The organism is Janthinobacterium sp. GW821-FHT03C08 (assembly GCF_059420905.1).
The window spans coordinates 113,966-169,831 of sequence record NZ_JBWKUP010000012.1; the positions used below are offsets into that span (position 1 = coordinate 113,966).

Sequence of the window (55,866 nt, forward strand, 5' to 3'; positions counted from 1 at the left end):
GACGCTGAGCTGGTCGAAACGCAGGGTGGGCGCAGGCGCGCCCGCGGCCCAGCCGCCCAGCAGCAGACTTATCAGTAAGGCAGCACCACAAGCACGTCGAAATACCAGCACAATCGTCCTGTCAAAAAAAACGCGAAAACTCCGGCAACGGTGCCGGGGGCCGTCTCAAGAACCAAAAAACGCCAGTACATCGTCCTTGCGGGCCTGCGTATCGCGCTGTCCAAGACGGATCAGCTCGTTAGTATACGTCGATTCGAACAACAAATACGATGCCAGCGCCGCGCCGCGCGCTTCGGCCGCGCCGATGCCCGACAACATGGTGCGGATGGGCCGGGGCAAACTGCCGATATGCCGGCTGGCGATGGCGTCAAGCCGCTCGGACGGGGCGATGACCAGCAGCTCCACGGGCCGCAACGCCGTCTTGCCCAGCAATTCGGGCGGCAGCATCGACAGGGTCAGGTTGATGCGGTTCAGCCGTTCGATGTCGACGGCCAGGCCGTCGAGGAAGATCGACGACAGCGCGTGGCCGGCGATCTGCGCCAGGCTGGGGTAGCGCGCCGCGTCGCCCGGCCCCGGCGCCGGCTCCGTCATGCGCCCGGCGCCCACCACCAGCACCTTATTGGCGCCCAGGTGAATGGCGGGCGAAATCGGCGCCAGCTGGCGCATCGAGCCGTCGCCGCAGTATTCGCGCTGGCCGCCCACGTACAGGGGCACGGCGGGGAAAATGAAAGGGATGGCGGCCGAGGCGAGCAGGTGCTCCACGCCGATCTGGTCCTGCAGGGCCAGGCGCTGCGTGCGCACCCACGGCGCGATTTCGGCCCCCGTCTGGTAAAACGTCATGTGCCGGCTGCCCGAGTACGAGGAGGCCGTGACGGCCAGCGCATGCAGCAGGCCGTCGGCCAGGGCCGCGTCCAGGCGCGGCAGGTCCAGCATGCGGTGCAGCAGGCTGACGAGCGGGGTATTGTCGAGCAGGGAATTGGGCGGCGACGCATGCCACTGGCGCAGCAGCCAGCCGAACGACAGCAGCGACAGCCAGCGCGCGCCCGAGCGGATCACGCCCAGGGAATCGGCCCGGTAGACCTGTTCGACCTGGATGTGCTGCCACACGTCGAGCAGCTTTTGCACGCCTTCGCCGAAGTTGTCCGCGCGGCAGGCCAGAGCCGTGGCATTGATGGCGCCGGCCGAGGTGCCGCAGATGATGTCGAAGGGGTTGCGCGCGGGCGCCCAGCCCGCTTCCCACAGAATCGCCGAAATCGCCTGCAGCACGCCCACCTGGTAGGCGGCACGGGCGCCTCCTCCCGTGAGTATCAAGCCTGTTTTATTTTGCATTCCCATGCCGGCAGATTAGCAGGGTCTTGATGCTTTGTGGAAAAGTTTGGAAGGCAGGCGCCAGTTCCCGCAGGTATATTGTTTGCATCACGGCGCCGGACAAAACCGTAGCGAGCGGAAGGAAGAGGCGGCTAAGAAGCGCAACCGTACTAAGTACGGGGGCGCCGAGCCGGTGAGCATCGCAGGCCGCCTATACCGACGCGCAGTAGGTTTGGTCCGGTGCCCCTAATCGCCCCGGACCATGCCTTCACGGCGCGGATCGGCCCCGCCAAACCAGAAGTCCTTGCCGTGCGCATTCAGGCGCATGATGCCCTGCAAGCCCGAATTCTGTTCGATCACGCGCACCTCATGGCCCATCGCCTGCAGCGCCTCGACCTGGGCGGCCGGCGCGCGGCCCTTTTCCAGCTCCGTCGGGCCGTTGCGGCTGCCGAAGTTCGGCAGGCTGATGGCCTGCTGCACGTTCAAGCCCCAGTCCATGGTCCCGACCAGCACCTTGGCCACGTAGTTGATGATGGACGAGCCGCCGGGCGAACCCGTCGCCAGCACGAGTTTCTGCGTGCCCTTCTCGAACACGAGGGTGGGCGACATGGCGCTGCGCGGGCGCTTGCCCGCCTCGACGCGGTTGGCGATGGGGCCGTCCGCATCGCGCGAATCGAAGGAGAAATCCGTCAGCTGGTTGTTCAGCAAAAAGCCGTCGACCATCTGGCGCGAGCCGAAGGCGTCTTCCACGCTGGTGGTCATCGACAGGCCGCCGCCGAAGGCGTCGACGGCCACCAGGTGCGACGTCGACGGGCGCTGCAGGGCGTTGTCCATGCCCCATGCCACCTGCATGCCGGGCGGCGTGCCGGGCGAGGCTTTACCCATGGATTTGTCGCCGATCAATGCCGCGCGCTGCGCCAGATAGGTTTTGTCGAGCATGGAGGCGATGCCCTTGCCGGGCAGCGGCACGAAATCCGTGTCGGCCACGTAGCGGTTGCGATCCGCATAAGCCAGGCGCCCCGCTTCCGAGAACAGGTGAATCGCCTGCGCATCGGGCACGCCGTCGACGGGCGGGTATGGGCGGATATCCTTCACTTCCAGCATGCCCAGCATCTGCGCGATGGCGATGCCGCCCGACGATGGCGGCGGCATGCCGCACACGGTCCAGGCCTTGTAGTCGCTGCAGACGGGCACGCGCACCTTGGCGCGGTAGCCGGCGATGTCGGCCGCCGTCAGCTTGCCCGGATTGGTCGGGTGCGACGCCACCTTGGCGGCGATGTCGCGCGCGATGCGGCCCTGGTAAAAGGCATCGGCGCCGCCGCGGGCGATCTCGCGCAGGGTGCGCGCCAGTTGCGGGTTTTTCAGCACGTGGCCGACGGGCCAGGCCTTGCCCTCGCCGTCATAGAAATACGCGGCGGCGACAGGGTCGCGCTTGAGGGCCTGGTCCCAGTTCAGCAAACCGTTGAGGCGCTGGCTGACGGGAAAGCCGCCCTGCGCCAGCTTGATGGCGGGGCCGAACAGGGTCGCCCACGGCAGCTTGCCGTGTTCCTTGTGCGCCAGCTCCAGCATGCGCAGCACGCCAGGCGCGCCCACGGAGCGCCCGCCCACCACGCCCGTGGCGCGCGAGACGGGTGTGCCGTCCGGATTCTGGAACAGGTGCTCATCGGCGCTGGCGGGCGCCGTTTCGCGTCCATCGAAGGCCTGCACGCCCTTGGGGCTGGAATACAGCAGGAAGGCGCCGCCGCCGATGCCCGACGACTGCGGCTCGACCAACGTGAGCACCAGTTGCGTGGCGATGGCCGCATCGATGGCGCTGCCGCCCTTTTTCAGCATCTGGTAGCCGGCATCGGCCGCCAGCGGATTGGCGGCCGCGACCATGAACTTTTGCGCCGCCCAGCCACTTTTTTCCGCATACGCGGTGGCGATTTCCGGCGCCTTTTGCGGCACCTCGGCAAATACGGGGCTGGCGGCCAGGGCCCCCAGCAAGGTCAGGCTCAGCGCCAGCGGCTTCAATGTGATCATGGATTCTCCGATAAAAAAAGGGCGCACAGCCAGGCAAGGCTGTACGCCCCATACGGGGGTATCCTACATCAAATCACGCCGGGCTTATTTCGGTTGCATGCGGATCGCGCCATCCAATCTGATTGTTTCGCCATTGAGCATGACGTTTTCCACGATGGCTTTCACCAGCTGCGCGTATTCGCCCGGCTTGCCCAGGCGCGAAGGGAACGGCACCATCTTGCCCAGCGCGTCCTGCACTTCGGCCGGCATGCCCAGCAGCATCGGCGTCTCGAAAATGCCGGGCGCCACCGTCATCACGCGGATGCCGTTGCGCGACAGGTCGCGCGCCATCGGCAGGGTCAGCCCCACCACGGCCGCCTTCGACGACGCGTAGGCCGCCTGGCCGATCTGGCCGTCATATGCCGCCACGGACGCCGTGTTGATGATGATGCCGCGCTCGCCCTCGGCCGTCGCCTCGAGCTTGGCCATGGCATCGGCCGCCAGGCGGCACATATTGAAGGTGCCCACCAGGTTGATGTTGACGACCTTCTGGAACAGGGCCAGCGGGTGCGGGCCATCCTTGCCCACGGTTTTCACGGCCGGCGCCACGCCGGCGCAGTTGATCAGGCCGCGCAGGATGCCCAGCTTGCCCGCTGCCGCCACCACGGCCATGCCGTCTTCCTCGGACGTCACGTCGCACTGCACGAACACGCCGTTCAGTTCAGCGGCCAGCGCCTGGCCCGCCTCGGTCTGCACGTCGGCCAGCACGACCTTGCCGCCCGCCGCCGTCAGCATGCGCGCCGTCGCCGCGCCCAGGCCCGACGCGCCGCCCGTGATGATGAATACATTGTCCTGAATCTGCATGAAGTCTCCTGAATGGTGATGGCCGTGTACCCGGCCCGAATGGGTGCTGTTGGATGCCGCATGATGCCACAGTTACGTTTACGTAAACGTAATGTCGGCGACAATTGTAGCCACTTTTGCCAGGCAGATCAAAAAAGTTGCGGCCGCTGGCCGCTCAGGCCGGGCGCGACAGCACGAAGGCGCCGGCCGCGATGAGCACGACGCCGGCGATCTTGCTCAGGGTCAGGGTCTCCTGCAGCACGATGCCGCCGGCCAGCGCCACGAGCAGCATGGTCATGGCCGTCATCACGGGATACGCCAGGCTGATTTGCATTTTTTCCAGCGCCACCGCGTAACAGACGAAACCGAGCGCATAGGCGCCGCCGGCGCCCCCCAGCCACAACAGGCGCACCAAGCTCAGGCCGCTACCTTGCAGACTGGACATTTTTATCAGGAACGTGGCGGCAGCGCTGGCGACGGCCGCCAGCGCGCACCACAGATAGCCTGCATGCACTGAATTCATTGTCTATCTCGCTTCGGGAATGGGGAACACCAGTTTACAGGCTGGCGCCGACGGCAAGCAGCATGCTGAGAGCAATGATGCATAAACTGACGCCATCTTTGCTGACATACAACACAGGATCTTCATTCACCTCTCCCCGGAAAGACAAGGTCCACAGCCGTCCCAGCCAGAAGACCAGCAGCGGCACGATGCCAAGGAGGATGTACGGACGCGTGTACAGCACCAGCACGTTGTCCGAATTGAAGTACAGCATGAACACCAGCAGCGAAATGAAACCGCTGTTGATGCCCATGATGCCGATCGGCGCCTTGTCCAGGGTCGTGTAGTTGCGGCCGCTGGTCCTTTCCTTGCCCTGCCGCTCGAGATTGAACAACTCGCTGTAGCGCTTGAGCAAGGCGAGGCTCAGGAAAATAAAGAAGGAAAACGCGAGCAGCCAGAACGACGGCTCGATATGCGTCGCCGCGCTGCCGCCAAGGATACGCAGCGTGTACAGCAGGGCCAGGGTGACGATGTCCACCATCAGCAGGCGCTTCAGGTGCAGCGAATACGTGAGGGTGGTGACGAAATACACCACGACCACCCACAGCAGCAGCGGATCGAACGCGGCACAAATCGCCAGCGCCGCGCAGGCCAGCAAGGGACTGGCCAGCATGGCGACCGACAGCGGCAGCTTGCCGGCGGCGATAGGCCGCTTGCACTTGACGGGATGGCGCCGGTCATCGGCCCCATCCAGGGCGTCATTGAGCAGGTAGGCGCTCGATGCGCAAAGTGAAAAGGCAAGAAATGCCACCAGCGACTGCAGGAAGGCCTCCGCATGCAGTGCATGGCCTGCCAGCATCGGCACGAAGACCAGCAGGTTCTTCAGCCACTGGCGTGGCCGCATCGCCTTGAACAGGGGCCCCAGCCAGCCAGCGCGTGGCGTGCCGGCCGCACGCGTGCTCAGGCCGCCCGCCAGGTGGAATGGCTTGAGCGTGACGGAAAAGGCATCGTTGCTCGCATTCCACACGGCAATATCGACGCTGGCGTTGCCGATGTAGTCGAAGCCCTTGTCGCCGAACGCCTGTTTCAGCTGCGCCGCCTTGTTGTGCGACGTCAGGTTGACGCCGCCTTCGGTCGCCAGCACCCGTCCGAACAAGCCCAGGTGGGCAGCGATCACGTCGGCGTAACGGCGCTGTGAGCCCGTCGCCAGCACGATCAGCCGCCCTTGCGCGCGTTGCCGCGCCAGGTCCGCCAGCAACACCTGGTCATAAGGCAATGCCGCGGGATCGAGGTCGACCATCGATGCTATTTTTTCCTTGAAGCCAGCCTTGCCCAGCAAGAGCCAGAACGGCAGGCGCCACAGCTGCAGGAAATGCGTCTTGATGAAAATCAAAATCGATTCCCACAGCAGGTCCGAGTGGATCAGGGTACCGTCGAGATCAACCACCAGCGGCAGGGTCGTCGGCTCGCGCATCGTGTCTTCAGCCATGGCCATGCCTTCAGGGGTGCGACTTCAAGAAGCGGCCGGAACGCCATGCGCCGGCGCCGGCGTCCGGCACAGGAGCGGCCACGGCCCCGATGCGGGCACCCAGGGAGCACAGCATCAATGCCATGGCGACGGGAATGAAGGCATCGAACTGGCGCGCCTCGTTGAACTGTCCCACCAGCGTCGTCATGACCAGCAGGCACGGCAAAATGAGCGTGCAGCGGCGCAGGAACGGCGGCGCGTGACGCCAGCCCGTGGCGGCCAGCCCGTACCACAGCAGCAAGGGTCCCAGGTTGTACACCAGGCCACGGGTCTGGTGCAGCAGCAGGTGGAGATTGAAGGCCAGCTTGCCCCCTTCCCACGCCTGATGGGCCGGCAACAGATAAAACAGCAGCATGCGCACCAGGCCATACAGCAGCAACTGCAGCGCCAGCAAGGCGGCCAGCGAGCGCAGGCTCATGCTGCCGAGATAAACGACGGCGCTGGCCACGATCAGGAACAGCGTGATTTCGTGATTGAACGTGCCCACCACCAGCATCGCCAGATACGGCAGCAGTTCGCGGCGCATCAGGTGATACAGGCAGAATGCATACACGAAAATGATGCCGATATCGTAAAACGTGTAGTAAGTCAGTGTCGGGGCCCACATGCACAGCGCGAGAAATTGCCCGATGAAGGCCAGGTCGCTGCGGATGAACAGGCTGGCAAAGCGGCGCACCGCCCACAGCGTCAACGCCACGGCCAGCAATTGCGACCACAGAAAGCACTGGATGGCGCTCAGTTGGGGCATGACATATTGCAGCAGTTGCGCAGGGAAAATAAACAGTACGCGATGCTGGAATGGCGGCGTGCCCTGGTAAGCCATGATCTTGTCGATCACATACCATTTCTGCTCGCTGCCGACCTGCACGAGGAGGTAGGCGAATGCGGCGGCATAAACGGCAAAGATCGCGTAATCGCGCCAGTCGCTGCCGGCGGCGGGCCGCCGCAAGCGAGATAGGGCCAGGGCGGCCGTCAGGGTGAAGGCGCTCCACAGGACCAGGCTAAAACTGACGAGCGCCTGCATCTTGTCGAGATAAAAATCCAGCGGATGCCTGTCGGGATGCGCCAGCAGCTTGTTCAGCAGCGGCCAGGAGCGCCCCTGATAGGCGTCCGCCATGAGCGTGCCCCCCGCCAGGAACCACCAGGCAAAGAAAATCAGGGCGAGCAGGGAAAGCAGCACCAGTAGGCTGCGCAGACGGTCAAGGTTCATTTCGGGTATCGGTGGAAAGCCAACTGGATTTAAAATTATGAAATTTATATTTTTATTGTCTCATGCAATATATAAATTAACAATAAAATAAATTCAATCCAGGAACGCTGCACCGATAGCAGCCGGGTGGCCCAGGCTGGCGGACTCAAGCGGAAAAATGCCTGCCTGCCGCCCCGGCAAGCAAGGCAGGCATCAGAAACACTGCACGAACGCCCCATTGCGGTGGCAGATGCGGCCGTTGGCGTCGAGCGTGGCATTGCCCGCGCCGTTGTAGCGCGCGCCCGCCGCGTCGCGGCAACCGCCCGTGTCGCAGGAACCGATGGGCTGCGGCAGGCTGGGCATGGGAACGGCGAGACTGGGCGGCAAGGGCGTCATGGACACGACGGGCGGCGCCGTGCGCTGCGCGGGCATGCGGCCGATCACCTGCGCCACGGCGCGGCGCGGCTGCACGGGCGGCGCCGGACGGCACGGTTCGACGGCCAGCTTGCTGCTGTCGCGCGGGTCGAGCCGGCACACGGGCAAAGGCTCAGTCAAGGACCCGGCGGGCGCCGCCTGCTCCGCCGCGCCCGCGTGGCCGCCCGCCAGCCCCGCCGCAGCCATGAATAGCGCGGCCAGCACGGGCGCCAGCATGGCAGTGGGGAAAGACGGTCCTGCTATCGCGGTATGCATGATGCCTCCGGTGAAATGGGCCTGCTTCATTATTGACACAGACTGCCGCAGATACCAGCGCGCGTAACAATTTCTCACGCCTGCATGCACTGCCGATGCCCCGAGCATCCGAAAACAGCGTTTTATTTCCGACTGACACTTTCTTTCTTGCCAGGATAGCACTACAATAAGAACGATTCTTATTCTCATTCATGAGATAGCACCCAGCTTTTGTCACCTCACTTCATACCCACGCCACCCGGAAGGCAGCCAGGAAATAACAACATTCGGGAAAGTTCACCATGTCCAACCGCAGTCCAGTTTTCGCCACACCGCTTGCCATCCGCCCCGCCCTGCCCCCGCGTCACGCCACCCTGCTCCTGCCCTGCCTGCTGTCGCTGGCCGTCGGCAGCGCCTGGGCCGAAGGCAACGTGGCTGCCGATACCACCATGAACACGGTGGTCGTCACTGCCTCGGGCACGGCCATCGACATCAAGGATGCGCCGGCCAGCATCAGCGTCATCACGCGCGAGGAAATCGAGCGCCAGCCCGTATATGACTTGAATACCCTGCTGCGCCGCATCCCCGGCGTGACGGGCGGCACCAGCCCCGTGGGCGAAGAGTCGAAGATCAAGCTGCGCGGCCTGCCCGACAAGTACACCCTGATCCTCGTCGACGGCAAGCGCATGGGCAGCTCGGCCGACACGGCCTACCGTCCCGACCTGGGCCGCCAGGACTTGAACTGGATCTCGCCCGACATGATCGAGCGCATCGAAGTGGTGCGCGGCCCCATGTCCTCGCTGTACGGCTCGGACGCCATGGGCGGCGTGATCAACATCATCACGCGCAAGGTGCCCGGCAAGTGGAACGGTTCGGCGACGGCCAACTACACGCAGCCGCAGGACAGCGGCCGCGGCACGGCGCACCAGCTGGGCGTGAACCTGGCCGGCCCCGTGTCGGACACGGTGGGCATGCGCCTGGGCGTGGGCCAGACGCGGCAGAATGCGGATGAAAGAATCATCGGCAAGTCGGGCGGCATCGGCGGCGAACGCAACCAGACCGTCTCGGGACAGCTGAACTGGGCGCTGGACAAGAAGCAGAACCTGTCGCTGGACGCCAGCTACGGCCGGCAGGAAGCGACCGACTCGAGCACGCTCGACGCCGATGGCTACCCCGTGTTCGGCGCCTGGGGCGCGAGCAAGCTGATACGCAAGAGCGCCAGCCTCGGCTATGAAGGCCGCTGGGACTTCGGCAAGGCGACCGTCAACCTGTACCACAACGATTTCGACAATGAAGTGGTCGGCACGGTGGCGAAATCCAAGGACAGCACGCTCGACGCCAGCCTGGAAAAACGCATCGGCTGGGGCGGCATCGAGCAGATGCTGGTGATGGGCGGCCAGTGGAAGCACCAGGAACTGACGAACACGGACACCATCGGCACCGTGCCCACCGACTACCTGGGCAACCCCGTGAGCGGCGCCACCCTGTCCGGCACCACCTCGGCCCTGTTTGCGGAAGATCAATTGTTCCTGCGCGACGACTTGACGGCCACGGCCGGCCTGCGTCTCGACCACCACGGCAAGTTCGGCAACCACTACAGCCCGCGCCTGTACCTGGTGTACCACCCTGCCCCCGCCTGGACCGTCAAGGGCGGCGTGTCGCAGGGCTTCCGCGCGCCCAGCCTGAAGGAAAACTCGCCGGCGGCGGCCACGCAGTCGGGCGGACGCGGTTGCGGCAGTTTGAAACCGCTGGGCTACATCACGGGCGGCTGCTACATGGCCGGCAATGCGGACCTGAAGCCGGAAACGAGCACGGCCGGCGAGATCGGCGTGGCGTGGGAACAGGATGGCTGGGATGTGGGCGTGACCTGGTTCCACACGGATTTCAAGAACAAGATCGACTACGCGCCGCTGGGCTTTTACCAGAAGCAGTGGTGGACCAGGATGACGAATATCCAGAAAGCGCGCACCAGCGGCCTGGAAGCGACGGCCACCGTGCCGTTGACGAAACACCTGAACTGGCGTAACAACGTCACCTACATGGCGGAGGCGAAAAACCTGACCACGGGCGCCAACTTGCTGTCGACGCCGAAACTGTCGTGGTACTCGGCGCTGGGCTGGCAAGTGAACGACCAGCTGTTCGGCGAGGTGTCGGCCCAGTACACGGGCAAGGAACTCGACGCGGGCCAGGCGGCCAACCAGGCCTACACCATCGTCGACACGGTCGTCTCGTACAAGGTCACGCCCCGATGGACGGTGCGCGGCGGCGTGGAAAACCTGTTCAAGAAAGGCCCGCTGGCCGATGGCAAGGTCGACTACTATGTGCCGGGACGGCGCATGTTCGTGGGCCTGACGTCGCGCTTCTAAGGGTCAATAACGGGGCGGCGGCGTATCGGGTGGCGGCGTGGCGGCATTCGCCGGCACGCTGCCCAGCATCTGCCCGGCGACGGGTACCTTGTGGCCGCTCGCATACATGCATTGCTGGTACGCATTATCGTAGCGGCGCTGCATGCCGTACGAGGACGTGTCCGCCGCGCCCGTGCCCGCCAGCGCGCCAAACAGCAGGCCCGTGCCCGCTCCCACGCCGGCGCCATGGCCGCCATCGATGGCGGCGCCAGCCGCCGCTCCCAGCACCGTGCCCAGCGCCGCGCTGCGCACGCCGCTGTCGACGCTGGCCTGCTGCGCCGAACTGCCGCCCAGCTGGCCTTGCGCGTAGCCGCGGCATTGCAGGTCGTCGCCGCGGAACTGTTCGAGACTCTTGCCCGTGCCGGGCAAGACCATCGCCGACGGCCCTTCCGGCAGCACCGTGCAGGCGGCCAGCAGCAGGGGAGCCAGCATGCCGGCCCGCCCCAGGAATGTTCTCGTGTTCATGTCGATCTCCCGTCTCAGCGTATGCTGACCGGCGGCACGGCGCGCCATGCCATGCTGCAATTTTTAACGTAGGGATAATAGCCCTGCGGGCGCGCGCAGTAGTACCACATCTGCGCCGTCGGCTCGCCGCCCTGCTCGATATACACGGGCGGCTGCGGCACGATCACGGTGCCGGCATACGGATAGCCGTAGGGATAGCCATACCAGGGAGCGCCATACCAGCCCGGCCCGTAGCCGTAGCCCCAGGCAGTACCGAGCCATACGCCCGCGTACGGGCGGCCATGGAAGTGCCCGTGGCCGCCATGAAAACCGCCATGGCCGCTATGCCCCCCGTGGCCGCCCGGCGCGGACCAGGCGGCGCCGCCGAGCGCCAGCCCCGACGCGAGTCCCATTACCAGCAGCGCCAACCGTGCGCCGCGTCCCCTGTGATTGCTGTTCATGACATCCTCCTGCCTGGCTACCACGACGATGATGCTCACTCCATTATTGGCAGGCCGGCGGCGCAATCCTAGCTGCCGTAACAATTGCTCACCTTTTATACGCCGAGGATATAGACGGCAGGAAAGTTTCACCTGCGCACAACGCAAACAGCCCCGCGGCACGGGCCACGGGGCTGTCGGAGTGCCGGGACTTACTGGGCCGGCAGCACTTGCGGCGGTGTCGCCGGCGCCAGGATGGGCGGCAGCGGCGCGTGGACGGGCGCCGGCGCCGCCACGGCCAGCCAGCCCGTGGCCGGCAGCAGCGGCACCAGCAGCAGGGCGACGATATTGATGATCTTGATCAAGGGATTGACGGCCGGTCCCGCCGTATCCTTGTACGGGTCACCCACCGTGTCGCCCGTCACGGCTGCCTTGTGCGCGTCCGAACCCTTGCCGCCGAAATGCCCGTCCTCGATGTATTTCTTGGCATTGTCCCAGGCGCCGCCGCCCGTGGTCATGGAAATGGCGACGAACAGGCCCGTCACAATCGTTCCCATCAGCAGGCCGCCGAGCGCCGCCGGCCCCAGCAGCATGCCGACGACGATGGGCACCACCACGGGCAGCAGGGAGGGCACGATCATTTCGCGGATGGCCGAGGCCGTCAGCATGTCGACGGCCTTGTCGTATTCCGGCTTCGCCGTGCCTTCCATGATGCCCTTGATGTCGCGGAACTGGCGCCGCACTTCCACCACCACGGCGCCGGCCGCGCGGCCCACGGCTTCCATCGCCATGGCGCCGAACAGGTACGGAATCAGGCCGCCGATGAACAGGCCGACGATGACCATGGGGTTCGACAGGTCAAAGGTGATGTGCTGGCCCACGGATTCGAGCGCATGCGTGTAGTCGGCGAACAGCACCAGCGCGGCCAGGCCCGCCGAGCCGATGGCATAGCCCTTGGTGACGGCCTTGGTGGTGTTGCCGACGGCGTCGAGCGGATCGGTGATGGCGCGCACGGAGTCGGGCAGGCCCGACATCTCGGCGATGCCGCCCGCGTTATCGGTGATGGGACCGTACGCGTCGAGGGCGACGATGATGCCCGCCATCGACAGCATCGAGGTGGCGGCGATGGCGATGCCGTACAGGCCCGCCAGCTGGTATGACACGAGGATGGCGACGCAGACGGCCAGCACCGGATAGGCGGTGGACTTCATCGACACGCCCAGGCCGGCGATGATGTTGGTGCCGTGGCCCGTCGTCGACGCTTCGGCGATGTGGCGCACGGGCTTGAAATCCGTGCCCGTGTAGTACTCGGTGATGTACACCATCAGCCCCGTGAGGACGATGCCGACGACGGTGGCGCCCAGCATCTTGTAGCGCATGGCGTCGTCGGGCCACAGCAGCCACGTCACCACGGCAAAGCCCACCAGCGACAGGCCGGCGGCCCACCACAGGCCCGTGTACAGGGCCGACATGATCTTCTTGCCGGGCGCCGTCTTGACCATCGAGCAGCCGACGATGGAAGCGAGGATGGAGACGGCGCCCAGCAGCAGCGGGTAGATGATGGCCGCGTTGCTGGCCTCGGCCATCAGCAGGGCGCCCAGCAGCATGGTGGCGATCAGGGTCACGACATAGGTTTCGAACAGGTCGGCCGCCATGCCGGCGCAGTCGCCCACGTTGTCGCCCACGTTGTCGGCGATGACGGCCGGGTTGCGCGGATCGTCCTCGGGGATGCCCGCCTCCACCTTGCCCACCAGGTCCGCGCCCACGTCGGCGCCCTTGGTGAAGATGCCGCCGCCCAGCCGCGCGAAGATGGAAATGAGCGAGGCGCCGAAGGCCAGGCCGATCAGGGGCTTGATCAGGTCATGCTGGGTCAGGCCGGGCGCGCCCGTCGTTACCAGCAGCCAGTAGAACAGGGTCACGCCCAGCAGACCCAGGCCGACGACCAGCATGCCGGTGATCGCGCCGCCCTTGAAGGCCACGTTCAGGGCCTGGTTGATGCCGTGGGTGGCCGCCTGCGCCGTGCGCACGTTGGCCCGCACGGAGACATTCATGCCGATGAAGCCGCAGGCGCCCGACAGCACGGCGCCGATCAGGAAGCCCAGCGCCGTGTGCAGGCCGAGCAAGGCATAGATGGCGATCAGCAGCACCACGCCGACGATGGCGATGGTGCGGTACTGGCGCGCCAGGTAGGCGGCCGCGCCCTGCTGGATGGCCAGGGCGATTTCCTGCATGCGCGCGTTGCCGGGATCCTGGCGCAGGATCCAGCTGCGCGACGCCAAACCGTAAATGACTGCGACCACGCCGCAGGCTACCGCGAACCACAAACTGGCTGCCATATCGTCCCCTTCTGTTTTTATCCGACGTCATTGCCGACAGCTGCAGACCGCGCCGGGTAGGCACGCGCAGCCAGGAAAACACGACCTGCAAAAAACTCGAACCACGAAAACGTCAAGCACCCAGCGTCAGGCACCGGGACAATGCCAGTCTGCCTGAAAAGCGGGCGAAAAAAAAGCGGACATTCCGGTCCGCTTTTCAATACTGCTTATTCCGCCAGGGCGGCAAATGCGCTGTCGCGGATTTGCTCGACCGGACCGACGCCGGCGATGCGGCGGTATTTCGGCGCGCCTGGCAGGCCGGACTTGGCCCAGTCATTGTAGTAGCCCAGCAGGACCTTGGTCTGGTTGTGGTACACGTCCAGGCGTTTCTTGACGGTTTCCGCCTTGTCGTCGTCGCGCTGGATCAGCGGCTCGCCGGTGATGTCGTCGACGCCGTCGACCTTGGGCGGGTTGAACTTGACGTGGTAGACGCGGCCCGAGCCCGGGTGGCTGCGGCGGCCGTCCATGCGCTCGATGATCGATTCGTCAGGCACGTCGATTTCCAGCACGTAGTCGACGTTGATGCCGGCGTCCTTCATGGCGTCCGCTTGCGCGATGGTGCGCGGGAAGCCGTCGAACAGGTAGCCATTGGCGCAATCGGCTTCCTGCAGGCGGTTCTTGACCAGGCCGATCATGATGTCGTCCGACACGAGGCCGCCCGCATCCATGACTTTTTTCGCTGCCAGGCCCAGTTCGGAGCCTTCCTTGATCGCCGCGCGCAGCATGTCGCCCGTGGAGATTTGTGGAATGTTGTATTTTTCTTTGATGAAATTAGCTTGGGTGCCCTTGCCGGCACCGGGTGCTCCTAAAAGTATCAGACGCATTGAAAGTTCCTAAAAAACAGATTTTGGATGGTGGTATGTGTAATTATTTTTAGATGATGTTGCTATGGCTATCTTTCCCTACGAAACTTACCACAAAAATTCCCCGAAACGCCAGTTTGCTGTCGATTTGCTATGCCGGGATTGATCAAAGCCAGCAATTATCGAAGCGGACGTTTCAAAATGTGGTTTTTTGTGGCAGGCCCCGCATAAAATTTTTCACGCGCACGCACGGCGCCTGAAAAACGTTCAGGGCAAGGCAGCCATGGACGTTTTCTCAGGTGGCGTGACGGTAGTGCGCCTGAACCCTGGCCAGGTCTTCCGGCGTGTCCACGCCGGCGGCCGGGGCCGAGTCCGTGACATGCACGGCGATGGCATAGCCGTGCCACAGCACGCGCAACTGCTCCAGCGCCTCGATGGCTTCCAGCGGCGACGCGGACAGCGTGGGATACGTTTGCAAAAACGCATTGCTGTACGCATACAGGCCGATATGGCGCAATGGAACATAGCCTTGTGGCAAGTTTTCGCGGGACTGGGCGAAGCCGTCGCGGTGCCACGGGATCGTCGCCCGCGAAAAATACAAGGCGCGGTTTGCCTTGTCCAGCACCACCTTGACGACGTTCGGATTGAAGGCCTCAAGCACATCGTGCAGCGGATGGGCGCACGTGGCCATGGGGACGGCCGCGCTGATGTGCGCGGCGCAGGCGGCCAGCAGGGCCGGATCGATCAGCGGCTCGTCGCCCTGCAGGTTGACGACGACGGCGTCCGGCGGCAGCTCCAGCGTGCGCGCCACTTCGGCGATGCGGTCCGTGCCCGACGGATGGTCGGCGCGCGTCATGCACACTTCCACGCCATGCGCGGCGCAGGCGGCGCGGATGTCTTCGTGGTCGGTGGCGACGATGACGCGCGCGGCGCCCGAGAGCAGCGCCTGCTCGGCCACGCGCACCACCATGGGCTTGCCGCCCAGGTCGGCCAGCGGCTTGTTGGGCAGGCGCGTCGAGGCCAGGCGCGCCGGGATGATGACGATGAACGCCATCCTTATTCCACGGCGTCGAGCAGGGTGCGCGCTTCGTCCGCCCACATGATGGGGATGCCATCGCGGATCGGGTAAGCCAGGCGGTCGGCGCGGCAAATCAGTTCCTGCGCCTTCTTATCGTGTTCAAGCGGACCCTTGCAAACAGGGCAGACCAGGATATCAAGCAGTCGAGCGTCCACGACATTTCTCCACAATTTGTTGGGCCAGCGCGCCATCGATGCGCGCACTGACGGGGACGACCCACAGTCTCGGGTCGTCTTTGAGATATTCAATTTGCGCACATTTTACTGCATCCTTCTCGGTGATCAAGATCACGTCCGTGTCGAGGGCGGCAAATGGCTGGTCGAGGAAGTCGTGATGGTCGGGCAGGGGCAGCTCCGCAAACTGCAAGCCGGCGCCCCGCAGCATGCTGAAAAAGCGCTGCGGATTGCCGATGCCGGCCGCCGCCACGATGCGTTGGCCGCCGGCCGCCAGCGCCGCCAGCGGCAGGCGTTCGCCGCGGTCGGCCAGGCGCTCGGCCACGCCGCCATCGAGGCGCATCTGCACCACCAGGGCGCCCTCGGGCGCCACCTGCGTCACCAGCGCCGGGGACAGTTCGGGCGCATTGATCACCGTCACGTCGCGCCGGCGGCGCGGCGATTCGCGCAACGGCCCGGCCGGCAGCAGCCAGCCGTTGCCCGCGCCGCGGCCGTCGAACAGCACGATCTCCACGTCGCGCTGCAAGGCGTAATGCTGCAAGCCGTCGTCCGTCACCAGCACGTCGACGTCGGGATGCGCCGCCAGCAGCGCCCTGCCCGCCTGTGCGCGGTCGCGCCCCACCATCACGGGACAGCCGCCGCGCTGGAAGATCAGCAGCGGCTCGTCGCCCACCTGCTGCGGCGTGGAACTGGCGCTGACGGCGCGCGGCAGCCGGTCGGCGCTGCCATGGCCGCGCGAAATGACGCCCGGGCGCATGCCGGCGTCGCGCAAGGCGTGCACCAGCCAGATCGTCAGCGGCGTCTTGCCCGTGCCGCCGATGAAAATGTTGCCGACGACGACGACGGGCACGGGCAGGCGCGCCGATTTCAGGATGTTGGCGCGGTACAAAACGCGCCGCACGGCGCTCAGGGCGCCGAACAGCAGCGACACGGGCCACAGCGCGCACGCCAGCGGCCCGCGCGTCAGCCAGGCGCGGGTGAGAGTGGTTTCAAGCTTGGCGGGGGAGGATGTGTGCATGGGTGTCGAATAAAATTGGAACCCAAAATCGACACCTGGGGTCGGACCCTGAGGGTCCGACCCCGGCACTTCGGTTGGGGTTGGGGGTTGGCCTTACTTGCCGCCCGCCTGCGCCGCAAACGTCAGCTTTTCATAGCCGGCCAGGCGCGCCGCTTCCATGACGTGGATAACCATCTGGTGCATGGCGAACTGGTCGGCGTTGACCACCACCACGGGCGTCTGCGCGGGCGCCTTGCCGCCATTGGCCGCTTTTGCCGCCGCCTGCAGGGCATCGGCCAGGCCGGCCACGTCGCGGAAGGAGACCGGTTCGCGGTTCACCGTGTAGTTGCCCTTGGCGTCGACGGTAACGTCGATCTGCTGCGGCTTCTCCTTGGCCTGCTCGGCATCGGCCGTCGGCAAGGTGATCTGCAGCTCCGTAAACTTGCTGTAGGTGGTGCTGACCATGAGGAAGATCAGGATCACCAGCAACACGTCGATGAACGGGATCAGGTTGATTTCGGGGTCTTCACGCCCCTTGCCTTTGCGGAAATTCATTTGCGGCCACTGTGGACGATGTCGACGAACTTCACCGCCTGCTGCTCCATGTCGATGACGAAGCTGTCGACGAGGGCGCGGAAGTGGCGGTAGAAGACCAGCGTCGGCATGGCGATGGCCAGGCCGAAGCCCGTGTTGTACAGGGCGACGGAAATGCCATGGGCCAGCTGGGCAGGATTGGAGCCGCTGGCATTTTGCGAACCGAAGATCTCGATCATGCCCACCACCGTGCCGAACAGGCCCATCAGCGGCGCCAGGGTGGCGATGGTGCCCAGCGTCGTCAGGTAGCGCTCCAGCACGTGGGCCACGCCGCTGCCGGCCTCTTCGATCGATTCCTTCATCACCTCACGCGGCGCATCCACATTGCGCAGGGCGGCGGCCAGCACCGCGCCCAGCGGCGAATTGGCTTCCAGCTTGGCCACCGTGTCCGGCGTGATCTTGCCGCTGCGATACACCTGCACCACTTCATCGAACAGCTTGCGGGGCAAAATTTTGCCGCGGCGCAAGTACAGCAAGCGCTCGATGATGAGGGCCAGGGCCACGATGGAAGCGATCAATAAGAGCCAGATGGGCCAGCCGGCGGCCTGGAAGATAGCGAGCAAAAGAAACTCCTGGTAAGGGGAAGGCGATATATGGCCCGAACAATATGACCCGAACAGCCAGTATTGTACCGAGCGCCGGCGGGCGATTGCGCACCCGCGACGGAATGGCGCAATGTAGCGCGTTGCCGCGCCGTCGGCAAGTGGCGCCCGCGCCGCCTTGTCCACAGCCGCCCCGCAAGCCCTGCGCCCGGCGGCCCGGTTTTACACATTTTATGTGGATAAGATTGTGAGCAAGCCTGAAGACTCCACCCTAAGTCATTGATCCATATGACTATTATCGCCATGCGCAAAATACAGGCATAGCAGCTGATCGGGGATAGTCAATGTCAGATACTCAACAAAATAAAAGTTCTGCACATTTACTGTGGACAAGATTGTGCGCAAGGCCGTGGATTTCATATAAGCCATTGATTTAAAAGAAAATTATTTCACTGAGTAAAAATGAGGCAGGCAGGCGCAATGCAGACCACCGTCAGTGCATAAAGTTCTGCACACAATCTGTGGACAAGATTGTGTGCAAGCATAAAAATAAGCGCCAAGTACATTGATTTATATCGTTTTTATTGCCGTGCGTAAAAATGTAGCAAGGGTAAAAAAGGGCGATTTCGAGGGGCCGATTGCGCCTCGATCTGGCACTTTTCCACCGCCCGCGCAGTTCCACACATAAAGTGTGGATAAGATTGTGAGCAAGCCGATTGACTCTAGGCAAGGCCGTTGATTTCAAAGGGATTTTTTTCGCTGCTGAAAAATAAGGCAGCAAAATGGCAGGCGCAGTCGGTGGAAAACCCGGACCCGCGGCCAAACGATTTATGCAGTTTTACACACATTCTGTGGATAAGATTGTGAGCAAGGGCCATGCTTGAACGCTATCCCATTGATTTATATCGGTATTTTTTTGCTGCGCAAAATTCAGGCAAGCCATGCAATAGGCCATCCGGTGGATAAACAGTAGGGCCCGACGGAGTTCTGCACATTTTTTGTGGATAAGATTGTGCGCAAGGCCATGCATGCGATACTAAACCCTTGATTTCTCTATGCTTTATTTCCATGCGTAAAAATGTAGCAGGGCATTTTTTGTCCACCACAGCGTGGTGGCCAAGGTGTCCTGTGCAGGACAAAAAGTTCCACACACTTTCTGTGGATAACTTTGTGCGTAAGTGGCAGGTGCATCACTGATGTGCTTGATATTAAAGGACTTTTTCCCTGTGCACGCAAATCAGGCATGCAGAAATTCATCATGAAATCAAATACTTAGAAATAGAACTTGTTGTTTTGCACGATATATGACATAAGCATGACCTCGCCGATAATTTGTGGACAGTTCTCTTCCCTTTCTTCCCTTTCCTGCCTGATGATGACCGACAACCCGACTGACAGCGGCTTTGCCGCCCCGCCCGTGCTGACCGTCAGCGCCTTGAACCAGGCCGTCGCGCGCCTGCTCGAACGCTCGTTCCCCCTGACGTGGATCGCCGGCGAGATTTCCAACTTCACGCGCGCCGCTTCCGGCCACTGGTATTTCACCTTGAAGGACGATGGCGCCCAGGTGCGCGCCGTGATGTTCCGCGGCCGCGCCCAGTACGCGGGCTTCACGCCGCGCGAAGGCGACAAGGTGGAAGTGCGCGCCCTCGTCACCCTGTACGGCGCGCGCGGCGATTACCAGATCAACGTGGAAGCCATCCGCCGCGCCGGCGTGGGCGCCCTGTATGAAGCGTTCCAGCGCCTGAAGGAAAAGCTGGCCGCGCAGGGACTCTTCGACCCCGAGCGCAAGCGCGCCATCCCCATGTTCGCGCGCACCATCGGCATCGTCACCAGCCCGCAGGCGGCGGCCCTGCGCGACATCCTGATCGCGCTCAAGCGCCGCGCGCCGCATGTGGCCATCATTTTGTATCCCACGCCCGTGCAGGGCCAGCAGGCGCCGGAGAAAATCGCCCTGGCCATCCGCACGGCGTCCATCAGGGCCGAATGCGACGTGCTGCTGGTGTGCCGCGGCGGCGGCAGCATCGAGGATCTGTGGTCGTTCAACGATGAAGCCGTGGCGCATGCAATTGCCGATTGCTCCATGCCCGTGATCAGCGGCGTGGGCCACGAAACGGATTTCACCATCGCCGACTTCGCGGCCGACCTGCGCGCGGCCACGCCAACGGCGGCGGCCGAACTGGCGGCCACGCCGCGCGCCGACTGGATGGCTTCATTGCGCGCCGATGCGACGGACCTGCGCCGCGCCATGCGCCGCCGCCTGGACGACGCGGCGCAAACCCTGGACCGCCACAGCCGCCGCCTGCTCAATCCCAAGGCGCAGCTGCAGCAGCAGCGCCTGCAGCTGCTGGCCCTGTCCACGGCCATGACGCACGCGGCGCGCGCGCCGCTGAACCAGTCGCAGTACGCCCTGGAGCGCCTGCGCTCGCGCTGGGCCAACCTGCGCCCCGACGTCACGGCGCCACGCGGCCGCCTGGTCGAAGCGCAGCGGCGCAGCGGCGTTGCCATGGCGCAGATGCTGGGCCAGCGGCGCCACCGCCTCGACGGCCTGGCGGCGCAGCTGGAGCTGCTCAACCCGCAGCGCACCCTGGAACGGGGCTATGCCATCCTGCGCGATGAAAAAGGGGCGATCGTGCGCTCGCCGGCGCAGCTGCAGGCGCGCCAGAACGTCAACGTGCGCCTGGCCGAAGGCAGCGCGCAGGTGGGCATCGCCAGCGTGCAAGCCACGCTGGAATAAAAAAGGCCGGGGAAGCTCCCCGGCCCAACACCTTCCCCTACTGAGTGGATTGCTGCAGCACCTACCCTTTCACACTACCTGATTAAAACTTCATCGACACGCGCGCGCCGAACGTGCGCGGCGCGTTGTAGAAGGCGCCGTAGATCTGCTGCGTGGGCTGGCACGGCATGCCCACGTCCGTGCACAGCTCCAGCACGTCGAGCTTCACGGCCTTGTCGGTGGCGTTCTGCACGAACGCTTCCACCGTATAGGCCTTGTTCGCCGGCTGGAAGCGCAGGCTCAGGTCCAGCGTGGTGTACGCCTCCTGGCGCTTGACGCCAGCGTGGCCCGGCACATCACCGTTGAAGGCACCCGCCCCCACGTAGGACATGGTTTCATAGTGCACGGAAGCGCGCGGCGTGAGCTGTCCGCCGGCGACATTGAAATCATGCTCGTACTGCACCGTGGTGGAGAACTTCGGCGCATGCTTCATGGTGCTGCCGCCCACGTTCACGAGCGGCGCCGTCGAGCCGCAGGCCTGGCCATTCGCGCGCGCCGCATCGACGTCGCACGAGAGGAAATCGTCATACACGGCCTTGAGCCAGGTGGCGTTGCCCGTCAGGCGATCGCCCCTCGTCGGACGCCAGACCCATTCCGCTTCCAGGCCCTTGACGGTGGCACCGGCCGCGTTGAAGTTGGCCAGCACGCTGTTGACCACCTGCGATTCGAGCTTGTCCTTGTATTTCATCAGGAAGGCGTCGAGGTTCAGGGTCAGTTCGCGGTTCAGCAAGTCCGACTTGAAGCCGATTTCATAGCTGGTCAGCTTTTCCGGCTTGGTGGTGGCGCCGCCGTCGCCCATGGCCGGCGAGTGAAAGCCCGTCGTCACGGAACCGAACAGCAGGATGTCGGGCCGCAGCTTGTACTCGATGCGCCCCAGCCAGGTGGCCTGGCCGTATTTCAGGTCGGCCGTGTTGTCGCCCGGCGTATTGCCGCAGGTGGCCGCCGTGATGGCGCCGCCCGGCCCGATATTGTGCGTGTTGGCCAGGCCCGTGCCCGGCGTGACCAGCTGCGCCATCTGGTCCGGCGTGAGCACGGTGGTGCCCAGCGGCGTGTTGGCCGGCCAGTTCGGGCAAGCCCAGTTCTGTCCGCCGATGTCAAATTTATGGTCTTTCGTGTAGCGCGCGCCGGCCGTCAGCTTGATCTGCTCCGTCACCTGCTGGCTGACCTGGCCGAAGACAGCCTTCGATTTCAGCTGGCGGTCGCCCTGGATGAAGGACATGGACGAGGCATACTGGCCCACGGTGGGCTGCACGAAGATCACGGCGCCGTTGGCGATATCCTGCTGCACGGCGGCCTGCGAAATCTGGCTGCGGTCGATATCGAAGCGCACCTTGTTCTTTTCATTGAACAGGAACAGGCCCGCCACCCACTGGAACGGCGCCTCGTCGTCCGAGCGCGCCTGCAGCTCGTGCGAATAGCTGTCGAACTGCGCCCAGTCGGTGCGGTTTTCCGACTTGAAGCCGGGGAACAGGCCTGCGTCCGCATCGTTGCTGTTCTGGCGCTTGTAGCGGCTCCAGCTGCCCAGGTAAGTAAAGTCCAGCGACTCCGTCGGCTTGTAATTGAGCTTGCCCTTGTAGGTCAAAATCGACTGGTCCAGGGTGCCCGGCGTGTCGATCAGGGCCGAGCGCAGTTTTTCGCCGGGCTTCGGTTCGGCGGCCAGGAAGACGTTGCCGGCGCCCTGGTCGAGGAAGTAGTCGGCGATGAAGGTGCCGCGCAGCTGCGGCGTGATTTTCCACAGCAGCGAGGCGCGCACGCCCATCTGGTCGCCGGCGCCATACTTGGCCGCGCCCGGCATGACGTTCGAGCCGCGGCGGAAGTCCACCGTGCCGTCGTGGCTGTCCTTGATGGCGGCGATGCGCAGCGCCATGTCGTCGGAAAACGGGATATTGATCATGCCCTGCGTCTGCAAATGGCGGTAGTCGCCCACGGTGATGCCGGCCGAACCCATGAACTTGGACGTATTCGGCGCGGCCGAGACGAGGTTGACGGCGCCCGCCGTCGAATTGCGGCCATTCAGGGTGCCCTGCGGGCCGCGCGCCACCTCCACGTGGGACAGGTCATACATCAGCGCCGTGGCGCCCTGGGGACGGGGCGAATACACGCCGTCGACGTAGAAGGCGACGGCCGGGTCGCCCAGCTCCGTGTGGTTGGCCGAACCCACGCCGCGCATGTAGACGTGCACCCCGCCCGAATCGCCGTGCTGCTCGACGACGAGGCTGGGCACCATGGTGGCCAGCGACGCCAGATCCTTGACCTGGTTGTTTTGCAGGGTGTCCTGGTTGAAGGCCGTGACGGCCAGCGGCGTCTCCTGCACGAAGGTATTGCGGCGCGTGGCCGTGACGACGATGCGGTCCATCTGCCCCGCATCGGCTTGCGCCGCCCCGGCCGATGCCGGTGCGGCCGTATCGGCTTGCTGCGCCAGGACGGCGCCGCTGCCCAGCAGGATGAACTGGGCGAAAGTCGCATGCGCCAGGCTGCATGCAATGGTATTTCTCTTGAACGGCTTCATTGTTATTGTCTCCTCTACCACTGGTTGAATGATGATCACATAGCTCTTTGGCTACTGCTGCACATTTTTTGGGTGTCAATCTGAAGTCATGTCGCCTCCGTGCGGGTCAGTGGGTGGCCACGGCGCGCCCGCCCGTGTCGAACAGAAAGGCATGGCCCTCTTCCGGCGCGAAGCCGATGCTGCTGCCCTGCGCCAGGCTGTGGCGCGCCTCGCCATGCAGCTTGATGGCCACCGCATGCGGGCCGCCGTCGATGCGATCGTCAAGCGTCGCGTGGATGATCTGCGCATCGCCCAGCTGCTCGATCAGGGTCACCGTGGCGCCATAGCCTTCATTGCGCGGCACCAGGCGCAGGTGTTCCGGGCGGATGCCGACCAGCATGCCGGCCTCGCCGCCCAGCTGGCCGGCCAGCGTGGGGACGGCGGCGCACGGCAAGAAGTTCATGCGCAGGGCGCCGATGAAGCCGGCGACGAACTGGCTGGCCGGATGGCGGTACAGGTCCAAAGGCGCCCCCACCTGCTCCAGGTGGCCGCCGTGGAAGACGGCGACCCTGTCGCCGAGGGTCATGGCCTCGACCTGGTCGTGCGTGACGTAGATCATCGTCGTGCCCAGTTCCTGGTGCAGCTTGGCCAGCTCGATGCGCGTCTGCACGCGCAGCGAGGCGTCGAGGTTGGACAGCGGCTCGTCGAACAGGAACACCTTGGGCTGGCGCACGATGGCGCGGCCGATGGCCACGCGCTGGCGCTCGCCGCCGGACAAGGCTTTCGGCTTGCGCTCGAGCAGGTGCGTGATCTGCAGGATCTCCGCCACCTTGCCGACGGCGGCGCGCACCTCGGCTTCCGGTCTGCCGGCCAGTTTCAGGGCAAAGCCCATGTTGTCGCGCGCCGTCATGTGCGGATACAGTGCGTAGCTCTGGAAGACCATGGCGATGCCCCGCTCGGCCGGCGCCACGTCGTTGGCCAGCAGGTCGCCGATGCGCAGCTGGCCCGCGCTGATGTCTTCCAGTCCCGCGATCATGCGCAGCAGGGTTGATTTACCGCAACCGGATGGTCCGACGAAGACCATGAATTCGCCGTCATGGATGTCGAGGTCCAGACCCTTGACGATTTCCGGGCCGTCGCCGTAGGTCTTGCGGATGCCGCGCAGGGAAATGGCGGCCATGTCAGTGCTCCCCGGCCAGGGTCAGCGGGGCCGGTGCATGGGCGGCGCGCTGCGCGGCGATGAAGTCGCGGTACCACAGGGCGCTGTCCTTGAAGCTGCGCTGCTGCGTGGCGTAATCGACGTACAGCATGCCGAAGCGCTTGGCGTAGCCCGAGTTCCACTCGAAGTTGTCCATCAGGCTCCAGTAGAAATAGCCGCGCACGTCGATGCCCTGGGCGATCACGGCGCGCAAGGCGTCCAGGTGCAGCTGCACGTACTCGATGCGCGCCGCGTCGTGGACCTTGCCGTCGACCAGCTTGTCGTTGACGGCCATGCCGTTTTCCGTGATGTAGACGGGCGGCAGGCGGTACTCGCGGTGCAGGCCCACCAGCAGCTCCGTCAAGCCTTGCGGATAGGTTTCCCAGCCCATGTCGTTGACGCCGAGCTTGCATTCGGGCTTGCGCGGCGGCGTCTCGGCGCTCATGAAGGCGCGCGTGTAGTAGTTCACGCCGAGGAAGTCGATGGGCTGCCGGATATCCATGAAATCGTTTTCAAAGATAGCCAAAGCAGAAGCGTCGGCGTGTTTCAGGGCCAGGGCCGGGTAGCGGCCCTTGAAGATGGCGTCCATATACCACTGCACCGAGCGCGCATATTCGAGTTCGGCCAGCGCCTTGTCCTGGGGGCTGTCCGTGGCGGGCGTGGCCGTCCATTGATTGAGCACGATGCCCAGCTTGGCCGGGGCCTGCACGGCGCGCATGGCTTGCATCGCCAGGCCGTGCGACAGCAGCAGATGATGCGACACCTGCACGGCGGCGGCCGGATCGGCCATGCCAGGGGCGAACTGGCCCGTGCCGTGGCCCAGCACGGCCGTGCACCACGGTTCGTTGTGCGTGGCGATGCTGGCGACCTTGTGGCCGAAGCGGCGCGCCACCTCGGCCGCATAGACGGCAAAGTGGTAGCAGGTGGCGCGATTGAGCCAGCCGCCCTCGTCCTGCAAGGCTTGCGGCAAGTCCCAGTGGTACAGGGTCAGGTGCGCCTCGAGACCCTTGGCGGCCAAGGCGTCGAGCAGGCGCGCATAAAAGTCGAAGCCGGCCTCGTTCCAGGCGCCGGAACCCGCAGGCTGCACCCGCGACCAGGACATGGAAAAGCGGTAGGCATTCACGCCCAGGCTGGCGATCAGCTCCACGTCGTCGGCATAGCGGTGGTAGTGGTCGCAAGCCACGTCGCCGTTGCTGCCGTCGATGATCTTGCCGTCCGTGTGGCTGAAGGTATCCCAGATGGATGGCCCGCGGCCGTCGATGGCGGCGGCGCCCTCGATCTGGTAGGCGCTGGTGGCCACGCCCCAGGTGAAGGTGGCGGGAAAGTTGCTGTCGATGTCGTCGTTATGCATGGTGGTGGTATCAGTGTGAGGGGTTGAAATAAGTGGGTGCATCAGCCCTTGACGGCGCCTTGCGTGAGGCCTTCGATCAGGCGCTTCGAGGCGACAAAGAACATCAGCAGCAGCGGCAGCACGGCGATGGCGGCGCCCGTCATCAAGGCGCCCCACTCCGTGTTGTTCGGCGCCTGCATGCTGCGCAGGGCCAGCGGGATCGTGTAGTTCTCGACCGAGCGCATGACGACCAGCGGCGTGATGAAATTGTTCCACGAGTTGATGAAGGTGATCAGGCCCAGGGTGCCCATGGCGGGGCCGATCAGCGGCAGCACGACCCGCCAGTAGATGGAAAATTCGCCGCAGCCGTCGATGCGCGCCGCCTCGATCAAATCCTTCGGTATCGCCGTGCCGATGTACTGGCGCATGAGGAAGATGCCCAGCGCGCCGGCCGCACCCGGCACGTAGAGGGCGCGCGGCTGATCCAGCCATCCGAGGAAATCCATCAGCATGAAGGTCGGGATCATGTTCATGAAGGAGGGGATGATCATCGACGCCATCACCAGCGTAAACAAGGGCCGCTTGAAGCGGAATTCGTACATGGCGAACGCATAACCGCCCAGCGAGCAAAAGAACAGGGTCAAGGCGGTGGTCATCAGGGCCACGTACAGGCTGATGCCGATATTGCGCCAGAACGGCAGGCGCTCCTGCAGCAGCTCCAGGTTGTGCAGCAGGGCCGTGCCGAACCAGCGCGGCGGCGGCAGGCTGTAGATCTCGGCGCTCGTGTGCGTGGCGAAGACGAACATGAAGTAGAACGGCGCGACCATGATCAGGGCGCCGATGGCCACCATGGCATAGGCCGTCCAGCGCGTGGTTTTCATCGTGCCTCCTTGCGTTCATGCCGTTCATTGCGGCTGAAGATGCGGTTATTGACCCAGGTGGTGCTGGCGATGATCAGGAACAGCAGCCAGGAAATGGCCGACGCCGTGCCGAAGTCGCCCGAGGAAAACGCCGTCTTGTAGACGAAGATGGCCGTCGTCATCACGGACTGGCTCACCCCGCTGGACTCTGCCACCAGCACGAACGGCTCCTCGAACAGCTGCAGGTTGCCCATGATGGTGAGGGTGACGGCCAGGTAGATCATGGGCTTGAGCTGCGGCAGGGTGATGTACCAGAATTGCTGGCGTTTCGAGGCGCCGTCGATGGTGGCCGCTTCATACAAATCCTTGGGAATGACCTGCAGCGCGGACAGATACAGCACCAGGTTCCAGCCCAGGTAGCGCCAGAAGATCACGAAGGCGACGGCCGGCTTGATGAACAGCGAGCTGCCCAGCCAGTCGATGGACTCCGCCGGGAGCAGGCTCCCAATCAGCGGCAGGCTGGCGCACCACTGGAGCAGCACATTGATCTGGCCATAGTCGCGCGAGAACAGGGTGTTGAAGACCATGGCGATGGCCACGCTGGAGGTGATGAACGGTAAAAAGTAAATGCCGATCACCAGGTTGCGCGAGCGCTTGAAGCTGTTGTGGATGAACGCTGCCAGCGGAATGGCGACCAGGTGCTGCGGCACGCCCGAGGCCAGCGCCAGCCACAGCGTATTGCCCAGCGAGCGCAAAAACCACGGGTCGCTCAAGGCATATTTGTAGTTGTCCAGGCCCACCCACTGCATGGCTTCCACGCCGCTGGCCGCTTCCCACTGGTTGAACGACAAGTAGATGGAAAACAGCAGCGGGAACAGGCTGAAGACGGCGAACAGGATGAAGAAGGGGCTGATGAAAATATACGGCGCCCACTGCTTCATGTTGTAGCGTTTCCTGACGCGCCGTGCCGGGGCGGCGGCGCCCTCGGTACAAGGCATGGAGGTAGTCATGCTGCTCCTAGCGCCGCGCGCGGTGGGTGATCAGGGCCTTGGCGTCGGCCAGCGCCGTCTTGATATCCTTGTTTTGCGCCAGCACGCTTTCCAGTTCCATATTGACGATGTCGCGCGCCACGGCGTCGAACTTGTCGACGCGGATGACGGGAATCTTCGCCGCCGTGTCGCGCGCCAGCAGGCGCGTCTTCTGGCCGCCGAAGTACGCTTGCGGCTCGTCCATCATCGGGTCCGCATATGCCGCTTTCAGGGCCGGGAAGGCGCCGATTTCCTTCAGCGAATGCAGCTGGATATCCTTGTTGACGGTCATGAACTTGATGAATTCCCAGGCCTGGGTTTTATTCGCCGCCTTTTTCGGGATGCCGTAGAAGGAGCCGCCGTAGGATGCCAGCGCGCCGGCCGGCAGGTTCGCCGCGCGCCACTGGCCCCTGGAATCGGGCGCCAGCCACTTGGCCAGGTGGCCGCTGAGCCAGGAACCCATCATCTGGCTGGCCACCTTGTCGCGTTTAAAACCTTCGGCCCACTCGCCCGTCCACGCCACGGTGCGCGCATCGATGCCGGCCACCCGCGCCGCCTTGGCCAGTTCGAACGCTTTCACGAAGCGGGGCGAATCGACCAGCACCTGGCCCTTGTCGCCAAAGTAGATGCCTTCGCCATCCTTCAGGTTGGCGCGGATATAGATATCGGCCAGGTCGCTGGCGCCGGCCAGCAGATAGGTGCCCGTGGCGGCCTTGAGCTTCTTGCCGGCGGCGATGTACGACTCCCACGTTTGCGTCAGGTCCGCTTCCTTGATGCCCGCCTTGTCCATCAGGTCCTTGCGGTAGAACAGGGTGCCCGGTCCCAGGTCGGCCGGCATGGCGCCCAGGGTGCCGCGCGAGCTGGTCGCCTGCACGAAGGTGAAGGGCACGAACTGGGCGCGGTACTGCCCTGCCCCGTACGGCGCCTGCAGGAGGTCTTCCATGCCTTTCGATTCGGCGAAGCTGCCGACGTAGCGGAAGTCGATGGCCATCACGTCGGGCAGGCGCGCGCCGGCGGCCAGGGCCGTCGTCATCGAGTTATGGTGGTCGTCGATCTGCAGGCTGACCAGCTTGACCTTCACTTGCGGGTACAGCTTTTCCCACAGGGGCAAGGCCGTCTTGACGGCGCGGTCCAGGTCGGGAAACGAGGCAACGGTGATGGTGGCGGGGGCCAGCGCCGGCAGTGCCGCGGCAGGCACGGGCGGGACGGCGGCGGCGCTGGCCATGCCGGCGGCCAGGGTCAGCGCGGCCAGCAGGGGCGCGGCAGGCAAGGCTGCGCCAGGGGTGCTTGACTTCATTGGTTCATCTCCGATTATTGAGCGTCTTCTATCTTGAAAACGTTTTCACAACATGCATCCATTTAACACCGCATCGAAAATGAAGTCAATCAGAAAAGTTGTCATTTTTATCGACGCCGCCGTGCCGAGGCCGGCAGATACCGGGCGCTCCCCTATGAAAAGTTGGAAAAACATGGCTTCCTCCGCGCTGTTGTTTTTCGTGAAAACGTTTTCAAATCGTGATCGTAGCGGCCAGCAGCGTGCTTCGCGTGGCGGCCAGCGCTACGCCGATGCCGCGCCGGCGACCACGCGGGGGGGGCGTGGCGCCGGCCCATGTTCCCTACCCGTCTGCCCGTCTGCCCGTCTGCCCCCTGCCGCCTTCTCGCCTTCTCGCCTGCCCGCCTGCCAGCTCGCCTGCCTGCCGCCGCTTGGCGGCCCGGACCAGGTAGCGCCGGCCGAGAACGGCTGGCAGCGATCGATGGCGGCAGCTAACCGAGCGCCACCCGGCCTGCGGCGCTGGCCGCCATTTATGGTAATCTTTCACTGAAAAGGTTTTCAGAGCTCTGACAACCAGCCATCTTGATACCCGGAAATCACCTTGACCGATAGCGCCCACGCCGCCCCTCCTTCCACCCTGCTCGACGTCGCCCGCCAGGCCGGCGTGTCGCCCAGCACCGTCTCGCGCATCCTCAATGGCACGGCCAAGGTGTCCGACGACAAGCGCGATGCCGTGCTGGCGGCCATTGCCAAAATGAAATTCGCGCCGAACCAGATGGCGCAGGGGCTGAAGAAGGGCCGTTCGATGACCATCGGCATCGTGGTGCAGGATATTTCCAGCCCCTTCTTCGACGAAAGCCTGCGCGGCGTGGACGATGGCTTGAAGGGCACGGGCTATGCGTCCGTCATCGTCAGCGGGCACTGGAATGCGCAGGAGGAAGCGGACCGCATCCGTTTGCTGCTGGCGCGCAAGGTCGACGGCATCATCCTGCTGTCGGGGCGCATCTCGGACGAGAGCGTGCTCGATTTCTCGCAGCAGCGCCCCATCGTCTCGACGGGCCGCCTGCTGGCGACGAAAAGCGCCATCGGCTTCAAGCTCGACAACGAATACGGCGCCTACCTGGCCGTGCGCCACCTGGTGGAACTGGGGCACCGCCGCATCGCCTTCGTCTCCGGGCCCGCCAACAACACGGACGCGGCCGAACGCCTGACGGGCTACCAGCGCGCGCTGCGCGAGGCGGACATCGCCATCGACCCGAAGCTGATGGTGGAAGGCGATTTCCACGAAGCGAGCGGCATGCTGGCCATGAACCATCTGTTTGATACGCATCAGCAGTTCAGCGCCGTCTTCGCCGCCAACGACCTGTCCGCCTATGGCGTGCGCCTGTGCCTGTACCGCAAGGGCATCCGCGTGCCCGACGATATCTCGCTCGTCGGCTTCGATGACTTGCCCGGCTCGTCCTACACGACGCCGCCGCTGACGACCATCCACCAGCCCCTGTACGACATCGGCCGCATCGCCACGCAAGCGCTGCTGGGCCTGATCAATGGCGAAGCCGTGCAGGCGGCCATTCCGCCCCTGGAACTGATCGTGCGCGAGACCACGCGCCGCGTGCGCTAAGCATTTGCCCCATGAGAAACCTGCTGCGTAGCCCGCTATCGGGCCGGCACTGCGCGCGGCAATTCTTGTCCAACTATGCTCCCCCCTATCGGGCTTGCTCGCTACGGTTTTTCAAGGTGCTGACGCTGCACCATAGGCCTTTCTTTTCCTGAACGAGAATCACTACGCCGCCAACATGGGCGACGCGTGCCGGAATCTGCAGCAATGGCGCATCCGCTTTACAATAGTGGCTCGTTCAGCAAGAATGCCTGCTTCAAGCACGCTTGGCTCAACCCTCCGGCCGCAGGCCGGAAGACTCCGAACACTCACCACAAAGGGACATCACATGGAACATACTCTGCCACCACTGCCGTATGAAATGGACGCTCTGGCGCCGCATATTTCGAAAGAAACCCTGGAATACCACTATGCCAAGCATCACCAGGCGTATGTCACCAACTTGAACAACCTGATCAAGGGCACCGAGTTCGAGAACCTGTCGCTGGAAGACATCATCAAGAAATCGTCGGGCGGCATCTTCAACAATGCGGCCCAGGTGTGGAACCACACGTTCTACTGGAACGGCATGAAGCCAGCCGGCGGCGGCGCGCCTACCGGTGCCGTGGCTGACGCGATCAACGCGAAATGGTCGTCGTTCGACAAGTTCAAGGAAGAATTCACCAAATCGTGCGTGGGCAACTTCGGTTCGGGCTGGACCTGGCTGGTGCAAAAAGCCGACGGTTCCGTCGACATCGTCAACACCTCGAACGCCGGCTGCCCGCTGACCACCGGCGACAAGCCGCTGCTGACCTGCGACGTCTGGGAACACGCCTACTACATCGACTACCGCAACCTGCGCGCCAAGTACGTGGAAACGTTCTGGGGCCTGGTCAACTGGGAATTCGTTGCCAAGAACTTCGCGTAAGCGCGTTCCTGACAACGGACGACGGAACGTGCCGCGGCGAGCGCCGCGGTAACCTTCCCTGAAAAGAAGCCTGTGCTTGCGCGCCAGGCTTCTTTTTTTTGTCCCGGCAGAAAGTCCCTGCGGGCGCATGGCAATTCAATCGAACAAGGCTCCCGCGCCAATTGTTATAAGATGCGAAAAAAACAGCATGTCTCCCTGCGCCCTGGCCTGTTCCACTTGCTGAAAGACAACAATGAAAAAAATCATGCTTGCCGTGCTGCTCTGCGCCTCCGCTTCCGCCTTCGCCAATTCCGCCTGCGACACGCCGCGCAACGACTTCGACGGCCTGTATTGCCTGAACAAGGTGTACCAGGAAGCGGACAAGGAACTGAACGCCAACTACAAGACCCTCGCGGCCCGGCTCGACGCGAACGGCAAGCAAAGCCTGAAGGCAGGCCAGCTGGCGTGGATCGACAAGCGCAACAAGACATGCTCGAAGCGCGAAGCGTCGGGCTTCTATGTCAACCTCGATTGCGCCACCCAGACCACGATCGAACGGGCACAGTTCCTGCAGGACCGCGTGCGCGAATGCGTGAGCGCGGGCTGCCAGAACAGCAAACTGTGACCCCGTGAGCAGGACCTGCGCCAGCGCAAACGGAGCCGCCGGCGAGCGTCTACACTGAATGCTCCGATTCCATTTTCGTGTAATGTCCATGAGCGAGCTTGTCGACATTTCCCTCAGTCACTGGGATGCGAATGCCAGCCCGGCGCAGCAAGCGGCCGCGCTGCAGGCGCTCGAAGACGGCCAGGTCCTCCTGCTGCCCGGCCTGGGTTTTCCCCTGCAAAAGGAAGAATACCCGCTGCTCAACGGCGCGGCTGGCAGCGCCAAGAACATCAGCTGGGATCCCGCGCGCGGCGTGCGCGGCCAGGGCGACGCCTACGATGCGGCCCTGCTGGCGGCGCTGATGCAGCGCTACGCGCGCCAGACGCGCAGCCTGCTGGCCGGCCTGCTGCCCAGCTACCAGGCGCATCTGCAGCAGGGCAAGGGCAGCTTTCGGCCCGTGGAAATTGCCGGCAGGGTGACGTCCTGGCGCAAGGACGACACGCGCCTGCATGTCGACAGCTTCCCCGCCTCGCCCACGCAGGGCCGGCGCATCCTGCGCGTCTTCACCAACATCCACCCGCAGGACGCGCCACGCGTGTGGAAGCTGGGCGCGCCATTTGAGCAGGTGGCGCAGCGCTTCCTGCCGGCGGCGCCGCGCCCGCGGCCGGGGCTGGCACCCCTGCTGCAGTGGCTGCACGTCACCAAGTCGCGCCGCACGCCCTACGACCACTACATGCTGCAATTGCACGACGCCATGAAGGCCGATGCCGATTACCAGGCGCACGTGGAACACCATATCCACGCCTTCGCGCCGGGCCAGACCTGGATCGTCTTCAGCGATGCCGTATCGCATGCGGCCCTGCGCGGCCAGCATGCGCTGGAGCAAACCTGGCTGCTGCCCGTGGGCGCCATGGCCGCGCCCGGCAAGTCGCCGCTGGCCATCCTGGAACGCCAGTTGGGACGGCCCCTCACCTAGCCCGCTCACCTGGCCCCTCACTTGGACCCTCACTTGGCCCCTCACCTGGCGCCAGGACGGAGCCACCACCAGGCCACGCCCAAGTCACGCCGGAATGGCACGGGGATGGCACTGGGATGGCACGGGGATGGCACCGGCATCGTGCCAAAGCCAGGCCGCAGCCAGGCTGGCGCCGCCCGGCGTGAGGCCGTCAGGCCGTCAGGCCGGCAAGCGCGCCGTCTTGAACCGCCGCCAGGCCCGGTGCATGCGGCCCTCCACGCCTTGCGACTGCGTGCCGGCCGCAAGGTAGCCACGGATGAAGGCCGCGTGCAGCAGCAGCTCGGCCTGGCCGGGCTGGCCATCGGGCAACTGCTGCAGCAGGCGGTCGGCCACCTGCACGTCGTTGAGCCAGCCCAGTTCATCCTGCAGCGCCGACAAGCGCCCGACATACGGCTTGACCGCGCGCGCGTCCAGCAGCGAGGCAAAGAATTCCGTCGCATAACGCGTCTTCTTGGCCGCGATGCGCACCCGGTGGCGCTGCTGCGGCGTGGCATGCAGCAGGCGCTTGCCGCGCTTCATCAGGCGGCGCTGGTCCTTGCGCAGGGTGGCATGGGCAAACGGCGACACGCCCGCGTCCAGCCGCCGCAGCTGGCGCGCCGAACAGCCGTCGCGCCAGCCCCGCGCCTGCAGCCAGCGCTGTATGCCCAGCATCCATGCCGTGTAGCGCGCCGACGTGACGGCCTGGGCGGCCCGCGCGTGCGCGGCGCGCGCCTGCTCCCGCGCCGCCTGCGCCAGCGCCGCCGCATCGGCGGCCGCCTCGCCATCGATGTGCGCGAGGGTATTGCCAGCCAGCACATCCCAGTCGCGCGCCTCGCCCAGCGCGCCACCCAGCCAGTCGAGTTCCGTCTTCAAGGCGTCCGGCAGCGCCAGCAGGGTCTTGAACATGCCCAGCGCCGAGCGCAAACGGCGCAAGCCCACGCGCATCTGGTGCAGGCTTTCCACGTCCTCGCCCGCCGCCACGCCATCCTGGTTGCCGCTGACCTGTTCCAGGCAATTGCCGCAGATGGCCAGGAACACCTGTTCCACCGTCATCGCCGCGTCCAGCGACAAGGGCTGCGCCTTGACCGCTTGCAGCGGCTGCGACGCTACCAGGCGGTAGCCCCGTTCCGCCTTGCTCATGTGCCCCAGCCGCAGCGGCACGTCCTGCAGCAGGGCCAGCGCCACGTCGAACAGGCTGGCCGCCTGCCCTTGCTTCAGTTCCAGTTCGATCTCGCTGACGGGCTCGCTGCGCGGGGCGCCGTCCGCGCCCCGCTCGCTCCGTTCGATCACGCCCTGGTCCAGCACGCATTCGATCTGGTCGCCCTGTGGCGTGCGCAGCTGCCACACGGTGCGCTCCATGCGCGTGGTAAACACGGCTTGCAGGCTGGCGCGGACGGCCTCCTGGCGCAGCAGTGCACGGATGGGCTGCTTGCGTCCGATGGCGGCGTCGAGCGCGTCGAGCTCGGGGGCGGGGCCGGCCACCTCGCCCTCCCATTCGTGACGGCTGTGCAAGCCGCCGCTGACGGTGCCGCCCGCCTTCAGGGTCTGCACCCAGCGCCCATCCACCTGGCGCACGCGCAGGCCCGCCTGGTGGCGGCACAGCTGCAGGTCGGGCGTATCGACATAGATATCGTGCATGGCCAGCACCTGCGGTTCGGCCTGCGCATACTGCGCCAGCAGGGCATGCGCACGCAGCCGGGCGACGTCCCCGGGCGCCAGCAGCAATTTCAACTCGATTTCCATGACCGTTCCTCGCGAGACTCCTGAACGTCCATTGTACGGCGCCGCCGCACGTGCGCAAGGAGCACGCACGCAGACCTTGATTTTGCGCGAAAATAGACGATTCATTTACTTTGGAGTTGCCATGACCTACCACGCCGCCGACAACCGCTATGACAGCATGCAATACCGCACGTGCGGCCGCAGCGGCCTGAAGCTGCCGCTGCTGTCGCTGGGCCTGTGGCATAACTTTGGCGACAGCAACAACCTGGCTTCGCAGCGCGACATGCTGCGCACGGCCTTCGACCTGGGCATCACGCATTTCGACCTGGCCAACAACTATGGCCCGCCGTACGGCAGCGCGGAAAGCAATTTCGGCAAGCTGCTGCGCGAGGACTTTCTACCCTACCGCGATGAACTGATCATTTCCACCAAGGCGGGCTGGGACATGTGGCCGGGCCCGTACGGCCAGGGCGGCGGCTCGCGCAAGTACGTGCTGGCCAGTCTGGACCAGAGCCTGCAGCGCCTGGGCCTGGACTACGTCGACATCTTTTACTCGCACCGTTACGACGCCGACACGCCGCTGGAAGAAACCATGGGCGCGCTGGCCACCGCAGTGCAGCAGGGCAAGGCGCTGTACGTGGGCCTGTCCTCGTACTCGCCGCAAAAGACGGCCGAGGCGGCCGCCCTGCTGAAGGAATGGAAGGTGCCATGCCTGATCCACCAGCCGTCGTACAACATGCTCAACCGCTGGATCGAGGAAGACGGCCTGCTCGACACCCTGCAGGAAGAAGGCATCGGCTGCATCACCTTCACGGCGCTGGCGCAGGGATTGCTCAGCGACAAGTACCTGGACGGCGTGCCGCAGGATGCGCGCGTCAACCGTCCCGGCGGCGGTTCGCTGACGCAGAAACACCTGAGCGCGGAAAACCTGGCCCGCGTGCGCGCCCTCAATGCCATCGCCGCCCGGCGCGGCCAGACCCTGGCGCAGATGGCCTTGGCCTGGGTGCTGCGCGACCCGCGCGTCACCTCAACCCTGATCGGCGCGAGCAGCAGCGCGCAAATCCGCGAAAACGTGGCCGCGCTGCAGCAGCTGGCGTTCACGGCGGAGGAGCTGGCCGCCATCGACGTGCAGGCGCGCGAAGGCCATATCAACCTGTGGGCCGGTCCGTCGCGGGCGAAATAGGGCCGAAATAGGGCCGGCGCGTTCAGGACGGCGACGGCAGCAGCGCGCGCAGTTCCTGCGCCACCTGCCGGCGCCGCTCGGGCGTGGCCAAGGCGCCCACCGCCACCTGCGTGCCGCCGGCGCGCAGGTCGCAAATGCGGATCAGCTGGCGCGTGCCCTGCGGCACGACGATGCGCGTGCGCCACGGGGCGAAATGGTGGCGCCGGCAGCGTCCCGCGCGCACCTGCTCGACGATCAGCTCGCCGTCGCGCAGGGCGATGTGCTCGTAATCGCGCGCGTGGCGCAGGTAATACAGCAAGGCCATGGCCACCAGGCCCAGTTCGGCAAATGAAAAGACGGGGATGTACCACAGGCCGCGCAGGGCAAAGGCGGCGGCGATCGCCGTGGAAAACAGGCACAGCACGCCATATGCGCGCAGCAGCTGGCGCGTCGTCAAGGCCCTGTGGCGCGCAAACAGCCATTGTGGCTGCTCGCGCGAATGATCGCGTGGCATGGCGCCTCCCGCAACATCATCGCTACGGCCCTCGTGGCCGCTCGCTTTGCTTCAAGCCGGCAAGTTCAATCAATCGCCCAAGTGCACGAGCGCATGGCCCACGTGCTGCCACCAGTGCTCGCGCGACTTGACCTGCTGCAAGCAAGACATATCTATCTCCGCCGGAAACACGCGGTCCTGGCAAGCCCGGGTTGCCAGGGCATGGCGCTGGTTTTCCGCCGCCGCCAGGGCCACGGCCAGCCAGAACGCCAGCGCCAGCAAGATCACCAGCAAGCTCCACGCGAGGTGGTTGGTGGTGCTTTTTTCACCGACGAACTCGCGCGGCCGCGTCTCGCGGTACATCGACATCAAGTCCTTTTCTTTCTCTTCCGACATCTGCGTGTGCATCCTGTGACATCCTATCCTGTGCCGGCCGGCTGGCCATGGCGGCGCGCGCGCCGCCTTGCCTCCATTTTACGCTGATGGCGCAGCGGCGACGGTAATTCGCCACGGCAACTTACAGCCGGCCGCCCGGATCAGGGCCGCGGCGCCTGCGGCGCGGCGTCCTGCGCATCGGCGTCGCCCGCCGGCTGCACGGGCGCGATGCTCTCCACATGGTCGACATCGATGTCGCCGCCATCGGGCGCCGCGTTTTGCGGCTCCACGCCGGCCCGCTCGCCGGTGCCGGCCGCATCGCTGTCGCTGTCGAGCGCTTCCGCATCCTGGCCCGGCACGCCCTGCATGTCGCTGCCGCTGTCGGAACTGTCGCTGGGCCCCAGGGCGCCCTTGCCGTGGCCGCTGCCCAGGACGCGGTCGGGGGTGACGGGTAAATTATCCGGATCGAGTGAACTGCTGCTCATGGCTGACTCCCGTTAATAAAAAATCAGCTTACTCCCCTGGCCGGGCTGGCGGCGCACGCCTGCACGGCATTTTCCCCGGGGAAAATGCGGCACCGCACAAATATTTTCAGAAATTACTTCACAAATGTACTATTCATTGCTATAGTTAATTCAAGTAAGCAGCTTCTCATCCAGAAATGCTTCACCGGCAGCACGGCGCCCACCCGCGCAACGCTGCCGGACCGACCGGTACGTGGCGATCCGGCCCATCCACCCAGCCATCATGCACATTTTGGAGTCTTATCATGCAAGCCAAATCACTCATCGCAGCATTGTTTGCCATCACGACCGCCACCTCGGCTTTCGCCCAGAGCGCCGCGCCTGCCGCTGCCAGCCAGCAACTCACGCGCGCTGACGTCACGGCCGAATACATCCGTGCCCGCAACGCCGGCGAAATCGCCACCAGCGAAGTCGACTACCCGAAAACGCCGGCCACCGCCGCCAGCAAAGTGACGCGCGAGCAAGTCATGGCCGAGTTCTACGCCGCCCGCAAGGCCGGCCAGATCCCGCAGACGGAAGCCGATTTTGACGTGGCACAAACGACCAAGCACGTCGTCAAATAAGAAACCAGTCAGCCGGTTTCAGTCAGTAACACACCTCAGTTGCGGCGCAGCATTCGGGTCTCCCCCGACCGGGCCACTCCCGGCGCTCACCGCGGCGAGCTGTCAGCAACACCCCCAACACTATCGGAGTTCCTGCATGTCCCTGCACCGCCGTCTGCTTGCCGCCAGCCTGATCCTTGCCTTGAGCGCTTGCGCCGACATGGGCCATATCGCGCCGCAATCGGTCATGCTCGACGCCAATAAACTGCAGGCCAGCCAGGCCATGGATGCCGCCGCCAGCGCCACCATACAATGGCCGCGCACGCAATGGTGGCAGGACTTGCACGACCCCCAATTGAACCGTTTGATGGAGCAGGCGCTGGCCGACAGCCCCACCCTGCGCGGCGCCCAGGCGCGCGTGCGCCAGGCCGAGGCGCTGGCCGGCGCGGCGGAAGACAAGACCCGTCCGCAGGCCGACGCGTCCGTCTCCATCAACCGCGAACTGTATTCGCTGCACGGCAGCACGCCGGCGCCGCTGGCGGGCAATTACGCGTGGCGCAACCAGGCCACCGTCACGGCTTCGTACGACCTGGACCTGTGGGGCCGCAACCGCGCCGCCCTGTCCGCCGCGCTGGGCGACGTGCAGATGGCCTCGGCCGAGTCGCAGATGGCCCGCCTGGCCCTGGAAACGGCGCTGGTGCGCACCTACATCCAGCTGTCGTATGAATTCACGCTGCAGGACGTGATCGAGCGCAGCCTGGCGCAGCGCGCCCGCATCCTCGACATCACGCGCCAGCGCAAGCAAGCCGGCATCGGCACCGATGTCGACGTGGCGCAAATCGAAACCACCCTGCCCGCGGGACGGCGCCAGCTGGAGCAGTCGGCCGAATCGCTGGCCCTGCTGCGCAACCAGCTGGCGGCCCTGGCGGGCAAGGGGCCGGGCGCCGGCGCGGCGCTCACGCGTCCCGTGCTGCGCCTGGACCAGCCGCTGGCCATTCCCGCCGCCCTGCCGGCCGACCTGATCGGCCGCCGGCCCGACATCGCCGCCCAGCGCTGGCGCGTGGAAGCGGCGGCGCAGCGCATCGATGCGGCCAAGGCCGAGTTTTACCCGAACGTCAACCTGGTGGCCTTCGCCGGCTTCCAGGCCTTCGGCTTCAGCCACTTTCTCGACGCCAACTCGGAAATCCGCGGCGCCTCGCCCGCGCTGAGCCTGCCCATCTTTGCCGGCGCCCGTTTGCGCGCCCAGCTGGGCAGCCAGACGGCCATCTACGACGGTGCCGTGGAGCAATACAACGCCACCGTCATCAACGCCATGTCGGACGTCGCCAACGCCGTCACCAAGGCACAATCGCTGGAAAAGCAGCACCTGCTGACCGCGCAGGCGCTGGCCACGGCGCAGCGCGCGCGCGACCTGGCGGAAAAGGCCTACAAGGCGGGCATGAGCGACGCCATCAACATGCTCAACACGCAAGTGGCGCTGCTGGCGGAAGAACAGCAGCAGGCGCAAAATGGGGCACGCGAACTGGATCTCTACGTTTCCTTGATGAATGCACTGGGAGGCGGCATCTAGACTCGCGTTGCCATAGCTCAACAAGATACAATCGGAGCTTTATTCACACATGAAGGAATATGACATGACCGCTTTTGACGCCACCTCCAAGCGGCTGCAAAACATCCGCACGCGCATGCCAGGCTTCCCCATGGAACTGATGCGCCTGCTGCGCATGACGTACCACATTCAAAAAGGCATGAAGGACCTGACCAATGCCGCGCTGAAGAAGCACGACCTGGTCGATGCCAGCTACATGGTGCTGGCCGTGCTGTACGGCACGGACGACGAAACCTCGAACGCCTGCACCCTGGGCATGGCGTGCCATGAAAAGCCGGCCAACCTGACGCGCGTGTGCAACGACCTGGAAACGCGTGGCCTGATCCACCGCGGCACGCGCCCTGGCGACCGCCGCTCGGTGATGATCTCGCTGACCGACAAGGGCCGCGCGCTGATCGAAACGGCGCTGCCCGACGTGTACCAGGAAACCTCGGCCCTGTACGAAGGCTTCACACAGGAAGAACTGCAAGTGCTCGACAAGCTGTACGTGCGCCAGTTGCGCAACCTCAACAATCTCAACAACCAGAACTGATAGCCTATCGATGACGCCAGCCACAGCAACAAAATCCCTACACGGCCCCCTGACGCGGGCGGCCCGCTGGCTGGCGCTGGCGCTGCAGGACTGGCGCACGACGGAAGGCGAACGCTGGATCTACGTCGGCAAGAACCTCATCGCCGCGTTCTGCGCGCTGTGGCTGGCCTACCGCCTGGGCCTCGATTCCCCCAGCACGGCCATGACCACCACCATCATCCTGGCCCTGCCCAGCAGCGGCATGGTGCTGGAAAAAAGCTTTTACCGCCTGTGCGGCACCCTGCTGGGCTGCCTGGCCGCGCTGACCCTGATCGGCCTGTTCCCGCAGCAGCCCGTGCTGCTGTTCGCCGGCCTGTCCCTGTGGGTGGGCCTGTGCACGAGCGGCTCGGCCCTGCACCGCAACGCCCAGTCGTATGTGTACGTGCTGGCCGGCTACACGGCCTGCATGATCGTGCTGCCCGCCATCGAGCAGCCGACGCAGGTATTCGCGCTGGCCGTCACGCGGGTGGCCGAGGTAGGCCTGGGCATCATCTGCTCGGCCGCCGTCTCCAGCGTGCTGCTGCCGCGCCACCAGGGCACGCAGGTGATGCGCACGGTGCAGGCCCGCTACGGCAAGTTCCTCGCCTTCTGCCAGGACGTGCTGCAGCAAAAGCTCACGCCGGCGCAGGTGGAGCTGACGCATCTGCAGTTCGCCGCCGACGTGGCGGCGCTGGAGCTGGGCCGCTCGGCCGCCCTGTTTGAAGTGACCAGCAAGGTGGGCCACGTGCGCGCGCAAAACCGCAAGCTGCACGCCTTCAACGCCACCTTCATGACGGCGCTGACCACCTTCTACACCTTCCACCGCCTGTTCGACCGCCTGCAGCGCGACGGCGAAAACCAGGTCATGCAGGCGTGCGCGCCCCTGTACGCCATCGTCGCCGAAGCGCTGCAGACGACGCCGTCGCAGGACTCGCTCGACACCATGCAGCTGCACCTGCAAACGGCGCTGGCCCAGGCCCGCGCGGAGATCGACGGCGCGCCCGTCGCGCACGCGCAGCGCATCGATTTCGACACCGTCTGCGAACTGCTGGAACGCTTTGCGCGCGACATGAGCCGCTTTCACGAAGTGTATTTCAGCCTGGCCCACGACACCCCGCTGGAGATCAGCACGCCGCAGGCCTACGCGCCGAAGACGCCGCCCGCGCTGGTCATCGCCAGCGGCGCGCGCGCCGGCATCAGCCTGGCCCTGCTGGCCCTGGGCGCCTACTTCCTCGCCTGGCCCTACGCCGGCACGGCGATGCTGATGGCGGCCGTGTTCTGCGCCCTGGCCTCGTCCTCGCCGCGTCCCATCATGATGATCCGCCAGGTGCTGACGGGCTTTCTGATCGCCATGCCGCTGTCGCTCGTGTGCGTGTACTTCGTGCTGCTGCACGGCGACGGCTTCCCCATGCTGGTGCTCAGCTTTGCGCCCTTCCTGGCCGTCGGCCTGTACCTGATGACCAATCCCGCCAAGCTGGGCGTCGGACTGGGCGTGTCGACCTTCATCACGCAGATGGCGCCGCTGAACGTCATGCGCGTCGACGGCGCGGGCTTTCTGAACACGGGCATGGCGCTGATCGTCGGCCTGATGCTGGCCGCCCTCGTGTTTGCCGTGCTGCTGCCCGAGCACACCATGGGCCACAGGGACCACGTGGGCCCGGCCCTGTGGCGCGAAGCCCTGCACGCGTGCACGGCGCCCGTGCGCAGGGTCAAGCACCGCTTCGACAACCGCGTGCGCGACCTGCTCAGCCAGCTCAACGCGGCGGCCGGACCGGCGCCGGGCGTCGCCACGCGCGCCGTCGTGCGCCAGGCTTTGAATCTGCTGGAAATCGGCCACTCGGTGATCGAACTGCGCGAACTGATCGCCAGCGCCCGCCCGGGCGCCACGCGCCACGCGCTGCAGCAGTGCGTGGACCACATCGGCGCCTGGCTGCGCACGCGCGCCGACACGCAGCTGCAGGCGGCGCTGGCGGTCACCCTGCAGGCGGGCGCCGTGGTGCGCGCCGCGCAAGGCGAGGCGGATGCGACAGCCGAACGCAGCGCGCGCCTGCAGACGGCGCTGGCCGACCTGCACTCGATCTACACTTCATTACTCGACCAAATGGCGCCTGGCGCCGGAGACCACCATGCCGCGTGAATTCGCCCTGTTCGGAATCCTGATTCCTACCCTGCTGCCCCTGTTCATCCTCAGCATCGGCCTGCAAACCCTGCTCGACCGGGTGCTGGGCTGGCTGGGCGTGTACCGCATGGTGTGGCACCCGTCGCTGGCGCGGCTGTGCATCTTCATCGCCATCTTCGGCGCGCTGGCCCTGTCGCTGTACAAATAATTAAAAAAACTCTTCAACCAAATCAAGGAAGGGGTACCGCCATGGTAACCAAACTGACCCGCTATGCCATCACCCTGCTGCTCCTGGTGGCGGCCCTGTGGATAGGCAAGACCGTCTGGGACCGCTACATGGAGTCGCCATGGACGCGCGACGGCCGCATCAAGGCCGACATCGTCAACATCAGCGCCGACGTGGCGGGCACCGTCACGGACGTGCTGGTGCGCGACAACCAGGTGGTGCAGAAGGGCGACGTGCTGTTCGTCGTCGACAGGGAGCGCTATGTCAGCGCGCTGGCCCAGGCCGACGCCGTGCTAGCCGCGCAAAGGACGGAGCAGGGCCGCCGCGGCAAGGAAGCGCAGCGCCGCGCGGGACTCGACGCCAGCATCATCTCCACGGAAAGCCGCGAAAGCGCGGCCTTTGCCGCCACCTCGGCCACCTCGCAAGTGCAGGCCGCCGTGGCCGCCCGCGCCCTGGCGCAATTGAACCTGGAGCGCACCACCGTGCGCGCCCCCGTCAGCGGCTACGTGACCAACCTGAACGTGCACAAGGGCGATTTTGCCGCCGTCGGCGCGGCCAAGCTGGCCGTCATCGACAGCGCCTCCTACTACGTCGTCGGCTACTTCGAGGAAACCAAGCTGGGCATGCTGGCGCAGGACGACAAGGCGGAAATGAATCTGATGAGCGGCGGCACCCTGCACGGCCACATTGAGAGCATCGCGCGCGGCATCACCGACCGCGACGCCGCCACGGGCCGCGAACTGCTGGCCGACGTCAATCCCACCTTCAACTGGGTGCGCCTGGCGCAGCGCGTGCCCGTGCGCATCCATATCGACGAGCAGCCGAAGGGCCAGCTGCTGGTGGCGGGCACCACCTGCACCGTGGTGATCACGCCCCATTCGGCGCCGGCCGGCACCGCGCCAGCCGCGCCGCACAAGGCCTAACGGCCGCCGGCCACGTCGAGGATGCTGCCCGTCACATACGTCGCGCCCGACCCCAGCAGATACAAGATGGCCTCGGCCACTTCTTCCGGCTGGCCGCCGCGCTGCATGGGCACGCCCGATTCCAGGCGCGCCACCCTGCCCGGCTCGCCGCCCGAGGCGTGGATGTCCGTGTAGATGATGCCCGGCCGCACGCCGTTGACGCGGATGCCTTCGGCCGCCACTTCCTTCGCCAGGCCGATGGTCAGCGTGTCGACGGCGCCCTTCGACGCCGCGTAATCGATGTACTCCCCCGCCGAACCGAGGCGCGCCGCCGCCGACGAGACGTTCACGATGCGCCCGCCCTGCCCGCCCGTCGCCGTCGACATGCGCCGCACGGCCTGCTGGCAGCACAAGAAGTAACTGATCACGTTGGTGCGCAGCACGCGCTCCAGGCGCGGCACGGCAATGTCGACGAGCCGGCATTTCTGCTCCAGCACGCCCACATTGTTGACCAGCGCCGTCACCGTGCCCAGGCGCGCATCGGTCTCGGCGAACAGGCGCGCCACGTCTTGCGCGTCGCCGGCATCGGCCTGCACGGCGATGGCCTCGCCCCCTTCGGCGGCGATGCGCGCGCGCAGCGCCCCGGCCGCCTGCGCATCGCGCACGTAGTTGATGCACACGGCATAACCCTGGCGCGCCGCCAGCAAGGCCGTCGCCGCGCCGATGCCGCGGCTGCTGCCCGTAATCAGGATCACTTCCTTCATTGCCCCTCCCCGGTGGTTGTGGCCTCATCATACGCGGACGAAAAAAAACCCGCGCATGGCGGGTTTTTCTGCAGTCGCTTTCAGTTCCTGAAGTGCGTCATGGCGTAGCCCAAATGCTGCCACCAGTGCGCGCGCGTCTGCACGCCGGCCAGGCATTTCGCGTCGACTTCGCCCTTGAACGCGGGGTCCGCGCAGGCCTTGGTGACCAGCGCATTGCGCTGGTTTTCCACGTTGACGACGGCGATCGCCAGCCACGCCACGAGGGCCAGGGCCAGCACGCACAGAGTCCAGGGCAGCTGCTTCATGGGAATCTCCGTTTACTTCTTCGCTGGCGCGGGAGCGCGCTCTTTCAGCACGCGCGCCACCAGTTCGTCCATCACGCGCAGGGTCGCCGCCTGAGTCTGCGGCTCGGACTGGCCAGGACGCGACAATTGCGCCGGCGAGGTGACGAAGCGGCCATCGATGACGATGGTCGGCGCGCTGTCGATCTTGCTGGCGGTGATCAGCTGCTCGTTGCGTTTCAGCTTGGTCTGCACGCCGAAGGAATTGAACATGTCCAGGTATTTCGCCTTGTCGATGCCGTTCTTCACTAGCAGGTCGAGGATGGCGTCATCGCGGTTCAGGCGGTTGCGTTCGACGTGGATGGCGCGGAAGATCTTGTCATGGAACTGGTCCAGCTGGCCCATCGCCTCCAGGGTGACGTAGGCGTGCGCCTGCGGGTCCTTCGGGCCGGAGAAGGCCAGGTGGATGCGGCGGAAGGCGATCTTGTCGCCCTGCTTCTTGACCCAGTCGTGCATCAGCGGATCGAGCGCGTAGCAATGCGGGCAGGAATACATGAAGTATTCCACCACTTCCACCTTCTTGCCCGTGTCCGTGCGCACTGGCGTGGGGAGCGTGGTAAAGCCGGTATCGGCCGCCATGGCGCCGCCGGTGGCCGCCACCAGGGTGACGGCAGCAAGCAGGGGACGCAAGAAACGCAGAAAACGCATAATAATCCTTCATCATAAAGTGGTCGTGAACGGGGCGAGATTACCACTTTTTGCGCCGGGCGATGAAGATCGGGCGCAAAAAAGGCGCGTTTACCGCCCCTGTCCGCGCCCGCTTAAGCCGCATTTAAGCCCCGCCGCGCCTGCGCCTCAGAAATGGTAGCGCGCCGAGATGCGCAGCTGGCGCCGGTCATTCTGGTAAATGCTCGAACGGCAGCCCGGCGCATCGCCGTAGTGGCGGCGGTTGGCCAGGTTGCTGCCGGCCAGTTCCAGCTCCCAGGCGCCCAGCTTGCGCACGGCGCGTCCGTCCACGGTGGCAAACGCGGGCACCTGCGCCAGGCAGCTGCCGGCGAAATCCGGGCCATAGCGCAGGGCGCGCAGCCACTGCACGCCCACGTCGGCGCTGGCGCCGCGCGGTCCCGTCCAGTACAGGCGCAGGGTCGCCAGGGTCTTCGGCACGAGCGCGATATCCGGGCCATCGTAGGCGTAATCGTCGTAGCGCGCATGCACCTGCCGCAGCTGGCCGTCCAGGCGCCAGGCGCGCGCCAGGGCCGCGCTGGCCTCGATGGCGATGCCGTCGCGGCGCGACGGCTCCAGGTTGCCGGCAAAGCCCAGCTGGCCCAGGCTGTGGTCGAAGACGATCTGGTTGCTCAGGCGCTCGCTGAACACGCGCACGGAGGCGCTGCGCGCGCTGTCGCCAAAGGTGGCGCCCAGCTCCGTCTCGCGCCGCTCCTGTCCCGCCAGCGGACGATAGCCGGCGCTCGTGTAGCCATCGTCATCGATGCGATAGCTGCGCGCGCTCCTGGCGTACACGCTCAGTTGGGGACGCAGCAGCACGCTGCCCTGCACATCCCAGGCGTTCTGGTTTTCCCAGTCGCTGCCGCCGAAGGGCATGTCGGCGGGATCGAGCTGGATCTGTTCATGCCGCAGTCCCAGCAGCAAGCGCGGCGCCAGCGCGCCGCCAAAGGCCAGCTCTTCGCGCAGCAGCAGCGCGCGCGAAAACTGGTGGCGCTGCGCATCGCCTTCGCGTCCCCACGCGGCGCTGCCGGAACGCCGCTCCCACTGCATCAGGTCCAGGCCCACTTCCGTGTCCGTGCCCACGCCGCCCACCTTGCCGTAATGGCGCACGCGGGGCGCCAGCAGCCGGCGCCGGCTGCGGTAAGACGACTCGGCGCTGCCGGCCTCGCCCGCATAGCGGGCCTCGGCGCGCTTTTCCCGCTGCGACAGTTCCACGCCCAGCTCGAAATTGCCCACGTAGCGCTGCACGAAGGCGCTGGCGCGCTGCACTTCATAGCTGTACAGGTCTTCCGGGCGCGCCGCCAGCAGGGCCAGGTAGGGCGCCTCGGGCGCCGGATAGCGCGTCTCCTGCTTCAGCTGGTCGGCCGTGAAGCCGAAACGCCCCTGCCGCAGCTTCCACTCGGCGCCGCCGTTGAAGCCGCGCTGGTGGAACACGCTGCCATCGCGGTAATTGCCATTGCGCTGTCCATCCACCGCCGCGTCGAGCGCCATGCCATCGCGGTCGTACGCCAGGGCGCCGCGCATGCTGTGCTGGCCGCCCTGCGCCAGCTCGCCCGACAGGTCGCCATGCGTGACGCCGGCCGGCGCGGCGGACGCGCCGCCGGCCGCATCGCCCCCTTCCTGCGCGCACGCCGGCATGGCCAGGGCGCACAGCAGCAAGGCGCGCGTGGCAACAGTCAGGGCGAGGGGAACAGGCATCATGGCGGCTGGCTTGAGTGCAATGGCATGGTCGCGGCGCGGACGCGCGCTCGTGGATAGACGGGATGGCAAAAGCGAATCATTATACGCACGCCGCGCGGCGCCGCAAGCGCCTGCGCCATCAGCTGCCCAGGCGCCCTTCCTCGGCCAGGAAATCGATGAAGGTGCGCACTTTCGAAGACAGGTAGCGGCGGCTCGTGTAGACGGCGTACACCTTGCCGCCCGCCAGCCGGTAGCCGTCGAAGAGGCGCACCAGCCGCCCCGCCGCCAGGTCCGCATCCGTCTGCCACGAGGGCAGCAGGGCGATGCCCATGCCGTCGAGCGCGGCCGCGTGCAGCAGGCTTTCGTTATTACATTGCAGCACGGGCGAGAACTTCACCGTCTCGCTCCCCTGCGGGCCGTCGAAGGCCAGTTCATTACCGTTCGCCAACAAGGAATAACTGATCATGGCGTGCTGCGCCAGCTCCTGCGGCGCCTGCGGATGGCCGCCACGCGCCAGGTAGGCGGGCGCGGCCACGAGATGAAAGGCGATGCTGCCGATGGGCCGCGCAATCAGGGTGGGCGACGGCGCCTGGCTCACCCGCAGGGCCAGGTCGAAGCCCTCTTCCACCAGGTTGACGACCCTGCCGCTCAAATCGATGTCGAAGGTCACTTCCGGGAAGCGTGCGCGGTAGGCGGCCAGGGTGCGCGTAAAGATGGCGTTGGCGAACCAGACGGGCGCGCTCAAGCGCAGCATGCCGCGTGGCACCACCGTCGTGCGGCCCACCGTCGCTTCCACCTCGTCGAGGTTGTCGAGCATGTCGCGGCACTGTTCAAAATACACCTTGCCGATTTCCGTCAGGCTCAGGTGGCGGCTGCTGCGGTTCAGCAGGCGCGCGCCCAGGTGGCGCTCCAGGTGCATCACGTGCTTGCTGACCATGGCCGGCGACAGGTCCAGGCGCTCGCTGGCGCGCACGAAGCTGTCCAGCTCCACCACGGCGCGAAACACGCGCATGCTGCGCAAGGTATCCATGCTCATCCGATCATCAACAAAAAGGAAATGATATATCAATAATAGCGATCTTGATCAACTCATTGCGCATGACTATCATGGTGTCATCATCAGCCATTCCCACCAGGAGCCGCCATGCAAGAGCACACCTTCCCCACCTATTTCCTGTCGCACGGCGGCGGCCCGTGGCCCTTCATGAAGGAGCAGTTCGGCGGCCGCTACGACGTGCTCGAAGCGTCGCTGCAGGATATCCCGCGCCAGATCGGCGCGCGCCCGAAGGCCGTGCTGGTGGTGACGGCGCACTGGGAAGGGCCGCAATTTCTCGTCTCGGCCAGCCCGCAGCCAGGCATGATCTACGATTACTCGGGCTTTCCGCCGCACACCTATCAAATCCAGTACCCGGCGCCGGGCGCGCCGGCACTGGCGGCGCAAGTCAAGCAGCTGCTCGATGCGGCCGGCCATCCGGCGCGCCTGGACCACGAGCGCGGTTTCGACCACGGCACCTTCAGCGCCCTGTACCCCATCTACCCGCAGGCGGACATGCCGCTGGTGCAGCTGTCGCTGAAACACGGCTACGACCCGCTGACGCACGTCGAGGTGGGCCGCGCGCTGGCCGGCCTGCGCCGCCAGGGGGTGCTGATACTGGGCAGTGGCCTCAGTTATCACAACCTGCGCCAGTTCGGCCAGGCGGGCGCCGTCGCCTCGCACCAGTTCGATGCCTGGCTGCGCGACACGATGGCCCTGCCGCCGGCGCAGCGGCTGGAACAGTTGCTGGCCTGGGACCGGGCGCCGGGCGCGCGCCAGGCCCATCCGCAGGAAGACCACCTGCTGCCGCTGATGGTGGCGCTGGGCGCGGCCGAGCAGGAAGCGGCGCACGTGGTGTACCACGAGGAAGATTTCTTTGGGGCGCTGGCCGTCACCAGCTTCAAGTTCGGATAAGCGGGCAGCCCATGCAAAAAGCGCCGCGACAGTGATGTCGCGGCGCTTTTTGCATGGCTGTCGCCGGAATTACGTGCCGCGCTTGCCGCGCGCCGCGTTCTTTGCCTTTTCGGCGGCAATTTCCGCCGCCTTCGCCGCCTTTTCCGCCATCTCGGCCGCGTGCTGGGCCAGCAGGGCGGCGCGCGTGTCCGGCGTTTCCAGCGAGATACGTCCCAGGATGCCGCTGCGGTAATCGAGCAGCAGGGTGTGCGACGCCTTCTCGAAATCGTAGTCGCCGCCCTTGATGCGGAAGCCGCGCTTGGCGGCAATGCCTTCGACCACGCCGATGGCGTCGACTTCGCCGACCTTGGTGCCGTAGCGGGCCGCCAGCAAGTCCGGGTAGCGCTTGAGCAATTCCTCGGCCAGGAACACGGCCACTTCCTCTTCGATCAGCGCGTTCGAGCCGATGGCGTGGCTGGCCGCCAGCATCAGGCCGTCGCTGGGGATGGCGATCTTCGGCCACAGCATGCCGGGCGTGTCGACGAGGATGGTGTTCTTGTCCAGGTACAGCTTTTGCTGCATTTTCGTCACGGCCGGCTCGTCGCCCACCTTGGCCACGCGTTTTTTCAACAGCGCGTTCATCAGGGTCGACTTGCCCACGTTGGGGATGCCCATGATCATGATGCGCAACGGTTTCGTCGGCACGCCCCGGTGCGGCGCCAGCGATTTCGCCAGTTCCGGGATGCGCGCCACGTCGCCCGGCTTCTTGGTCGTCATCGCATACGCCGTCACGCCTTCCTGGGCGTTGAAATACGCCACCCAGGCGGCTGTCGCGGCGGGATCGGCCAGGTCGGTCTTGTTGAGGATCTTCAGGCAGGGGCGCTGGCGGAACAGGCGCAGCTCGTCCACCATGGGATTGCAGCTGGCTGCCGGCAGGCGCGCGTCCACCACTTCAATCACCAGATCGGTGTTCTCCATGGTCTCGGCCGCTTTCTTGCGGGCCGCGTTCATGTGTCCTGGGTACCATTGTATCGCCATGCTCTTGCTTTCAAAATCGTTCGGTCAATCCGCTATTTTACGTGGTTGCCGCCACAGCGTCGCGTTTACTGACGGCAATGGCTACCGTGCGACACGAACGAGACAATTGGTGATAATTTTGCAGTTACATGAATGATAAGATCCGTGTCCGTCCATGCGGGCCGGCCCGCTCCCCGCACATTTAACCTGGCTGTTTTCCATGTCCGTCTTCCGCACCGCCCTCCTTGCCGCCCTTTGCGCCGGCCTGCCGCCGGCCCTGGCCCAGGAACAGCCGCCAGCGCCAGCCGACCCGTCCAGCCAGGAAGTGCAGCAGACCGTCGACGTGCAAAGCACGCGCGATCCCGACCTGCGTCCCTACCGCACCATGCTCAAGGGCGTCGACGCCTATGCCGACCACCTGCGCCTGGCGCCCGCTGCGCCGCTGCGCTTCATGCTCATCCCCGCCACGCCGACGGGCAAGCTCGACGGCGTCACCCTGCACCTGTCGGCCGAGAACCTGTCGATCCCCATCCCGCTGGCTGCCAACGGCAGTTTTACGCTGGCGCGCGACAAGGCCGCCTACGACGCGAATGCGGACCTGGTCAGCAACAAGAAGCGCGACACCGTGCGCTGGCGCGCCGACATCCATACGCCCGGCCTGCCGGCGAATGTGCGCCGCCTGGGCGACCTGCGCATGGAGTGCGAAATCCGCTGGGCCGTGGAGCAGGATGACCTGCCGTTTGTCCGGCGCAACCTGTTCCGCCTGGCGGGCGGCCCCTGCCACTCCTCGCTGATCCACGTGCCCTATCCCGTGTTCCGCAAGCTGCTGGCCGTGCAGGCGCGCTCTGGCGAGCGCACGGCCGCCATCCGCATCACGGCAGACCAGCAGCGCTACGTGCCGCCGCTGCATGACCAGACGTGGGACGACGACACCTTGCTGACCCTGAGCTATGCCGACGAGAGCCAGGTCGCGACGACAGCGCCTGCCAGCGCGCAGTAATGGTGCGGGCGGAAACCATGTCAAATATTTCTACATGGATTTATATATTTACTGTCAGCAATAAAAAAGTATGCTCTAATATCGCCTCTTAAATGAAAAGCAATGTTTCCAGGCTGGCTCCCGCCAGGCGCAGGGAGATAGGCAACGGGGATAGGGCGATATGACGATGGAAGAGACGGACGCGGCGCAGGCCGGGCCTGAGCGGGGCGGCCGGCGCCCGCGCAAGAAGGCCGCGGCCAAGCGCGCGCCGCGCGGCGGCAGCGTGCCGCGCCTGAAGAAGGAATGCCGGCAGCTGCAGCTGCAGGTCGCGCAGCTGGAAGAGCGGCTGAAACGCCAGAGCGCCGACAGCTATGGCCTGCAGATGCTGTACGACCAGCTGGTCAATGAAATCAAGTACCACCGCGACATGCTGCAGCTCGACAGCTTTGACGCGGAAAAATCGTCAGGCGTCTACACCGAGGCATGGCGCCGCTTCATGGCCGGCGACGCGCTCGACTACCAGACCCACCGCCACACCAATTCCCGCAGCCGCCCGACCTTGCTGTAGCTACAGTTCCGCCAGCGCCTTCACATGCGCCGCCACGCTGCGGCCCAGCGACGACAGGTTGTAGCCCCCTTCCAGGCAGCTGACGATGCGGCCCTTGCCATACTGCTGGGCCACGGCCATCATCTGCTGCGTCAGCCACGTATAGTCGGCCTCCACCAGGCCCATGCCGCCCACGTCGTCTTCGCGGTGGGCATCGAAACCGGCGGAAATGAAGATCATCTGCGGCTGCTGGCGGTGCAGCGCCGGCAGCCAGTGGTCGAGCACCAGCTGGCGCACCACGTCGCCCTTCGAGCGGGCCGGCACGGGCACGTTGACGCGCGTGTCCGTATAGGACTCGATGTCGCTGTAGGGATAGAACGGGTGCTGGAAGAAACTCACCATCAGGATGCGCGGGTCGTGCGCCACGGATTCGGCCGTGCCATTGCCATGATGTACGTCAAAATCGACGATGGCGACCCGTTCGAGCCCGCGCACGTCGAGCGCATGCTTGGCGGCGATGGCCACGTTATTGAACAGGCAAAAACCCATCGGCTCGCTGGGCCGCGCATGGTGGCCGGGCGGGCGGATGGCGCAGAAGGCATTGCTGATCTCGCCATCGATGACGGCATCCGTGGCCGCCACGGCCGAGCCGGCAGCGGCCAGCGCCGCATTGTAGCTGTGCGCATTGAGCAGGGTGTCGCCGTCGAGCGGGTAGTAGTCGCCCGCGGGCGGCACGTTGTCGCGCACGAGGCCGATGGCCGTGGCGCTGTGGTTGCGCTCGATATCGGACATTTGCGCGCGCACGCCGTCGCGGTGCTCGACCAGGTCGCTGATGTGCGCGAGGATCAGTTGATCGTTGATGGCCTGCAAGCGGGCCGGCGATTCGGGATGCCAGTCGCCCATTTCGTGGCGCTGGCAATCGGGGTGGGTATAAATGGCTGTGCTCATGCGCTGTACTGGTTACCTCTGTCTCTGTCCATACTCCGTCCACGCGGGGAACGCTGCCAGGCATTCCTGCCCGCCTGGCGCGTTCTCGCATAAAATCACTGGCTGGTCTGTGCCGCCCTTGCCGCAACCCTAATCTACCACGTGCGCGGCGCGGGCGGGCGGCGCCATTTGACCTGGCCAAAGCGATTGTAAATTAAATAATCCCGTGTACTGTGATAGAAATAGCATGTTTTCGAAAATACACCAGGCCGCGCGCCAGATCGGCGAAGTTCTCGTCGGCAAAGACTTGCAGATCCGCCAGACCCTTGCCTGCGTGCTGGCCGGCGGCCACCTGCTGATCGAAGACGTGCCCGGCGTCGGCAAGACCACCCTCGCGCACGCGCTGGCCATCACGCTGGGCCTGCAATGGAAGCGCCAGCAATTCACCAGCGACCTGCTGCCCGCCGACGTGGCCGGCATGAGCGTGTATGACCGGGGCAGCGGCAGTTTCCTCTTTCACCCCGGTCCCCTGTTCACGCAAGTGCTGCTGGCCGACGAGATCAACCGCGCCACGCCGAAGACGCAGTCGGGCTTGCTCGAGGCGATGGAAGAGCGGCAAGTGACGCTCGATGGCGTCACGCATGCGCTGCCGCAGCCGTTCTTCGTCATCGCCACGCAAAACTGCGCGCACCAGCTGGGCACCTTTCCCCTGCCCGAATCGCAGCTGGACCGCTTTCTCATGTGCGTCACCCTGGGCTACCCGGACCCGGCCGCCGAGCGGGCGCTGCTGCTGGGCGCGGACCGCCGCGCCATGCTGCACACCTTGCCCGCCGTGATGAGCGGCGAGGAATTGCTGCAGGCGCAGGCGGCCTTGCGCGCCATCCACGCCTCGCCCGCCCTCGTCGACTATGTGCTGGCCCTCGTGCACGCCACGCGGGCGCCGGGCATGTTTGCCGACGGCCTCAGCCCCCGCGCCGCGCTGGCCCTGCTGCAGGCGGCGCGCGCCTGGGCCGCCCTGGAGGGACGCGACCATGTCACGCCCGACGATGTGCAAGCCGTGCTGCTGCCCGTGTGCGCCCACCGCCTGCATGCGGCGCAAGGAACCACGGACAGCCGCGCGCTGCTGCAGCAATTGCTGTTGAGCACCCCCGTCTGAACGGCATGCGCTGGCGCAATGTTTCCTGGTTGCCGCCGCGCCCCTGGCTGGGCGCGCAGCGCGTGCACATCCGTCCCTCGCGGGCGGGCCTGGCGTTTGCGGCCCTGCTGCTGGCGCTGTGGATCGCTGCCGTCAATTACCGCCTGGGCCTGGGCTATGCGCTCACGTATGTCGCGGCCGCCTGCGCCATCGCCGACATGCTGTTTGCCAGCCGTAACCTGGCGGGCCTGGCCTTGGCCGCCGTGCCGGGACCGCCCGTCTTCGCGGGCAGCCACGCCGTGTTCACCTTGCGCCTGATCAACCGCAGCAGCCGCCCGCGCCACGCCATCCGCCTGGCCGTCACCGCTTCCGCCGCAGCGCCACAGCTGGCCGATATCGCCGCCCATGGGGACACGGCCGTCAGCATCGGCGTGGCGGCGCCGCAGCGGGGCTGGCTCCCTGCCCCGCCCGTGCGGCTGTCAGGCAGCTTTCCGCTGGGCCTGTTCCTCGCCTGGTGCCATTGGCAGCCCGAGGCGCGCGTGCTCGTGTATCCGCAGCCCGAGGCGGGAGCGCCGCCGTTCCCCTTGCCAAGCGGCATGACAACGCAGGCGGCACGCGCAAGCGGCGGCACCCGGGAAGTCGCCGGCGTGCGCGCCTACCAGCCGGGCGACCCGCTGCAGCGCCTGGCCTGGCGCCAGATCGCCCGCCACGACGGCGAACATTTGTTCAGCAAGCAATTCCTGCCCGCCGCGGAAGCACCCGCGGGCAGCCCCCAGGGCAACATCGTGCTCGACCACGCCGCCCTGCCCGCGCTGGCGCCGGAAGCACGGCTGTCGCGCCTGGCCGCCTGGGTGCTGGCGGCGGAAAGGGGCAGCCTGCCCTACGGCCTGCGCGTGGGTGCGCTGAGCATCGCCCCGGGCCTGGGCGCCAGCCACCGCGACGCCTGCCTGCGCGCCCTGGCCCTGCACGAGCCGCCCCAACACCCTCCGCTTGCCCAGGCAGCGCGACAGGCCATGCAGGCGGCGCCATGAAGCACTGGCTAGCCAATTTGCCGCGCGACAAGGCCGACATCCTGCTGCTCCTGCTGGCCGCCGCCATGGTGCTGGCGCCGCACGCGCTGCACCTGCCCACGTGGCTGTCGGCAGCCACGGGAGCGCTCCTGCTGTGGCGTGCCGCCATCACCGTGCGGGGCCGGCGCCAGCCGCGGCTGGTCCTGCTCCTGCCGCTGGCTCTGGCGGGCCTCGCCGGCATCCACGCCAGTTACGGCAGCCTGATGGGGCGCGACCCCGGCGTGGCCATGCTGGCCTGGCTGCTGGCCTTGAAAGGGCTGGAAATGCATGGCCGGCGCGACATCTTCGTCGTCGTTTTCCTTGGTTTCTTCCTCCTGCTGGCCCAGTTCTTTCATGCGCAAGGCATCCTCAGCGCCGCCTGGATGCTGCTCACCGTCATCGTGCTGCTGGCCGCCCTGCTGTCGGCCCAGTACGGTGCCGCGCGCCCGCGCCTGCCACAACGGCTGCGCCTGCTGGGACGCCTGCTGGCGCTGGCCCTGCCCATCGCTGCCCTGCTGTTCCTTGCCGTGCCGCGCCTGGACGGTCCCCTGTGGGGCGCGCCGCCCGAAGGCGCGCAAGCGCGCACGGGCCTGTCGGACAGCATGCAGCCGGGCGCCATCGCCTCGCTGGCCCTGTCCGGCGAAACCGTCTTCACGGCCCGCTTTGCCACGCCGATACCGCCGCAGGACCAGCTGTACTGGCGCGGCGTCGTGCTGGGTGACTACGACGGCAGCACCTGGACACGCAGCGGTGCCGCTCCCGGCAAGCGCCAGCCCGCCATCGACGGCCGGATCGAGATTGCGCTGGAAGGCGAAGCGAGCAGCTACGAAATCACCTTGCAGGCCAGCGGCCAGCGGCGCGTGTTCGCGCTCGACCTGCCGCGCAGCATCGAACGCCTGCCCGGCAACCCCTACGTCGTCTCGCCCGCGCTGGAAGTGCAGACCGTGCAGCCCATTACTTCGACCGTGCGTTACCGCGCCAGTTCCCAGCTCCGCTACCGATGGCAGGCGCGCCTGGCGCCGCAGCAGCTACAGCCCTGGCTGACCTTGCCCGCCGGCAGCAACCCGCGCAGCGTGGCCTGGGCGCGCCAGCTGCGCGGCAGCGGCACGCGGGCGCTGGCTCCCGAGGCCGCCATCGCCGCCGTCCTCGCTTACTTCCGCCGCGCGCCGTTCCGCTACACCCTGCAGCCGCCGCTGCTGGGCAAGGATGGCGTGGACGACTTCCTGTTCGCCACGCAGGCGGGCTTTTGCGAGCATTACGCGGGCAGCTTTGTCGTGCTGATGCGCGCCATGGGCATACCCGCCCGCGTCGTCACGGGCTACCAGGGCGGCCTGCGCAACGCAGCCGACAACAGCCTGAACGTGCGCCAGTCCGACGCCCATGCCTGGAGCGAAGTGTGGCTGGCGGGCCGGGGCTGGGTGCGCATCGATCCCACCGGCGCCGTGGCACCCCTGCGCACACAGCGCGACCTGGACGCCGCCCTGCCGGCGGCCCCGTCGCCGCTGGCAGCGTGGCGCACGCTGGTGGGCCTCGACGGGGGCACCGGCGGGACCATTGCGGCCTGGCGCCAGCAATGGCAGCAGGCCGAACTGGCCTGGAGCAGCTGGGTGCTCGACACCACGCCGCAGCCCCGGCGCGCCATGCTCGACGGCGTGAAAAACCTGCCGGCG

The 55,866-nt window shown here is 65.7% G+C and carries 53 protein-coding genes (2 of these 53 only partly in view); 19 read left to right on the forward strand and 34 right to left on the reverse strand.

The features are described from left to right. The 8 genes from AC07VL_RS18560 to AC07VL_RS18595 all read right to left on the reverse strand — a co-directional run. Window positions 1–111, reverse strand: partial view of a hybrid sensor histidine kinase/response regulator gene (locus tag AC07VL_RS18560; RefSeq protein ID WP_494807146.1) — the beginning only. It extends 4,146 nt beyond the left edge of the window; only the first 111 of its 4,257 coding nucleotides appear in the window; its start codon is at window positions 109–111; the stop codon falls past the left edge of the window. Between the two features lie 54 nt (window positions 112–165). Next, entirely contained in the window at window positions 166–1,335 is a 1,170-nt protein-coding gene (locus AC07VL_RS18565; protein WP_494807147.1) for a patatin-like phospholipase family protein, read from the reverse strand. 219 nt (window positions 1,336–1,554) lie between these two features. Further along, window positions 1,555–3,330: a gamma-glutamyltransferase gene (gene ggt / locus AC07VL_RS18570; protein WP_494807148.1), complete on the reverse strand. Its 1,776-nt coding sequence runs from the start codon at window positions 3,328–3,330 to the stop codon at window positions 1,555–1,557. 84 nt (window positions 3,331–3,414) lie between these two features. Then, on the reverse strand, window positions 3,415–4,173 hold the full coding sequence (locus AC07VL_RS18575; protein ID WP_494807149.1) for a 3-hydroxyacyl-CoA dehydrogenase: 759 nt from the start codon (window positions 4,171–4,173) through the stop codon (window positions 3,415–3,417). A 154-nt stretch (window positions 4,174–4,327) separates the two neighbouring features. Beyond that, window positions 4,328–4,675: an SMR family transporter gene (locus tag AC07VL_RS18580; RefSeq protein WP_290607559.1), complete on the reverse strand. Its 348-nt coding sequence runs from the start codon at window positions 4,673–4,675 to the stop codon at window positions 4,328–4,330. 34 nt (window positions 4,676–4,709) lie between these two features. Beyond that, the gene (locus AC07VL_RS18585) at window positions 4,710–6,143 is read right to left on the reverse strand and encodes a UbiA family prenyltransferase (protein ID WP_494807150.1); all 1,434 of its coding nucleotides are present in this window, start codon (window positions 6,141–6,143) and stop codon (window positions 4,710–4,712) included. Window positions 6,144–6,153: 10 nt separating this feature from the next. After that, complete coding sequence (locus AC07VL_RS18590) at window positions 6,154–7,392, reverse strand: hypothetical protein (RefSeq protein WP_494807151.1); 1,239 nt, start codon at window positions 7,390–7,392, stop codon at window positions 6,154–6,156. Window positions 7,393–7,584: 192 nt separating this feature from the next. Next, window positions 7,585–8,061, reverse strand: coding sequence for a hypothetical protein (locus AC07VL_RS18595; RefSeq protein WP_494807152.1), 477 nt, complete (start codon window positions 8,059–8,061; stop codon window positions 7,585–7,587). A 281-nt stretch (window positions 8,062–8,342) separates the two neighbouring features. Between AC07VL_RS18595 and AC07VL_RS18600 the strand changes: the two genes are divergently transcribed. Then, window positions 8,343–10,406 (forward strand): TonB-dependent receptor domain-containing protein, encoded by a 2,064-nt coding sequence (locus AC07VL_RS18600; protein WP_494807153.1) that lies wholly within the window; start codon window positions 8,343–8,345, stop codon window positions 10,404–10,406. A gap of 3 nt (window positions 10,407–10,409) precedes the next feature. On the opposite strand, the gene AC07VL_RS18605 is transcribed toward AC07VL_RS18600, so the two are convergent. The 9 genes from AC07VL_RS18605 to AC07VL_RS18645 form a co-directional block, all read right to left on the reverse strand. Next, window positions 10,410–10,910: a glycine zipper family protein gene (locus AC07VL_RS18605; protein ID WP_494807154.1), complete on the reverse strand. Its 501-nt coding sequence runs from the start codon at window positions 10,908–10,910 to the stop codon at window positions 10,410–10,412. Between the two features lie 14 nt (window positions 10,911–10,924). Further along, a complete protein-coding gene (locus AC07VL_RS18610) occupies window positions 10,925–11,350 on the reverse strand; it encodes a hypothetical protein (RefSeq protein WP_494807155.1) in 426 nt (141 codons plus the stop codon). Window positions 11,351–11,541: 191 nt separating this feature from the next. After that, window positions 11,542–13,665, reverse strand: a complete 2,124-nt coding sequence (locus AC07VL_RS18615; protein WP_494807156.1) for a sodium-translocating pyrophosphatase — start codon at window positions 13,663–13,665, stop codon at window positions 11,542–11,544. A gap of 206 nt (window positions 13,666–13,871) precedes the next feature. After that, window positions 13,872–14,528, reverse strand: coding sequence for an adenylate kinase (gene adk / locus AC07VL_RS18620; RefSeq protein ID WP_086146700.1), 657 nt, complete (start codon window positions 14,526–14,528; stop codon window positions 13,872–13,874). A 274-nt stretch (window positions 14,529–14,802) separates the two neighbouring features. Beyond that, window positions 14,803–15,561 carry a 3-deoxy-manno-octulosonate cytidylyltransferase gene (gene kdsB / locus AC07VL_RS18625; RefSeq protein WP_494807157.1) on the reverse strand — a complete coding sequence of 253 codons (759 nt, stop codon included), beginning with the start codon at window positions 15,559–15,561 and terminating at the stop codon, window positions 14,803–14,805. Window positions 15,562–15,563: 2 nt separating this feature from the next. After that, window positions 15,564–15,740: a Trm112 family protein gene (locus AC07VL_RS18630; protein WP_092798445.1), complete on the reverse strand. Its 177-nt coding sequence runs from the start codon at window positions 15,738–15,740 to the stop codon at window positions 15,564–15,566. Further along, a complete protein-coding gene (gene lpxK, locus AC07VL_RS18635) occupies window positions 15,721–16,776 on the reverse strand; it encodes a tetraacyldisaccharide 4'-kinase (protein WP_494807158.1) in 1,056 nt (351 codons plus the stop codon). The genes AC07VL_RS18630 and lpxK overlap by 20 nt, the downstream gene beginning before the upstream one ends. Before the next feature lie 93 nt (window positions 16,777–16,869). Continuing rightward, window positions 16,870–17,310: an ExbD/TolR family protein gene (locus AC07VL_RS18640; protein ID WP_290607534.1), complete on the reverse strand. Its 441-nt coding sequence runs from the start codon at window positions 17,308–17,310 to the stop codon at window positions 16,870–16,872. Next, window positions 17,307–17,912 (reverse strand): MotA/TolQ/ExbB proton channel family protein, encoded by a 606-nt coding sequence (locus tag AC07VL_RS18645; RefSeq protein ID WP_494807159.1) that lies wholly within the window; start codon window positions 17,910–17,912, stop codon window positions 17,307–17,309. Before AC07VL_RS18645 ends, AC07VL_RS18640 begins: the two co-directional genes overlap by 4 nt. A 1,351-nt stretch (window positions 17,913–19,263) precedes the next feature. On the opposite strand from AC07VL_RS18645, the gene xseA reads away from it, so the two are divergent. Continuing rightward, on the forward strand, window positions 19,264–20,625 hold the full coding sequence (gene xseA, locus AC07VL_RS18650) for an exodeoxyribonuclease VII large subunit (RefSeq protein ID WP_494807256.1): 1,362 nt from the start codon (window positions 19,264–19,266) through the stop codon (window positions 20,623–20,625). Between the two features lie 82 nt (window positions 20,626–20,707). On the opposite strand, the gene AC07VL_RS18655 is transcribed toward xseA, so the two are convergent. From AC07VL_RS18655 to AC07VL_RS18680, 6 genes are all read right to left on the reverse strand, one after another. Further along, window positions 20,708–23,173: a TonB-dependent receptor gene (locus AC07VL_RS18655; RefSeq protein ID WP_494807160.1), complete on the reverse strand. Its 2,466-nt coding sequence runs from the start codon at window positions 23,171–23,173 to the stop codon at window positions 20,708–20,710. Window positions 23,174–23,279: 106 nt separating this feature from the next. Continuing rightward, a complete protein-coding gene (locus tag AC07VL_RS18660; RefSeq protein ID WP_494807161.1) occupies window positions 23,280–24,332 on the reverse strand; it encodes an ABC transporter ATP-binding protein in 1,053 nt (350 codons plus the stop codon). Between the two features lies 1 nt (window position 24,333). Further along, window positions 24,334–25,701, reverse strand: coding sequence for a GH1 family beta-glucosidase (locus AC07VL_RS18665; protein ID WP_494807162.1), 1,368 nt, complete (start codon window positions 25,699–25,701; stop codon window positions 24,334–24,336). A 41-nt stretch (window positions 25,702–25,742) separates the two neighbouring features. Next, window positions 25,743–26,561, reverse strand: coding sequence for a carbohydrate ABC transporter permease (locus AC07VL_RS18670; protein WP_494807163.1), 819 nt, complete (start codon window positions 26,559–26,561; stop codon window positions 25,743–25,745). Further along, window positions 26,558–27,550, reverse strand: a complete 993-nt coding sequence (locus AC07VL_RS18675; protein WP_494807164.1) for a carbohydrate ABC transporter permease — start codon at window positions 27,548–27,550, stop codon at window positions 26,558–26,560. The genes AC07VL_RS18670 and AC07VL_RS18675 overlap by 4 nt, the downstream gene beginning before the upstream one ends. A gap of 7 nt (window positions 27,551–27,557) precedes the next feature. Next, the gene (locus AC07VL_RS18680) at window positions 27,558–28,865 is read right to left on the reverse strand and encodes an extracellular solute-binding protein (RefSeq protein WP_494807165.1); all 1,308 of its coding nucleotides are present in this window, start codon (window positions 28,863–28,865) and stop codon (window positions 27,558–27,560) included. A gap of 577 nt (window positions 28,866–29,442) precedes the next feature. Here AC07VL_RS18680 and AC07VL_RS18685 point away from each other — a divergent pair. The 4 genes from AC07VL_RS18685 to kdoO all read left to right on the forward strand — a co-directional run bounded on the left by AC07VL_RS18685 (window position 29,443) and on the right by kdoO (window position 32,925). After that, window positions 29,443–30,462, forward strand: coding sequence for a LacI family DNA-binding transcriptional regulator (locus tag AC07VL_RS18685; protein WP_300753898.1), 1,020 nt, complete (start codon window positions 29,443–29,445; stop codon window positions 30,460–30,462). 325 nt (window positions 30,463–30,787) lie between these two features. Beyond that, the gene (locus AC07VL_RS18690; RefSeq protein ID WP_096234329.1) at window positions 30,788–31,366 is read left to right on the forward strand and encodes a superoxide dismutase; all 579 of its coding nucleotides are present in this window, start codon (window positions 30,788–30,790) and stop codon (window positions 31,364–31,366) included. A gap of 232 nt (window positions 31,367–31,598) precedes the next feature. Continuing rightward, entirely contained in the window at window positions 31,599–31,970 is a 372-nt protein-coding gene (locus AC07VL_RS18695; protein WP_494807166.1) for a lysozyme inhibitor LprI family protein, read from the forward strand. Between the two features lie 88 nt (window positions 31,971–32,058). Next, window positions 32,059–32,925 (forward strand): Kdo hydroxylase KdoO, encoded by an 867-nt coding sequence (gene kdoO / locus AC07VL_RS18700; RefSeq protein ID WP_494807167.1) that lies wholly within the window; start codon window positions 32,059–32,061, stop codon window positions 32,923–32,925. A gap of 198 nt (window positions 32,926–33,123) precedes the next feature. Here the strand turns inward: kdoO and AC07VL_RS18705 are convergent, their stop codons facing one another. After that, complete coding sequence (locus AC07VL_RS18705; protein WP_494807168.1) at window positions 33,124–34,686, reverse strand: CYTH and CHAD domain-containing protein; 1,563 nt, start codon at window positions 34,684–34,686, stop codon at window positions 33,124–33,126. Window positions 34,687–34,807: 121 nt separating this feature from the next. Between AC07VL_RS18705 and mgrA the strand changes: the two genes are divergently transcribed. Continuing rightward, on the forward strand, window positions 34,808–35,848 hold the full coding sequence (gene mgrA / locus AC07VL_RS18710; protein WP_494807169.1) for an L-glyceraldehyde 3-phosphate reductase: 1,041 nt from the start codon (window positions 34,808–34,810) through the stop codon (window positions 35,846–35,848). A gap of 22 nt (window positions 35,849–35,870) precedes the next feature. Here mgrA and AC07VL_RS18715 read toward each other — a convergent pair whose 3' ends face one another. The 3 genes from AC07VL_RS18715 to AC07VL_RS18725 form a co-directional block, all read right to left on the reverse strand. Next, window positions 35,871–36,341 (reverse strand): DUF2244 domain-containing protein, encoded by a 471-nt coding sequence (locus AC07VL_RS18715; RefSeq protein WP_494807170.1) that lies wholly within the window; start codon window positions 36,339–36,341, stop codon window positions 35,871–35,873. A gap of 69 nt (window positions 36,342–36,410) precedes the next feature. Then, on the reverse strand, window positions 36,411–36,728 hold the full coding sequence (locus AC07VL_RS18720; protein ID WP_290608518.1) for a hypothetical protein: 318 nt from the start codon (window positions 36,726–36,728) through the stop codon (window positions 36,411–36,413). Between the two features lie 128 nt (window positions 36,729–36,856). Beyond that, complete coding sequence (locus AC07VL_RS18725) at window positions 36,857–37,180, reverse strand: hypothetical protein (protein ID WP_494807171.1); 324 nt, start codon at window positions 37,178–37,180, stop codon at window positions 36,857–36,859. Between the two features lie 284 nt (window positions 37,181–37,464). Here AC07VL_RS18725 and AC07VL_RS18730 point away from each other — a divergent pair, with 284 nt between their 5' ends. The 6 genes from AC07VL_RS18730 (at window position 37,465) to AC07VL_RS18755 (ending at window position 43,188) form a co-directional block, all read left to right on the forward strand. Then, entirely contained in the window at window positions 37,465–37,782 is a 318-nt protein-coding gene (locus AC07VL_RS18730) for a DUF4148 domain-containing protein (protein ID WP_494807172.1), read from the forward strand. A gap of 136 nt (window positions 37,783–37,918) precedes the next feature. Then, on the forward strand, window positions 37,919–39,331 hold the full coding sequence (locus AC07VL_RS18735; protein ID WP_494807173.1) for an efflux transporter outer membrane subunit: 1,413 nt from the start codon (window positions 37,919–37,921) through the stop codon (window positions 39,329–39,331). A gap of 64 nt (window positions 39,332–39,395) precedes the next feature. Then, a complete protein-coding gene (locus AC07VL_RS18740) occupies window positions 39,396–39,902 on the forward strand; it encodes a MarR family winged helix-turn-helix transcriptional regulator (RefSeq protein ID WP_099760264.1) in 507 nt (168 codons plus the stop codon). A gap of 10 nt (window positions 39,903–39,912) precedes the next feature. Then, a complete protein-coding gene (locus AC07VL_RS18745; RefSeq protein WP_494807174.1) occupies window positions 39,913–42,057 on the forward strand; it encodes an FUSC family protein in 2,145 nt (714 codons plus the stop codon). Then, the gene (locus tag AC07VL_RS18750; protein WP_070224633.1) at window positions 42,047–42,247 is read left to right on the forward strand and encodes a DUF1656 domain-containing protein; all 201 of its coding nucleotides are present in this window, start codon (window positions 42,047–42,049) and stop codon (window positions 42,245–42,247) included. Before AC07VL_RS18745 ends, AC07VL_RS18750 begins: the two co-directional genes overlap by 11 nt. 41 nt (window positions 42,248–42,288) lie before the next feature. Next, entirely contained in the window at window positions 42,289–43,188 is a 900-nt protein-coding gene (locus tag AC07VL_RS18755) for an HlyD family secretion protein (protein WP_494807175.1), read from the forward strand. Here AC07VL_RS18755 and AC07VL_RS18760 read toward each other — a convergent pair. From AC07VL_RS18760 to AC07VL_RS18780, 5 genes are all read right to left on the reverse strand, one after another. Beyond that, on the reverse strand, window positions 43,185–43,931 hold the full coding sequence (locus AC07VL_RS18760; protein WP_494807176.1) for an SDR family oxidoreductase: 747 nt from the start codon (window positions 43,929–43,931) through the stop codon (window positions 43,185–43,187). The genes AC07VL_RS18755 and AC07VL_RS18760 overlap by 4 nt on opposite strands. Before the next feature lie 80 nt (window positions 43,932–44,011). After that, window positions 44,012–44,236 (reverse strand): hypothetical protein, encoded by a 225-nt coding sequence (locus tag AC07VL_RS18765; RefSeq protein WP_290605918.1) that lies wholly within the window; start codon window positions 44,234–44,236, stop codon window positions 44,012–44,014. A 12-nt stretch (window positions 44,237–44,248) separates the two neighbouring features. Beyond that, entirely contained in the window at window positions 44,249–44,920 is a 672-nt protein-coding gene (locus AC07VL_RS18770; RefSeq protein WP_290605920.1) for a thiol:disulfide interchange protein DsbA/DsbL, read from the reverse strand. A 147-nt stretch (window positions 44,921–45,067) separates the two neighbouring features. Next, window positions 45,068–46,636, reverse strand: a complete 1,569-nt coding sequence (locus AC07VL_RS18775; RefSeq protein WP_494807177.1) for a TonB-dependent receptor domain-containing protein — start codon at window positions 46,634–46,636, stop codon at window positions 45,068–45,070. Between the two features lie 118 nt (window positions 46,637–46,754). Continuing rightward, on the reverse strand, window positions 46,755–47,645 hold the full coding sequence (locus AC07VL_RS18780) for a LysR family transcriptional regulator (RefSeq protein ID WP_494807178.1): 891 nt from the start codon (window positions 47,643–47,645) through the stop codon (window positions 46,755–46,757). A gap of 114 nt (window positions 47,646–47,759) precedes the next feature. Between AC07VL_RS18780 and AC07VL_RS18785 the strand changes: the two genes are divergently transcribed. Beyond that, window positions 47,760–48,563 carry a DODA-type extradiol aromatic ring-opening family dioxygenase gene (locus AC07VL_RS18785; protein WP_494807179.1) on the forward strand — a complete coding sequence of 268 codons (804 nt, stop codon included), beginning with the start codon at window positions 47,760–47,762 and terminating at the stop codon, window positions 48,561–48,563. A 69-nt stretch (window positions 48,564–48,632) separates the two neighbouring features. On the opposite strand, the gene ylqF is transcribed toward AC07VL_RS18785, so the two are convergent. Next, the gene (gene ylqF / locus AC07VL_RS18790) at window positions 48,633–49,553 is read right to left on the reverse strand and encodes a ribosome biogenesis GTPase YlqF (protein WP_244556234.1); all 921 of its coding nucleotides are present in this window, start codon (window positions 49,551–49,553) and stop codon (window positions 48,633–48,635) included. 226 nt (window positions 49,554–49,779) lie between these two features. On the opposite strand from ylqF, the gene AC07VL_RS18795 reads away from it, so the two are divergent. Both AC07VL_RS18795 and AC07VL_RS18800 read left to right on the forward strand, forming a co-directional pair. Continuing rightward, on the forward strand, window positions 49,780–50,559 hold the full coding sequence (locus AC07VL_RS18795) for a hypothetical protein (protein WP_494807180.1): 780 nt from the start codon (window positions 49,780–49,782) through the stop codon (window positions 50,557–50,559). Window positions 50,560–50,719: 160 nt separating this feature from the next. Next, a complete protein-coding gene (locus AC07VL_RS18800) occupies window positions 50,720–51,106 on the forward strand; it encodes a hypothetical protein (protein ID WP_494807181.1) in 387 nt (128 codons plus the stop codon). On the opposite strand, the gene AC07VL_RS18805 is transcribed toward AC07VL_RS18800, so the two are convergent. Further along, window positions 51,107–52,033 (reverse strand): histone deacetylase family protein, encoded by a 927-nt coding sequence (locus AC07VL_RS18805; protein ID WP_494807182.1) that lies wholly within the window; start codon window positions 52,031–52,033, stop codon window positions 51,107–51,109. It lies immediately after the preceding gene. A 226-nt stretch (window positions 52,034–52,259) separates the two neighbouring features. On the opposite strand from AC07VL_RS18805, the gene AC07VL_RS18810 reads away from it, so the two are divergent. The 3 genes in view from AC07VL_RS18810 to AC07VL_RS18820 are tightly spaced (at most 5 nt apart) and all read left to right on the forward strand, a layout consistent with a single transcriptional unit that may run on beyond the window. Then, entirely contained in the window at window positions 52,260–53,168 is a 909-nt protein-coding gene (locus AC07VL_RS18810) for an AAA family ATPase (RefSeq protein ID WP_494807183.1), read from the forward strand. Window positions 53,169–53,173: 5 nt separating this feature from the next. Further along, window positions 53,174–54,178, forward strand: a complete 1,005-nt coding sequence (locus tag AC07VL_RS18815; protein WP_494807184.1) for a DUF58 domain-containing protein — start codon at window positions 53,174–53,176, stop codon at window positions 54,176–54,178. Then, window positions 54,175–55,866, forward strand: the 5' portion of a protein-coding gene (locus AC07VL_RS18820; RefSeq protein WP_494807185.1) for a transglutaminase TgpA family protein. It continues 336 nt past the right edge of the window; only the first 1,692 of its 2,028 coding nucleotides appear in the window; its start codon is at window positions 54,175–54,177; its stop codon lies beyond the right edge, outside the window. Before AC07VL_RS18815 ends, AC07VL_RS18820 begins: the two co-directional genes overlap by 4 nt.

What these genes read in the sequence shown, in the direction of transcription:
- AC07VL_RS18565 (WP_494807147.1), bottom strand. Translation starts at nt 1,335, where the DNA reads ATGGGAATGCAAAATAAAACAGGCTTGATACTCACGGGAGGAGGCGCC.
- ggt (WP_494807148.1), bottom strand. Translation starts at nt 3,330, where the DNA reads ATGATCACATTGAAGCCGCTGGCGCTGAGCCTGACCTTGCTGGGGGCC.
- AC07VL_RS18575 (WP_494807149.1), bottom strand. Translation starts at nt 4,173, where the DNA reads ATGCAGATTCAGGACAATGTATTCATCATCACGGGCGGCGCGTCGGGC.
- AC07VL_RS18580 (WP_290607559.1), bottom strand. Translation starts at nt 4,675, where the DNA reads ATGAATTCAGTGCATGCAGGCTATCTGTGGTGCGCGCTGGCGGCCGTC.
- AC07VL_RS18585 (WP_494807150.1), bottom strand. Translation starts at nt 6,143, where the DNA reads ATGGCTGAAGACACGATGCGCGAGCCGACGACCCTGCCGCTGGTGGTT.
- AC07VL_RS18590 (WP_494807151.1), bottom strand. Translation starts at nt 7,392, where the DNA reads ATGAACCTTGACCGTCTGCGCAGCCTACTGGTGCTGCTTTCCCTGCTC.
- AC07VL_RS18595 (WP_494807152.1), bottom strand. Translation starts at nt 8,061, where the DNA reads ATGCATACCGCGATAGCAGGACCGTCTTTCCCCACTGCCATGCTGGCG.
- AC07VL_RS18600 (WP_494807153.1), top strand. Translation starts at nt 8,343, where the DNA reads ATGTCCAACCGCAGTCCAGTTTTCGCCACACCGCTTGCCATCCGCCCC.
- AC07VL_RS18605 (WP_494807154.1), bottom strand. Translation starts at nt 10,910, where the DNA reads ATGAACACGAGAACATTCCTGGGGCGGGCCGGCATGCTGGCTCCCCTG.
- AC07VL_RS18610 (WP_494807155.1), bottom strand. Translation starts at nt 11,350, where the DNA reads ATGAACAGCAATCACAGGGGACGCGGCGCACGGTTGGCGCTGCTGGTA.
- AC07VL_RS18615 (WP_494807156.1), bottom strand. Translation starts at nt 13,665, where the DNA reads ATGGCAGCCAGTTTGTGGTTCGCGGTAGCCTGCGGCGTGGTCGCAGTC.
- adk (WP_086146700.1), bottom strand. Translation starts at nt 14,528, where the DNA reads ATGCGTCTGATACTTTTAGGAGCACCCGGTGCCGGCAAGGGCACCCAA.
- kdsB (WP_494807157.1), bottom strand. Translation starts at nt 15,561, where the DNA reads ATGGCGTTCATCGTCATCATCCCGGCGCGCCTGGCCTCGACGCGCCTG.
- lpxK (WP_494807158.1), bottom strand. Translation starts at nt 16,776, where the DNA reads ATGCACACATCCTCCCCCGCCAAGCTTGAAACCACTCTCACCCGCGCC.
- AC07VL_RS18640 (WP_290607534.1), bottom strand. Translation starts at nt 17,310, where the DNA reads ATGAATTTCCGCAAAGGCAAGGGGCGTGAAGACCCCGAAATCAACCTG.
- xseA (WP_494807256.1), top strand. Translation starts at nt 19,264, where the DNA reads ATGATGACCGACAACCCGACTGACAGCGGCTTTGCCGCCCCGCCCGTG.
- AC07VL_RS18655 (WP_494807160.1), bottom strand. Translation starts at nt 23,173, where the DNA reads ATGAAGCCGTTCAAGAGAAATACCATTGCATGCAGCCTGGCGCATGCG.
- AC07VL_RS18660 (WP_494807161.1), bottom strand. Translation starts at nt 24,332, where the DNA reads ATGGCCGCCATTTCCCTGCGCGGCATCCGCAAGACCTACGGCGACGGC.
- AC07VL_RS18665 (WP_494807162.1), bottom strand. Translation starts at nt 25,701, where the DNA reads ATGCATAACGACGACATCGACAGCAACTTTCCCGCCACCTTCACCTGG.
- AC07VL_RS18670 (WP_494807163.1), bottom strand. Translation starts at nt 26,561, where the DNA reads ATGAAAACCACGCGCTGGACGGCCTATGCCATGGTGGCCATCGGCGCC.
- AC07VL_RS18675 (WP_494807164.1), bottom strand. Translation starts at nt 27,550, where the DNA reads ATGACTACCTCCATGCCTTGTACCGAGGGCGCCGCCGCCCCGGCACGG.
- AC07VL_RS18680 (WP_494807165.1), bottom strand. Translation starts at nt 28,865, where the DNA reads ATGAAGTCAAGCACCCCTGGCGCAGCCTTGCCTGCCGCGCCCCTGCTG.
- AC07VL_RS18690 (WP_096234329.1), top strand. Translation starts at nt 30,788, where the DNA reads ATGGAACATACTCTGCCACCACTGCCGTATGAAATGGACGCTCTGGCG.
- AC07VL_RS18695 (WP_494807166.1), top strand. Translation starts at nt 31,599, where the DNA reads ATGAAAAAAATCATGCTTGCCGTGCTGCTCTGCGCCTCCGCTTCCGCC.
- kdoO (WP_494807167.1), top strand. Translation starts at nt 32,059, where the DNA reads ATGAGCGAGCTTGTCGACATTTCCCTCAGTCACTGGGATGCGAATGCC.
- AC07VL_RS18705 (WP_494807168.1), bottom strand. Translation starts at nt 34,686, where the DNA reads ATGGAAATCGAGTTGAAATTGCTGCTGGCGCCCGGGGACGTCGCCCGG.
- mgrA (WP_494807169.1), top strand. Translation starts at nt 34,808, where the DNA reads ATGACCTACCACGCCGCCGACAACCGCTATGACAGCATGCAATACCGC.
- AC07VL_RS18715 (WP_494807170.1), bottom strand. Translation starts at nt 36,341, where the DNA reads ATGCCACGCGATCATTCGCGCGAGCAGCCACAATGGCTGTTTGCGCGC.
- AC07VL_RS18720 (WP_290608518.1), bottom strand. Translation starts at nt 36,728, where the DNA reads ATGCACACGCAGATGTCGGAAGAGAAAGAAAAGGACTTGATGTCGATG.
- AC07VL_RS18725 (WP_494807171.1), bottom strand. Translation starts at nt 37,180, where the DNA reads ATGAGCAGCAGTTCACTCGATCCGGATAATTTACCCGTCACCCCCGAC.
- AC07VL_RS18730 (WP_494807172.1), top strand. Translation starts at nt 37,465, where the DNA reads ATGCAAGCCAAATCACTCATCGCAGCATTGTTTGCCATCACGACCGCC.
- AC07VL_RS18735 (WP_494807173.1), top strand. Translation starts at nt 37,919, where the DNA reads ATGTCCCTGCACCGCCGTCTGCTTGCCGCCAGCCTGATCCTTGCCTTG.
- AC07VL_RS18740 (WP_099760264.1), top strand. Translation starts at nt 39,396, where the DNA reads ATGACCGCTTTTGACGCCACCTCCAAGCGGCTGCAAAACATCCGCACG.
- AC07VL_RS18745 (WP_494807174.1), top strand. Translation starts at nt 39,913, where the DNA reads ATGACGCCAGCCACAGCAACAAAATCCCTACACGGCCCCCTGACGCGG.
- AC07VL_RS18750 (WP_070224633.1), top strand. Translation starts at nt 42,047, where the DNA reads ATGCCGCGTGAATTCGCCCTGTTCGGAATCCTGATTCCTACCCTGCTG.
- AC07VL_RS18755 (WP_494807175.1), top strand. Translation starts at nt 42,289, where the DNA reads ATGGTAACCAAACTGACCCGCTATGCCATCACCCTGCTGCTCCTGGTG.
- AC07VL_RS18760 (WP_494807176.1), bottom strand. Translation starts at nt 43,931, where the DNA reads ATGAAGGAAGTGATCCTGATTACGGGCAGCAGCCGCGGCATCGGCGCG.
- AC07VL_RS18765 (WP_290605918.1), bottom strand. Translation starts at nt 44,236, where the DNA reads ATGAAGCAGCTGCCCTGGACTCTGTGCGTGCTGGCCCTGGCCCTCGTG.
- AC07VL_RS18770 (WP_290605920.1), bottom strand. Translation starts at nt 44,920, where the DNA reads ATGCGTTTTCTGCGTTTCTTGCGTCCCCTGCTTGCTGCCGTCACCCTG.
- AC07VL_RS18775 (WP_494807177.1), bottom strand. Translation starts at nt 46,636, where the DNA reads ATGATGCCTGTTCCCCTCGCCCTGACTGTTGCCACGCGCGCCTTGCTG.
- AC07VL_RS18780 (WP_494807178.1), bottom strand. Translation starts at nt 47,645, where the DNA reads ATGGATACCTTGCGCAGCATGCGCGTGTTTCGCGCCGTGGTGGAGCTG.
- AC07VL_RS18785 (WP_494807179.1), top strand. Translation starts at nt 47,760, where the DNA reads ATGCAAGAGCACACCTTCCCCACCTATTTCCTGTCGCACGGCGGCGGC.
- ylqF (WP_244556234.1), bottom strand. Translation starts at nt 49,553, where the DNA reads ATGAACGCGGCCCGCAAGAAAGCGGCCGAGACCATGGAGAACACCGAT.
- AC07VL_RS18795 (WP_494807180.1), top strand. Translation starts at nt 49,780, where the DNA reads ATGTCCGTCTTCCGCACCGCCCTCCTTGCCGCCCTTTGCGCCGGCCTG.
- AC07VL_RS18800 (WP_494807181.1), top strand. Translation starts at nt 50,720, where the DNA reads ATGACGATGGAAGAGACGGACGCGGCGCAGGCCGGGCCTGAGCGGGGC.
- AC07VL_RS18805 (WP_494807182.1), bottom strand. Translation starts at nt 52,033, where the DNA reads ATGAGCACAGCCATTTATACCCACCCCGATTGCCAGCGCCACGAAATG.
- AC07VL_RS18810 (WP_494807183.1), top strand. Translation starts at nt 52,260, where the DNA reads ATGTTTTCGAAAATACACCAGGCCGCGCGCCAGATCGGCGAAGTTCTC.
- AC07VL_RS18815 (WP_494807184.1), top strand. Translation starts at nt 53,174, where the DNA reads ATGCGCTGGCGCAATGTTTCCTGGTTGCCGCCGCGCCCCTGGCTGGGC.